The organism is Demequina sediminicola, assembly GCF_000975055.1.
Lineage (GTDB): Bacteria > Actinomycetota > Actinomycetes > Actinomycetales > Demequinaceae > Demequina > Demequina sediminicola.
This window is the reverse complement of sequence record NZ_BBRB01000005.1, coordinates 115,344-173,014: the sequence shown is the minus strand read 5'-3', so window position 1 is coordinate 173,014 and position 57,671 is coordinate 115,344. Positions and strand designations below refer to the sequence as shown.

Annotated in this window: 54 protein-coding genes and 1 tRNA gene (2 of these 55 cut by a window edge); 42 read left to right on the top strand and 13 right to left on the bottom strand. The window is 60.8% G+C overall.

Going from position 1 to position 57,671, the window contains the following annotated elements; genetic code table 11:
* From AOP79_RS10415 to pyk, 11 genes are all read left to right on the top strand, one after another.
* Positions 1-64, top strand: the end of a protein-coding gene (locus tag AOP79_RS10415; protein ID WP_062073305.1) for an anthranilate synthase component I. It extends 1,487 nt beyond the left edge of the window; 64 of the gene's 1,551 nt are visible here — the last part of the coding sequence; its start codon lies beyond the left edge, outside the window; it ends in the stop codon at positions 62-64.
* 34 nt (positions 65-98) lie between these two features.
* Positions 99-335, top strand: coding sequence for an HGxxPAAW family protein (locus AOP79_RS10410; RefSeq protein WP_062073303.1), 237 nt, complete (start codon positions 99-101; stop codon positions 333-335).
* A 253-nt stretch (positions 336-588) separates the two neighbouring features.
* A complete protein-coding gene (locus tag AOP79_RS10405; protein WP_062073300.1) occupies positions 589-918 on the top strand; it encodes a CD225/dispanin family protein in 330 nt (109 codons plus the stop codon).
* A 66-nt stretch (positions 919-984) separates the two neighbouring features.
* A complete protein-coding gene (locus AOP79_RS10400; protein WP_201774457.1) occupies positions 985-1,368 on the top strand; it encodes a DUF2752 domain-containing protein in 384 nt (127 codons plus the stop codon).
* A gap of 63 nt (positions 1,369-1,431) precedes the next feature.
* Positions 1,432-2,241, top strand: coding sequence for an indole-3-glycerol phosphate synthase TrpC (gene trpC / locus AOP79_RS10395; RefSeq protein WP_062073298.1), 810 nt, complete (start codon positions 1,432-1,434; stop codon positions 2,239-2,241).
* Complete coding sequence (trpB, locus tag AOP79_RS10390) at positions 2,238-3,446, top strand: tryptophan synthase subunit beta (protein WP_062073295.1); 1,209 nt, start codon at positions 2,238-2,240, stop codon at positions 3,444-3,446. Before trpC ends, trpB begins: the two co-directional genes overlap by 4 nt.
* A complete protein-coding gene (gene trpA / locus AOP79_RS10385) occupies positions 3,443-4,231 on the top strand; it encodes a tryptophan synthase subunit alpha (RefSeq protein ID WP_062073293.1) in 789 nt (262 codons plus the stop codon). The genes trpB and trpA overlap by 4 nt, the downstream gene beginning before the upstream one ends.
* Complete coding sequence (lgt, locus tag AOP79_RS10380; protein WP_062073291.1) at positions 4,228-5,193, top strand: prolipoprotein diacylglyceryl transferase; 966 nt, start codon at positions 4,228-4,230, stop codon at positions 5,191-5,193. Before trpA ends, lgt begins: the two co-directional genes overlap by 4 nt.
* A gap of 120 nt (positions 5,194-5,313) precedes the next feature.
* Positions 5,314-9,849, top strand: a complete 4,536-nt coding sequence (gene gltB, locus AOP79_RS10375) for a glutamate synthase large subunit (protein WP_062073288.1) — start codon at positions 5,314-5,316, stop codon at positions 9,847-9,849.
* A complete protein-coding gene (locus AOP79_RS10370) occupies positions 9,842-11,308 on the top strand; it encodes a glutamate synthase subunit beta (RefSeq protein WP_062073286.1) in 1,467 nt (488 codons plus the stop codon). Before gltB ends, AOP79_RS10370 begins: the two co-directional genes overlap by 8 nt.
* Positions 11,309-11,327: 19 nt before the next feature.
* Positions 11,328-12,749, top strand: a complete 1,422-nt coding sequence (gene pyk, locus AOP79_RS10365) for a pyruvate kinase (protein ID WP_062073284.1) — start codon at positions 11,328-11,330, stop codon at positions 12,747-12,749.
* Positions 12,750-12,914: 165 nt separating this feature from the next.
* Here the strand turns inward: pyk and AOP79_RS10360 are convergent, their stop codons facing one another.
* Positions 12,915-13,418: a methylglyoxal synthase gene (locus AOP79_RS10360; RefSeq protein WP_062073282.1), complete on the bottom strand. Its 504-nt coding sequence runs from the start codon at positions 13,416-13,418 to the stop codon at positions 12,915-12,917.
* Between the two features lie 71 nt (positions 13,419-13,489).
* A tRNA-Leu gene (locus AOP79_RS10355) sits at positions 13,490-13,563 on the bottom strand.
* On the opposite strand from AOP79_RS10355, the gene AOP79_RS10350 reads away from it, so the two are divergent.
* Both AOP79_RS10350 and AOP79_RS10345 read left to right on the top strand, forming a co-directional pair.
* Positions 13,536-14,222 carry an ANTAR domain-containing response regulator gene (locus AOP79_RS10350; protein ID WP_082093564.1) on the top strand — a complete coding sequence of 229 codons (687 nt, stop codon included), beginning with the start codon at positions 13,536-13,538 and terminating at the stop codon, positions 14,220-14,222. The genes AOP79_RS10355 and AOP79_RS10350 overlap by 28 nt on opposite strands.
* A 182-nt stretch (positions 14,223-14,404) precedes the next feature.
* Complete coding sequence (locus AOP79_RS10345) at positions 14,405-15,679, top strand: ABC transporter substrate-binding protein (RefSeq protein ID WP_062073280.1); 1,275 nt, start codon at positions 14,405-14,407, stop codon at positions 15,677-15,679.
* Between the two features lie 519 nt (positions 15,680-16,198).
* Here the strand turns inward: AOP79_RS10345 and AOP79_RS10340 are convergent.
* The 5 genes from AOP79_RS10340 to AOP79_RS10320 are packed head-to-tail and all read right to left on the bottom strand — an operon-like array spanning position 16,199 to position 20,354.
* The gene (locus AOP79_RS10340; RefSeq protein ID WP_062073279.1) at positions 16,199-16,939 is read right to left on the bottom strand and encodes an ABC transporter ATP-binding protein; all 741 of its coding nucleotides are present in this window, start codon (positions 16,937-16,939) and stop codon (positions 16,199-16,201) included.
* Positions 16,936-17,772 (bottom strand): ABC transporter ATP-binding protein, encoded by an 837-nt coding sequence (locus AOP79_RS10335; RefSeq protein WP_062073278.1) that lies wholly within the window; start codon positions 17,770-17,772, stop codon positions 16,936-16,938. The genes AOP79_RS10340 and AOP79_RS10335 overlap by 4 nt, the downstream gene beginning before the upstream one ends.
* Positions 17,765-18,739 carry a branched-chain amino acid ABC transporter permease gene (locus tag AOP79_RS10330; protein WP_062073276.1) on the bottom strand — a complete coding sequence of 325 codons (975 nt, stop codon included), beginning with the start codon at positions 18,737-18,739 and terminating at the stop codon, positions 17,765-17,767. Before AOP79_RS10330 ends, AOP79_RS10335 begins: the two co-directional genes overlap by 8 nt.
* Positions 18,740-18,742: 3 nt before the next feature.
* Positions 18,743-19,885 (bottom strand): branched-chain amino acid ABC transporter permease, encoded by a 1,143-nt coding sequence (locus tag AOP79_RS10325; protein ID WP_062073274.1) that lies wholly within the window; start codon positions 19,883-19,885, stop codon positions 18,743-18,745.
* A gap of 55 nt (positions 19,886-19,940) precedes the next feature.
* Positions 19,941-20,354, bottom strand: a complete 414-nt coding sequence (locus AOP79_RS10320; protein ID WP_062073272.1) for a PaaI family thioesterase — start codon at positions 20,352-20,354, stop codon at positions 19,941-19,943.
* A gap of 18 nt (positions 20,355-20,372) precedes the next feature.
* Here AOP79_RS10320 and polA point away from each other — a divergent pair, with 18 nt between their 5' ends.
* Together polA and AOP79_RS10310 are read left to right on the top strand one after the other, a co-directional pair.
* A complete protein-coding gene (gene polA / locus AOP79_RS10315; protein WP_269078450.1) occupies positions 20,373-23,033 on the top strand; it encodes a DNA polymerase I in 2,661 nt (886 codons plus the stop codon).
* 9 nt (positions 23,034-23,042) lie between these two features.
* A complete protein-coding gene (locus tag AOP79_RS10310; RefSeq protein WP_062073269.1) occupies positions 23,043-24,065 on the top strand; it encodes a 6-phosphofructokinase in 1,023 nt (340 codons plus the stop codon).
* Positions 24,066-24,229: 164 nt separating this feature from the next.
* On the opposite strand, the gene AOP79_RS10305 is transcribed toward AOP79_RS10310, so the two are convergent.
* Positions 24,230-25,546 carry a CDP-glycerol glycerophosphotransferase family protein gene (locus AOP79_RS10305; protein WP_161794260.1) on the bottom strand — a complete coding sequence of 439 codons (1,317 nt, stop codon included), beginning with the start codon at positions 25,544-25,546 and terminating at the stop codon, positions 24,230-24,232.
* Between the two features lie 54 nt (positions 25,547-25,600).
* Between AOP79_RS10305 and AOP79_RS10300 the strand changes: the two genes are divergently transcribed.
* The 5 genes from AOP79_RS10300 to AOP79_RS10280 all read left to right on the top strand — a co-directional run bounded on the left by AOP79_RS10300 (position 25,601) and on the right by AOP79_RS10280 (position 31,490).
* Positions 25,601-25,999: an FAD synthase family protein gene (locus tag AOP79_RS10300; protein ID WP_062073264.1), complete on the top strand. Its 399-nt coding sequence runs from the start codon at positions 25,601-25,603 to the stop codon at positions 25,997-25,999.
* A 130-nt stretch (positions 26,000-26,129) separates the two neighbouring features.
* On the top strand, positions 26,130-27,614 hold the full coding sequence (gene rpsA / locus AOP79_RS10295) for a 30S ribosomal protein S1 (RefSeq protein WP_062073262.1): 1,485 nt from the start codon (positions 26,130-26,132) through the stop codon (positions 27,612-27,614).
* A 114-nt stretch (positions 27,615-27,728) separates the two neighbouring features.
* Positions 27,729-28,325, top strand: a complete 597-nt coding sequence (gene coaE, locus AOP79_RS10290) for a dephospho-CoA kinase (protein WP_062073260.1) — start codon at positions 27,729-27,731, stop codon at positions 28,323-28,325.
* Between the two features lie 33 nt (positions 28,326-28,358).
* Positions 28,359-30,425 carry an excinuclease ABC subunit UvrB gene (gene uvrB, locus AOP79_RS10285; protein ID WP_062073258.1) on the top strand — a complete coding sequence of 689 codons (2,067 nt, stop codon included), beginning with the start codon at positions 28,359-28,361 and terminating at the stop codon, positions 30,423-30,425.
* A 9-nt stretch (positions 30,426-30,434) separates the two neighbouring features.
* Positions 30,435-31,490, top strand: a complete 1,056-nt coding sequence (locus AOP79_RS10280) for a TerC family protein (RefSeq protein WP_082093562.1) — start codon at positions 30,435-30,437, stop codon at positions 31,488-31,490.
* Here the strand turns inward: AOP79_RS10280 and AOP79_RS10275 are convergent.
* A complete protein-coding gene (locus AOP79_RS10275) occupies positions 31,487-31,771 on the bottom strand; it encodes a YciI family protein (RefSeq protein WP_062073256.1) in 285 nt (94 codons plus the stop codon). The genes AOP79_RS10280 and AOP79_RS10275 overlap by 4 nt on opposite strands.
* Before the next feature lie 107 nt (positions 31,772-31,878).
* Between AOP79_RS10275 and uvrA the strand changes: the two genes are divergently transcribed.
* The 11 genes from uvrA to AOP79_RS10220 all read left to right on the top strand — a co-directional run bounded on the left by uvrA (position 31,879) and on the right by AOP79_RS10220 (position 43,838).
* Positions 31,879-34,722 carry an excinuclease ABC subunit UvrA gene (gene uvrA, locus AOP79_RS10270; protein ID WP_062073254.1) on the top strand — a complete coding sequence of 948 codons (2,844 nt, stop codon included), beginning with the start codon at positions 31,879-31,881 and terminating at the stop codon, positions 34,720-34,722.
* 7 nt (positions 34,723-34,729) lie between these two features.
* Positions 34,730-36,613, top strand: a complete 1,884-nt coding sequence (gene uvrC, locus AOP79_RS10265; protein ID WP_062073252.1) for an excinuclease ABC subunit UvrC — start codon at positions 34,730-34,732, stop codon at positions 36,611-36,613.
* Positions 36,610-37,527 carry an RNase adapter RapZ gene (gene rapZ, locus AOP79_RS10260; RefSeq protein ID WP_082093561.1) on the top strand — a complete coding sequence of 306 codons (918 nt, stop codon included), beginning with the start codon at positions 36,610-36,612 and terminating at the stop codon, positions 37,525-37,527. Before uvrC ends, rapZ begins: the two co-directional genes overlap by 4 nt.
* On the top strand, positions 37,524-38,486 hold the full coding sequence (locus AOP79_RS10255; protein WP_082093560.1) for a gluconeogenesis factor YvcK family protein: 963 nt from the start codon (positions 37,524-37,526) through the stop codon (positions 38,484-38,486). Before rapZ ends, AOP79_RS10255 begins: the two co-directional genes overlap by 4 nt.
* Positions 38,487-38,490: 4 nt before the next feature.
* Positions 38,491-39,474 (top strand): DNA-binding protein WhiA, encoded by a 984-nt coding sequence (gene whiA / locus AOP79_RS10250; RefSeq protein ID WP_062073250.1) that lies wholly within the window; start codon positions 38,491-38,493, stop codon positions 39,472-39,474.
* Between the two features lie 161 nt (positions 39,475-39,635).
* A complete protein-coding gene (gene gap / locus AOP79_RS10245) occupies positions 39,636-40,631 on the top strand; it encodes a type I glyceraldehyde-3-phosphate dehydrogenase (RefSeq protein WP_062073248.1) in 996 nt (331 codons plus the stop codon).
* Positions 40,632-40,714: 83 nt separating this feature from the next.
* Positions 40,715-41,905, top strand: coding sequence for a phosphoglycerate kinase (locus tag AOP79_RS10240; RefSeq protein ID WP_062073246.1), 1,191 nt, complete (start codon positions 40,715-40,717; stop codon positions 41,903-41,905).
* A 3-nt stretch (positions 41,906-41,908) separates the two neighbouring features.
* Positions 41,909-42,700: a triose-phosphate isomerase gene (gene tpiA / locus AOP79_RS10235; RefSeq protein WP_062073244.1), complete on the top strand. Its 792-nt coding sequence runs from the start codon at positions 41,909-41,911 to the stop codon at positions 42,698-42,700.
* Between the two features lie 82 nt (positions 42,701-42,782).
* A complete protein-coding gene (secG, locus tag AOP79_RS10230) occupies positions 42,783-43,028 on the top strand; it encodes a preprotein translocase subunit SecG (RefSeq protein ID WP_062073242.1) in 246 nt (81 codons plus the stop codon).
* 18 nt (positions 43,029-43,046) lie between these two features.
* Positions 43,047-43,418: an RNA polymerase-binding protein RbpA gene (locus AOP79_RS10225; protein WP_062073240.1), complete on the top strand. Its 372-nt coding sequence runs from the start codon at positions 43,047-43,049 to the stop codon at positions 43,416-43,418.
* Positions 43,419-43,610: 192 nt separating this feature from the next.
* Positions 43,611-43,838: a SelT/SelW/SelH family protein gene (locus tag AOP79_RS10220; RefSeq protein WP_062073238.1), complete on the top strand. Its 228-nt coding sequence runs from the start codon at positions 43,611-43,613 to the stop codon at positions 43,836-43,838.
* Positions 43,839-43,848: 10 nt separating this feature from the next.
* Here AOP79_RS10220 and pgl read toward each other — a convergent pair whose 3' ends face one another.
* From pgl to tkt, 4 genes are read right to left on the bottom strand one after another with little or no spacing between them, the layout of a single operon-like run.
* Positions 43,849-44,559 (bottom strand): 6-phosphogluconolactonase, encoded by a 711-nt coding sequence (gene pgl, locus AOP79_RS10215; RefSeq protein WP_062073236.1) that lies wholly within the window; start codon positions 44,557-44,559, stop codon positions 43,849-43,851.
* A complete protein-coding gene (locus tag AOP79_RS10210) occupies positions 44,556-45,485 on the bottom strand; it encodes a glucose-6-phosphate dehydrogenase assembly protein OpcA (RefSeq protein ID WP_062073234.1) in 930 nt (309 codons plus the stop codon). Before AOP79_RS10210 ends, pgl begins: the two co-directional genes overlap by 4 nt.
* Positions 45,482-46,999, bottom strand: a complete 1,518-nt coding sequence (zwf, locus tag AOP79_RS10205; RefSeq protein WP_062073231.1) for a glucose-6-phosphate dehydrogenase — start codon at positions 46,997-46,999, stop codon at positions 45,482-45,484. The genes AOP79_RS10210 and zwf overlap by 4 nt, the downstream gene beginning before the upstream one ends.
* 37 nt (positions 47,000-47,036) lie before the next feature.
* Positions 47,037-49,160 carry a transketolase gene (gene tkt, locus AOP79_RS10200; protein ID WP_062073428.1) on the bottom strand — a complete coding sequence of 708 codons (2,124 nt, stop codon included), beginning with the start codon at positions 49,158-49,160 and terminating at the stop codon, positions 47,037-47,039.
* A gap of 146 nt (positions 49,161-49,306) precedes the next feature.
* On the opposite strand from tkt, the gene AOP79_RS10195 reads away from it, so the two are divergent.
* The 11 genes in view from AOP79_RS10195 to der are tightly spaced (at most 35 nt apart) and all read left to right on the top strand, a layout consistent with a single transcriptional unit that may run on beyond the window.
* A complete protein-coding gene (locus AOP79_RS10195) occupies positions 49,307-50,275 on the top strand; it encodes a heme o synthase (protein WP_082093559.1) in 969 nt (322 codons plus the stop codon).
* The gene (locus AOP79_RS10190) at positions 50,254-51,198 is read left to right on the top strand and encodes a site-specific tyrosine recombinase XerD (RefSeq protein WP_062073229.1); all 945 of its coding nucleotides are present in this window, start codon (positions 50,254-50,256) and stop codon (positions 51,196-51,198) included. Before AOP79_RS10195 ends, AOP79_RS10190 begins: the two co-directional genes overlap by 22 nt.
* A gap of 30 nt (positions 51,199-51,228) precedes the next feature.
* A complete protein-coding gene (locus AOP79_RS10185) occupies positions 51,229-52,044 on the top strand; it encodes a ParA family protein (protein WP_236683389.1) in 816 nt (271 codons plus the stop codon).
* 35 nt (positions 52,045-52,079) lie between these two features.
* The gene (locus AOP79_RS10180) at positions 52,080-52,913 is read left to right on the top strand and encodes a segregation and condensation protein A (protein ID WP_062073422.1); all 834 of its coding nucleotides are present in this window, start codon (positions 52,080-52,082) and stop codon (positions 52,911-52,913) included.
* On the top strand, positions 52,910-53,458 hold the full coding sequence (gene scpB, locus AOP79_RS10175) for an SMC-Scp complex subunit ScpB (protein WP_236683387.1): 549 nt from the start codon (positions 52,910-52,912) through the stop codon (positions 53,456-53,458). The genes AOP79_RS10180 and scpB overlap by 4 nt, the downstream gene beginning before the upstream one ends.
* Positions 53,455-54,201: a pseudouridine synthase gene (locus tag AOP79_RS10170; protein ID WP_062073225.1), complete on the top strand. Its 747-nt coding sequence runs from the start codon at positions 53,455-53,457 to the stop codon at positions 54,199-54,201. Before scpB ends, AOP79_RS10170 begins: the two co-directional genes overlap by 4 nt.
* A gap of 30 nt (positions 54,202-54,231) precedes the next feature.
* Positions 54,232-54,594 carry a chorismate mutase gene (gene aroH, locus AOP79_RS10165; protein ID WP_062073223.1) on the top strand — a complete coding sequence of 121 codons (363 nt, stop codon included), beginning with the start codon at positions 54,232-54,234 and terminating at the stop codon, positions 54,592-54,594.
* Entirely contained in the window at positions 54,591-55,646 is a 1,056-nt protein-coding gene (locus tag AOP79_RS10160; protein ID WP_062073221.1) for a prephenate dehydrogenase, read from the top strand. The genes aroH and AOP79_RS10160 overlap by 4 nt, the downstream gene beginning before the upstream one ends.
* Complete coding sequence (gene cmk, locus AOP79_RS10155; protein WP_062073219.1) at positions 55,643-56,320, top strand: (d)CMP kinase; 678 nt, start codon at positions 55,643-55,645, stop codon at positions 56,318-56,320. The genes AOP79_RS10160 and cmk overlap by 4 nt, the downstream gene beginning before the upstream one ends.
* Positions 56,317-57,006, top strand: coding sequence for a lysophospholipid acyltransferase family protein (locus AOP79_RS10150; protein WP_062073217.1), 690 nt, complete (start codon positions 56,317-56,319; stop codon positions 57,004-57,006). The genes cmk and AOP79_RS10150 overlap by 4 nt, the downstream gene beginning before the upstream one ends.
* A protein-coding gene (gene der / locus AOP79_RS10145) for a ribosome biogenesis GTPase Der (protein WP_062073216.1) crosses the window boundary here: on the top strand, positions 57,003-57,671 show its 5' portion. 831 nt of this gene lie beyond the right edge of the window; the window shows 669 of its 1,500 coding nt (coding positions 1-669); its start codon is at positions 57,003-57,005; its stop codon lies off the right edge, out of view. The genes AOP79_RS10150 and der overlap by 4 nt, the downstream gene beginning before the upstream one ends.

Sequence of the window (57,671 nt, the reverse complement as noted above, 5' to 3'; positions counted from 1 at the left end):
GGCGGCGGCAATGTTGCGTGCGATTGGCATGGCAGCGCGCCTGACCCCGTCCACCCGTGGCTAGAATTGCCACGCTCAAACAAACAAGGAGTCCCCACATGTCCAGCATTGAGATCGCCCCAGAAGACCTGCCAGAGGTCGCTCCCGTCAACCACGGCCGCACCACAGCCGCCTGGGCGACAAACATCGGCCTTGTCCTGGGTGCCTTGATCGCTACGTTTGGATTCATGTTTCCGGTCTGGACGCTGGTGTGGGTCGGCGCTGCGGTTTGTGTGATTGCACTCATCGTCGGTGGCGTGCTGCGTGCACTAGGGCACGGTCAACCGCTGTCGTAGGCCGCTGGTCGGCCGCCGTATTCTCGCCAGACGGCCAGGGGCACGAGTGCTGAGGCGCGCGGCTTGACCTGCGCCACGAGCGTCGCTTTGCTCGGGTGATATCCGGCACGGCGGTCTATATTGCTTGTGTGACGGACTTTGAGGGGCCGGCACGTCGTGAACGACCGTGGGTGTGTTGCCTGAGGTCCGCGATAGAGCACCGCTATCCTGACCACGCATGTGAAGTTCTGTGAACAATCAAGGGAGATAAAGAATGTCTGATGTCACACCCCCACCGCCAGGCCAGCCGCCATATGGCGCGACTCCTCCGCCTCCGGGGGGCTTCAATGACTCACCCCCGAACAACTACTTGGCGCTCGCCATTGTCACCACGATCCTGTGCTGCCTTCCGCTGGGCATCTGGGCCATCGTGCAAGCGGCTTCAGTGAATGGCAAGTGGGTCGCGGGAGACCGTGCCGGTGCCATTGCGGCTTCCGAGACCGCCAAGAAGGTGTCGATCTGGGGCATCGTGATTGGTGCTGTCGGCCTGGTGCTTTACATCTTGCTCTTGGTCGGCGGAGTCTTGAGCCTCGAGACCTACTAAATGACAACTGCGGTGCTCCACAGGGTGGAGGCGTGGCAACGACATGTCGTTGCCCGCCTTCACCCTGTGGTGTTTCCGCTTGTGGTGGGGGCCGGCGCAGCCGCTGCTGCCTGGTACGTCTCAGACGTCGACCCCAACGAACCGGGCCACTACCCGACGTGTCCGAGCCTGTGGTTGACAGGGTTGTACTGCCCAGGGTGTGGGTCGCTACGCGCCATTCATCATCTGGGTAACGGCGAACTTGCTGCCGCGTGGGCGATGAACCCTCTCGCAGTCATCGTGATCCCTTGGCTTGTGTGGCGATGGGTCCGCTGGATCTGGCAGGCGACAGGGCATCGAGTAAGCCGCCGGCTCGCCCCAGCGTGGGCGATTTACGCGCTCTTCGGGGCGGTGTGCCTGTACGCGGTACTGCGCAACATCCCCATGTTCGAGCCATACCTCGCGCCCTAGCTTGGGTCGGTCGGGGAGTGCTCGTCACGGCGCTACCATGGAGGACATGGGAGAGGCTGTCGTATGAGCGTGCTTGAGAGCATTATTGCTGGTGTCAGGGAGGACCTCGCGGTCCGTCAAGAGGCAATGCCTATGGATCGCTTGAAGGAGCGCGCCTCGCGCGTGCCCAGCGCCATTGATGCTCGCCAGATTCTTGCCCGTGATGAGATCGCGGTGATCGCTGAAGTGAAGCGGTCGAGTCCTTCGAAGGGTTCATTGGCGAACATCTCGGATCCGGCTTCGCTGGCGACAGAGTATGAGGCAGGCGGCGCGTCCGTGATCTCGGTCCTTACTGAGGAGCGTCGATTCGGCGGCTCTCTTGAGGACCTTGACGCGGTGCGTAGCAAGGTCGAGATTCCGATCCTCCGCAAGGACTTCATCGTGACTCCCTACCAGGTATGGGAAGCTCGTGCCCACGGGGCAGACGTCGTGTTGTTGATCGTTGCTGCCCTCGATCAGATGACTCTTGAAGCGCTCGTCGAGCGTGTGCACTCCTTGGGCATGTGTGCCCTGGTTGAGGTGCATAACGAAGAGGAAGTACAGCGGGCGGCCGATGCCGGAGCCCGGGTCGTAGGCGTGAACGCCCGTAACTTGCGCACGCTTGAAGTCGACCGGCACACGTTCCAGCGCGTCGCACCGATCATCCCGGAGGGGATCGTCCGCATCGCCGAGTCTGGCATTCGCGACGGCCATGATGTTGTCGAGTATGCACGGATGGGTGCAGATGCCGTTCTCGTCGGAGAAGCGCTCGTCAAGCACAAGGACCCGCGTCACGCGGTTGCTGAGATGGTGGCAGCTGGCGCGCATCCTGCGCTGCGGGCGGTTCGTCCGTGACAGGCTCCCTCCAGTCCGCGCCGGGACCATTCTTCGGTGAGTTCGGGGGCCGGTTCGTCCCTGAGGCCCTGATGCCTGCGCTCGAAGAGTTGACCGACGCCTACGACAAGGCACGCGTCGATCCGGCCTTCTTTGCAGAGCTCGACCGGCTGGCGAGGGACTACACCGGACGCCCGTCAATCATCACGGAAGTCCCGCGGTTCGCCGAGCACGCTGGTGGCGCGCGCATCTTCTTGAAGCGCGAAGACCTTAACCACTCCGGCTCGCACAAGATCAACAACGTCCTTGGTCAAGCGCTTCTGACTAAGCGCATTGGAAAATCCCGGGTCATCGCGGAGACCGGTGCTGGACAACACGGTGTGGCTACGGCCACGGCCGCGGCCTTGATGGACCTCGAGTGCATCATCTACATGGGCGAGGAAGACACCGAACGTCAAGCGTTGAACGTGGCACGGATGCGCCTCTTGGGTGCCGAGGTGATCCCTGTGGCGACCGGGACCCGGACCCTACGTGACGCCATTAACGAGGCGTTTCGCGACTGGGTCGCCAACGTAGACACCACCAACTATGTTTTCGGCACTGCGGCGGGACCTCACCCGTTCCCAGCGATGGTCAGGGACTTCCAGCGAGTCATATCGGTGGAATCCCGCGAACAGATGCTCGCTCAGGGAGGGCTTCCTGACGCGGTGTTGGCGTGTGTTGGCGGCGGATCCAACGCCATAGGCTCGTTTGACGCGTACCTTGACGACGACAACGTCCGCCTCATCGGTTGTGAAGCGGCCGGAGATGGCGTCGATACCGATCGTCACGCCGCGACTCTCACCGCGGGACGCACCGGGGTTCTGCATGGCTCACGTTCCTTCATCTTGCAGGATGAGGAAGGTCAAACACAGGATTCGCACTCGATCTCGGCTGGGTTGGATTACCCGGGAGTCGGACCGGAGCACTCATGGTTGGCGAGCATCGGCCGTGCTGAGTACTGGCCCGTCACGGACACAGAGGCCATGGAAGCGTTCCGTTTGCTATGCCGAACCGAGGGAATTCTCCCCGCCATCGAGTCGTCGCACGCGCTAGCCGGTGCGCTCACACTCGGCAAGGAACTGGGCCCGGAGGCGACGCTACTTGTGACGTTGTCGGGTCGAGGGGATAAAGACGTAGAGCAGGCCGCCCGGTGGTTCGACATGTTGCCAGGAGAAGACGCATGAGCGCCCTCACAGAGCGGCTCGATGAGATTCGTGCCGAAGGCCGTGCCGCACTGATCGGGTACCTCCCGGTGGGCTACCCGGACGTGTCGACATCAATCGCTGCGATGCGGGTGCTCGTAGAGGCCGGTTGCGACGTCGTTGAGGTAGGTCCTCCATACTCGGACCCCGTTTTGGACGGACCCGTGATTCAACACGCGGCCGCCACAGCTCTGCGTCAGGGCGTGCGTGTCGACGACACCTTCACCGCTGTGAATGCCGTCGCAGAAGCAGGCGCGGTGCCCGTGGTGATGTCGTATTGCAACCTGATGATCCAACGCGGTTACGAGCGTTTCGCTCGGGAACTACGTGAAGCCGGGGGAGCGGGGGTCATTACTCCAGACCTGACGCCGGACACTGGTGCCGACTGGATCGATGCTGCACGGAAGCAAGATATCGACACTATCTTCTTGGCCGCGCCGTCGACCACCCGGGAACGTATGCATCTCACCGTCGAGGCATCGCGCGGATTCGTCTACGCGACCTCGTTGATGGGAGTGACGGGGGAACGTGCTTCAGTCGGCGACGCCGCGCAACATGTTGTAGCTGCCGCCCGGGAAGCCGGTGCTGAGCGCGTGTGCGTAGGTTTGGGTGTTTCCACGGGTGCTCAGGCTGCAGATGTGGCGACATACGCGGACGGTGTGATTGTAGGATCCGCATTTGTGAAGGCGATGGGTGATGGAGGCGATCTCGATGCACTGGCGGTCAAGGTGCAAGAGCTGGCCGCTGGCGTGAGGGGCGTCGTATGATCCACGTCTCGATACCCAGCCCTCCGCCGGAGTGGTCAAGCTTTTCGCTAGGACCGCTCACCATCCACGTGTACGCGCTGTGCATCGTCGCTGGCATTTTTGTAGGCCTATGGCTGGCTACGAAGCGGTGGGTCGAGCGCGGCGGCGACCCCGATGCCGTCTCTGATATCGCCATCTGGGCGATCCCCATGGGAATCATCGGTGGCCGTCTTTACCATGTGATCTCTACACCTGGCCCGTACTTCGGCGAGAACGGCAACCCCGTCGATGCCCTGAAGATCTGGGAAGGCGGTCTCGGGATTTGGGGAGCTGTGGCGCTTGGCGCGCTCGGTGCCTATATCGGAGCGCGCCGCGCCGGTGTACCCTTTAGTGCTTTCGCCGATGCTGCGGCACCGGCGGTTCTGATTGCCCAAGCCATTGGTCGATTGGGTAACTATTTCAACCAAGAGCTCTTTGGTGGTCCGACCGACCTGCCTTGGGGGCTCGAGATCGATCCCGCCTTCCGACCGGAAGGTTACGAGCAGTTCACCACGTTCCATCCGACGTTCCTGTACGAGATGATTTGGAATCTCGTAGGAGCGTTCCTCATTATCTGGCTTGACCGCAAGTACGACTTGCGCGGTGGGCGCGTGTTCTGGCTCTACGTGATCGTCTATGTTTCTGGCCGACTTTGGATCGAGACTGTGCGTATTGACATAGCGGTTCATGTCCTCGGTGTTCGTATCAATGTGTGGGTGTCCATTGGCGTGCTTGCCTTGGCCATCATCATGTTTGTGGTGATGGGCCGCCGCCAACGAGGTTCGGCGTTGGCACGAGTTCCCCGCAATCAACTCGCGATGGCGAAAACGGATGTTTCGTCACCAGCCGACGCCGAGGCTTCAGAGCCTGCGGACGTCGACACGGAGCTCGCACATGATGACGACGATCCCGAAGAGGAAACAACACGGCAGGAAAAGTCCTAGCCGATTCTTTACCAAGCCCTGGTTCGCGGTAGACTTGGCCCCCGTGTGTTCACCGGGTCAACGGAGCCCCGCAACCAACGATTTCCCGGCGGATGCTGAGGGAAAAGCAAGGACGGTGTGATGGCTGCGCTCACTGGCGCCTCCCAACCCAAGATTGGGTTGTACGACCCCGCGTACGAGCATGATGCGTGCGGTGTCGCCTTCGTGGCGACCCTCCGTGGAACGGCAGGGCGAGACATCGTCGATGCCGGGCTCACGGCGCTGAAGAACCTTGAGCACCGCGGTGCGGTGGGGGCGGAAACCGAGACCGGTGATGGTGCAGGCATCCTGACCCAGGTTCCAGACGCCTTCCTCCGTTCAGTAGTGGACTTTGAACTGCCTGCGGCCGGTCGGTATGCCGTTGGTATCGCGTTCTTGACACCGGGCAACGAAGCAACCGAGGTGGCAGCACTGGAGGCGGCCGCGGTCGCCGAAGACGTCACGGTGCTGGGATGGCGCGACGTGCCCGCTATCGGCGATTCATTGGGTCCGTCAGCACGTGCTGCGATGCCTACTTTTCGTCAGGTTTTCCTCTCGTACGGTGAACTCGAGGGCATCGCCCTCGATCGCAAGGCGTACCGGGTGCGCAAGCGAGCCGAGCACAAGGGCGGCGTGTTCTTTGCGTCACTGTCGAGCCGCACGCTGACCTACAAAGGAATGCTGACGACTTATCAACTCGAGCAGGTCTTCCCCGACCTCAACGATGAGCTTTTTGCGTCTGAGTTGGCCCTCGTTCACTCGCGTTTCTCCACGAACACCTTCCCCTCATGGCCGTTGGCGCAACCGTTGCGGGGGATCGCCCACAACGGTGAGATCAACACGGTTCAGGGAAACCGCAACTGGATGAGTGCTCGTGAGGGAACGCTGAAGTCTGATCTGCTTGGTGATCTGACGGATCTGATGCCCGTGTGCGCGCCCTCCGCGTCGGACACTGCCTCGTTTGACGATGCGCTTGAACTGCTGCATCTGAGTGGGCGATCGATGCCGCACGCTGTGTTGATGATGATGCCTGAGGCTTGGCAGAACAACGATGAGATGGATCCCGCTCGTCGCGCGTTCTACGAGTACCACTCCGGCTTGATGGAGCCGTGGGACGGCCCTGCGGCACTGCACTTCACTGATGGCTCGCTCATCGGCGCCACTCTGGATCGCAACGGCTTGCGACCAGGGCGTTTCTGGGTGACTGATGACGGCCTTGTCATTGCAGGCTCCGAAGCTGGACTTCTCGATATCGACTCGGCAAAGGTCGTGCGCAAGGGACGTTTGCAGCCCGGTCGCATGTTCCTTGTCGACACGGCTGCAGGTCGCATCGTCGAGGACGAGGAAATTAAGTCGCGGCTCGCCGCTGAGAACCCGTACGAGCAGTGGGTCAACGAGAACGCAGTGCGTTTGGCCGACGTCCCAGACCGCGAGCACATCGTGCACTCGCAGGCGTCCGTGAAGCGTCGTCAGCGAGCTTTCGGCTACACCGAGGAGGAGCTGAAGAAGCTCCTCACCCCCATGGCGTTGACCGGCATGGAGCCCATTGGCGCCATGGGTTCGGATACGCCCATTGCGGTCTTGTCAGACCGTCCTCGGTTGCTCTTTGACTACTTCACGCAGATGTTTGCGCAAGTCACGAACCCCCCGCTAGACGCGATCAGGGAAGAGATCGTGACCGCTGTGGGCGGCGCGATCGGACCGGAGCCAAACCTTCTTGAGGCGACAGCAGAGCACGCTCGCAAGGTGATTCTTGAGTTCCCCGTCATCGACAACGATGAACTGGCCAAGATTCTTCACATCGACGCGGACCCACGCCTGACGGGGATTTTCTCTTCGCGAAAGATTCGTGGTCTCTACCGTGTTCGCGATGGTCACGCGGGGCTTGAGCAACGTTTGGCTGACATTTTCGACGAGGTCGATCAGGCCATCAAGGAGGGCGTGTCGTTCATCGTCCTGTCTGACCGTGACGGTGACCAGGACTTTGCCCCGATTCCGTCGTTGCTGTTGACCTCTGCGGTTCACCACCACCTGGTTCGTAACCACAGCCGCACACGTGCGTCGCTTGTGGTGGAAGCAGGCGACGTGCGCGAAGTCCACCACGTGGCGCTGTTGGTTGGCTACGGCGGAGCCGCCGTGAACCCTTACCTCGCTATGGAGACGATCGAGGACTTGGTGGGTCGCGGACATCTCGGTGACTTGAACCCTGAGACGGCCGTGAAGAACTTCATTAAGGCGCTCGGCAAGGGTGTCTTGAAGATCATGTCGAAGATGGGTATTTCGACGATCCACTCGTACCGTGGTGCGCAGGTGTTCGAAGCCGTGGGATTGTCACGCGATTTCGTCAACCGGCACTTTGTCGGGACGCCGAGCCAGATTGATGGTGCTGGCATCGATGTGATCGCTCAGGAAGTCGCACTGCGCCACGCCGACGCGTACCCCGCTTCAGGTGAGTTGCCTCCGCATCGTCGCCTGAATTCGGGTGGCGAGTACCAGTGGCGTCGTGACGGCGAAGAGCACTTGTTTGACCCAGACACGATCTTCCGCTTGCAGCACTCGACGCGGGAGAGGAAGTACGACGTTTTCCGTCAGTACACCGACCGTGTCGATGACCAGTCGAAGCGTCTTATGACGTTGCGTGGCTTGCTCGAGTTCAACTCTGAGCGCGAAGCGATTTCGATTGACGAAGTCGAGCCCGTGTCAGAAATCGTGAAGCGATTCTCGACCGGCGCCATGTCCTACGGATCTATCTCCGAGGAAGCACACGAGACACTGGCGATCGCCATGAACCGCTTGGGCGGAAAGTCCAACACCGGTGAGGGTGGCGAATCGGTTGATAGGCTCTACGACCCCGAGCGTCGCAGCGCCATCAAGCAGGTGGCTTCGGGACGCTTTGGCGTGACGAGCGAATACCTCGTCAACGCTGATGACATCCAGATCAAGCTTGCCCAGGGGGCGAAGCCTGGTGAGGGCGGCCAGCTGCCGGGCTCAAAGGTCTACCCCTGGGTTGCGGAGACACGGCACTCGACGCCTGGCGTTGGGCTGATCTCGCCTCCACCGCACCACGACATCTACTCGATCGAGGATCTCAAGCAACTGATCCACGACCTCAAGAACGCGAATCCGTCCGCGCGTATCCACACCAAGTTGGTGTCGGAAATAGGTGTGGGCACCATCGCCGCGGGCGTCGCGAAGTGCAAGTCGGACGTCGTGCTTATCTCCGGCCAGGACGGCGGAACCGGTGCGAGCCCGCTCAACTCCCTTAAGCACGCTGGTGCTCCTTGGGAGATTGGACTCGCTGACACCCAGCAAACCCTCGTGCTCAATGACCTGCGTGACCGCATTGTGGTGCAGGTCGACGGCCAGATGAAGACCGGGCGCGACGTGGTAGTCGCGGCGTTGCTGGGGGCGGAGGAGTTTGGTTTCGCCACAGCTCCGCTCGTGGTGGAGGGCTGCATCATGATGCGTGTGTGCCACCTCAACACATGTCCCGTCGGCGTTGCGACGCAGAACCCTGAACTGCGCGAGCGTTTCACGGGCAAGGCTGACCACGTTGTGAACTTCTTCGAGTTCATCGCCGAGCAGGTGCGTGAGCACCTCGCGTCGCTGGGTTTCCGGAGCATCGAGGAGGCCGTGGGTCACGTTGAGGCTCTTGACACTCGCAAGGCCATCGATCACTGGAAGGCCAAGGGGCTCGATCTCGCGCCTGTCCTCGCTCGGCCGGAGCCCGGTCGTGCGCTGCGCAATTCGACCACCCAGGACCACTCGCTCGATGAAGCATTGGACCAAGAACTCATCGCAGCATCGGCCGCTGCCCTCGACCGCGGCGACAAGGTCGAGCTTGAGTACCCGATCCGCAACGTGAACCGCACCGTCGGTACGATGCTTGGCCACGAGGTCACGAAGCGTCACCGTGGTGCGGGCTTGCCTGACGACACGATTGCGGTGACGTTCTACGGTTCTGCCGGACAGTCCTTTGGTGCCTTCGTGCCGCGTGGAATCACTTTGCGGCTTCATGGAGATGCCAATGACTACGTTGGCAAGGGTCTCTCCGGTGGTCGCATCGTGGTGCGTCCCGCACGCGAAGCCATGCTCGACGATTCACGCGACGTGATCGCCGGCAACGTCATTGGTTACGGCGCAACCGCGGGTGAAATCTTCTTGCGCGGTCAGGTGGGCGAACGCTTCCTCGTGCGTAACTCGGGAGCCACTGCTGTTGTTGCCGGCGTGGGGGACCACGCACTCGAATACATGACAGGCGGAACCGCCGTCATTCTCGGGCGCACGGGACGCAACCTCGGCGCCGGAATGTCTGGTGGAACGGCCTATGTGCTGGACCTCAAGACAGAGCGCGTCAACGCTGCAGCAGTGGCATCCGGTGAACTCACCTTGAGTCCGCTTGATGCCGAGGATGAAGTGATTGTCCGCACGCTGGTGGAGAAGCACGTTGCTGAGACCGGTTCGCCTCGAGGCAACGATTTGCTGGTGAACTGGAACGAGACCAAGGAGCGCTTCACGCGTGTGCTGCCTGCCCAGTACGCACGGGTGCGTGAGGCTCTCGCAGAGATTGAAGCATCAGGAGGCGACCTGCGCGCCCCAGGTGCTTGGGCCGAGTTCTTGGAGGTGACTGGTGGCTGATCCCCAGGGCTTCTTGAAGTTCCGTGAGCGTGAGGTTCCCAAGAACCGTCCCGTTCCGGTGCGTTTGCTTGACTGGAAAGACGTCAAGGATGAGTTGGGTAAGGACGAGACCACCTTGCGGCGCCAGGCGAGTCGTTGCATGGACTGCGGTGTCCCGTTCTGCCACCAAGGGTGCCCGTTGGGCAACATCATTCCGGAATGGAATGACTTGGTTCGGGAAGGGCAGTGGGAAGAAGCGATTGAGCGTCTTCACGCAACCAACAACTTCCCTGACTTCACCGGACGGATTTGTCCCGCGCCTTGTGAGACGTCGTGCGTGCTCGGCATCAACCAGCCCGCGGTGACGATCAAGAGTATCGAGGCAGAGATCATCGACCGGGCCTTCAAGGACGGCAATGTTGAACCTCACATCCCGCAGCGCCAGACCGGTAAGACAGTCGCTGTTGTCGGATCGGGACCTGCAGGGTTGGCCGCAGCTCAGCAGCTGACGCGCGCCGGACATACCGTCCGCGTCTACGAGAAGGACGACCGCCTTGGCGGACTCCTGCGCTACGGTGTCCCGGACTTCAAGCTGGAAAAGCTCCACATCGATCGACGCATCGCCCAGATGGAGGCCGAAGGAACTCGATTCCGCACATCGGTCACGATCGGCGACGACATCTCCTGGGATGAGTTGCGAGCGCGGTACGACGCTGTGTTGGTCTCGACCGGCGCACCGCTGCCACGTGAACTCCCGCTTCCAGGGCGTGACCTTGACGGTATTCACTTCGCCATGGAGTACCTCCACCAGGGCAACCAGGCCGCAGCGGGCGACGTGCTTGAAGATCAACTGACGGCCGAAGGTAAGCACGTCATTGTCATCGGTGGCGGTGACACTGGATCGGACTGCATCGGCACGGCACTGCGTCAGAAGGCAGCCTCTGTCACGACGCTCGCCATTGGTAAACAACCAGCTGCCGGGCGCACGGATCAGGACCCTTGGCCTACCGACCCGCGCGTCTTCGAAGTATCGTCGAGTCATGAAGAAGGTGGAGAACGCCGCTTCCTGGCTTCCACGGTCGAATTCCGTGGTGATGGCTCAGGCAAGGTGCAGTCGTTGCGCGTTGCCGAGACGCAGTACAACGAGGATGGTTCACGTACCCCTAAGGCGGGCACTGAACAAGACATCCCCGCGGATTTGGTGCTGATCGCCATGGGCTTCACCGGACCAGACACCGTGACGTTGCACGATCAGGGTGGCGTCGCAGTGTCGAACCGCGGGCGTATTGAGCGCGCGGATGATTTTCACACATCAGTTGACGGAGTCTTTGTTGCTGGCGATGCCAGCCGGGGTGCTTCGCTTGTGGTGTGGGCCATTGCGGAGGGTCGTTCGGCCGCCGCAGCAATTGACGAGTACTTGACCGGCAGCACTGAGTTGCCGGCCCCAGTGACAGCCAGCACGGTAGCGCTCCGTGCCTAATAACATTCAAGGAAACGTGATGTCGCGTAAAGCAAAGATTGTCTGCACCATTGGCCCAGCCACGGCCCCCATCGAGCGCATGCGGGAGCTGGTGAACGCAGGCATGGACGTTGCCCGCATCAACCGCTCGCATGGCAGCACCGAAGAGCACCTGGCTGTCTACAACAACGTGCGCCAGGCGGCTGAGGAGTCTGGCCGCAATGTTGCCGTGTTGGTCGACCTTCAGGGTCCCAAGATTCGTCTTGAGAAGTTCGCTGATGGCCCTCACGAGTTGGCGATTGATGACGTCTTCACCATCACGACCCGTGACATTGAAGGCACTAAGGACATCTGCGGCACCACGTTCAAGGGTTTGCCCGCAGACTGCTCGCCCGGTGACATTCTGCTGATTGACGATGGCAAGGTACGTCTCGAAGTCACCGAGGTTTCCGACACCGACGTTGTCACGAAGGTGGTTGTTCCCGGTGCCGTGTCGAACAACAAGGGCATCAACCTTCCTGGCGTTGCAGTGTCGGTTCCGGCGCTGTCGGAAAAGGACCAGGACGACCTGCGTTGGGGCCTCAACGTAGGCGCTGATTTCATCGCGCTTTCGTTTGTCCGTTCCGGCGCCGACTATGACGATGTCGCTCGCATCATGGCTGAGGAAGGCATCACTGTTCCTGTCATCGCCAAGGTCGAGAAGCCTCAGGCTGTAGACAACTTGGAAGAGATTGTTGACGCGTTCGACGGAATCATGGTTGCTCGCGGTGACTTGGGCGTGGAGCTGCCTCTCGAAGAGGTCCCGCTGGTGCAGAAGCGTGCCATTGAACTTTGCCGTGCCAACGCTAAGCCTGTGATTGTCGCAACGCAGGTGCTTGAGTCGATGACCTACGCTCCAGTGCCAACCCGCGCCGAGACCTCCGACGTGGCGAACGCCGTGCTCGACGGTACCGATGCAGTGATGCTGTCGGGTGAGACGTCCGTGGGTGAGTTCCCCATCGTGACCGTGCAGACCATGGCACGCATTGCCAAGAACACTGAGGAGAAGGGCTACAGCCGCATTGCGCCCTTCCTGACTACCCCGAAGACTCGTGGCGGTGCCGTCACGCACGCTGCCGCGGAGATCGCGGATGCCCTGGACATCAAGTACATCGTGACGTTCACGCAGTCCGGTGACTCTGCGGTGCGCATGGCTCGCTTGCGTCCAAGCGTCCCGATGCTTGCTTTCACACCAGACCCCAAGACGCAGAAGCGCCTCGCACTGAGTTGGGGTGTCAGCGCTGAGCTTGTTGACCGTGTGGAAAGCACCGATGAGATGGTGAACTTGGTCGACAGCTACCTCAAGCGTGAGGGTAAGGCTGTTGATGGTGATTACGTGGTTGTGGTCTCGGGTACTCCGGTGGGAATCCCCGGAACTACGAACTCGATCTTCGTCCACAAGGTTGGACAGGTGCGCGACTAAGTCGCCTGCCTACGACAGAGGCCCCCACACCGTGAGGTGTGGGGGCCTCTGTCGTGCGTGATACCGCCCACAAAACGTGCGGCAGGGCACAAGTGTGCAGAAGTGCGCAGAATGGTGCTTAACGGCCACTAGGCAGCGTCAAGGACGGGGAATACAGCGCCCTGGCTACTTGGTGTCGGCTAGAGCGGTCCAGTCGCGCGGAGCCTGCGAAGGCAATGTCCTCTTGTAGGTACCCCGAAACAGGGGAGAGGAGATCAAGAAGTCAGCAGTGGCGACATTCGACGCCATAGGGATGTTCCAGACACAACCGAGGCGCAACAGCGCCTTGACGTCAGGATCATGAGGCTGGGCCTCGAGAGGGTCCCAGAAGAACACCAAGAGGTCGATCCCGCCCTCGGCGATACGTGCACCGATTTGCTGGTCTCCACCGATAGGGCCGGACAGGAACCTTGTGACCGGGAGATCAAGTGCTTCTTCCAGCATTGTCCCCGTCGTACCCGTGGCGTACAGGTGGTGGCGAGACAGTGACCCTTGATTGAACTTTGCCCACTTGAGCAGCTCGGCCTTCTTGTTGTCATGAGCAACGAGCGCGACGTGCTTTGCACTAGGGATCGACTGTGCTGCGAAATCAACGTCAGATGGGTGTGGCGCGGACTCTGAGTGTCTCATGAGAAGGGCCCCTTCATTGGTGAACCTGTGTGGAGTGGCGGCACATTTCTGTGCCGCCACTCCAGGCGACGTGCCCCGAGTGGGATTCGAACCCACACTGGTACGGGTTTGAGCCGTATGCCTCTGCCAGTTGGGCTATCGGGGCCTTCGGAGACTAGGCTAGCGCCTGTGACGAACTCGCATGACACATCAGAGCCCATTGAAGCCGTCGAGGCATCTCCTGCAACGAAGAAGCGCCGTGCCATTGTGGCAGAAGATGAGGCGCTTATTCGAATGGACATCGTAGAAACTCTCCGTGAGGGTGGCTACGACGTCGTTGGTGAAGGAGCCAACGGCGAAGAGGGCGTAGCCCTTGCCCGAGAACACAAGCCAGATGTAGTGGTGATGGACATCAAGATGCCGGTGATGGATGGCATCACCGCAGCTGAACACATCGCCTCGGAGCGACTCGCGCCCGTCGTGCTATTGACAGCCTTCTCTCAGACTGAACTGGTCGAGCGCGCGCGCGACGCTGGCGCGATGGCGTACGTGGTTAAGCCCTTCACTCCGGCAGACCTGTTGCCGGCGGTCGAGATCGCGGCATCGCGCTTCACCGAGATCCGCGCGCTTGAGTCAGAGATCGCTGACATCAATGAGCGTATGGACACTCGCAAGAAGGTCGAGCGTGCCAAGGGTCTCCTCATGGAGAAGATGAAGCTCAACGAGCCGGAGTCATTCCGCTGGATTCAGAAGACGTCGATGGATCGTCGCCTCACCATGAAGGAAGTAGCAGAGGCAGTTATCGACCAGATGTCAGGCAAATAGCAGCGATCAGCGTGCAGTAGTTTTCCCCGCGTATCGACGTCGGATAGGTCACAGAATCGTGATAACCAAGTGACCTACACGACACACAACTTCGATAGCGTGAACATATCGCACCCAAGGATGGTCCTTGGGGCGGTGGGCCAACGAAGGCATTCTCTTCGTTGGTGTGGAGGGAACACACAATGGCACGATGGAACACCATCGCACGCGGAGGCGCAGTTATCGCCGCCGCTTCGCTCGCCCTTGCCGCCTGCTCGACAGACGGCGACACCGATGACTCGTCATCCGGTGGCTCAGAAGGCGGCTCTACAGATGCGCTGAAGATCGGAACAGTTCTTCCCCTGACCGGCTCACTTTCCTTCCTCGGCCCGCCCGAGGTAGCTGGTGTCGATCTCGCAATTCAGGAGATCAACGACGCTGGCGGTGTGCTGGGCAACCCCGTCGAGGTCGAGCATGGAGACTCGTCGGACACTCAGCAGGCCAACATTGCGCCCCAGACCGCGTCAACTCTGATTGCTGACGGAGTCTCGGCGATCATTGGTGCAGCTTCTTCGGCTGTCACGCTGAACTTCATTGACGACGTTGTGGCGTCGGACGTGGTGCAGGTTTCGCCTGCAAACACGGCGACTGCGCTCTCGGGCTACTCAGAGTTCTTCTTCCGGACGGCACCGCCGGACTCGGTTCAGGGAAACGCCTTGGCCAACCTGATCTTGGATGACGGTCACGAGAATGTCGGAATCTTGGTCTTCAACGAGGACTACGGCACCGGCCTACGTGACGTCATTCAGCCCACCATCGAAGAGGCCGGCGGTACGATTACCTACGGTGTCTCCGGTGAAGAGTTTGACCCCGCAGTGACCAACTTCACTGCTGAGGTCGAGGCTGTCATGGCAACGGATCCCGACGCAGTCGTGCTGATCGCGTTCGACCAGACCAAGCAGATCATTCCTGAACTCATCGGTGCGGGTCTCGACCCCTCGTCGCTGTACCTGACGGACGGTAACACCGCTGACTACTCGGAGTCCTTCGACCCCGGCACCCTCGAGGGTGCCAAGGGCACGATTCCTGGTGCGGATGCCGCTGATGACTTCAAGGAGCGCTTGAACAGTGTTGCTGACAGCGAGCTCGACTCGTTCGCCTACGGTCCGGAGTCCTATGACGCCACGATCCTGATTGCTCTGGCAGCGGTCCACGCTGGTGGCACTGATGGCCCGTCGATTCAGTCCTCGATGGCCGCGGTCTCTGGCGCTGACGGCGGTACCGAGTGCACTGGCTTCGAAGAGTGTGCAACGCTCCTCGAGGACGGTGAAGAGATCAACTACCAGCCCGTGTCTGGCGTTGGACCCTTCAATGAGAACAATGATCCCTCCGCCGCATACGTTGGTGTCTACGTCTACGACGAGAACAACGTGCAGCACTGGGACTCCGAAGTGTTCGGTGAGGTTCCCACCTCCTAAGCACCTCTGAATTCACCAAAGAGGCCCCCGGCTCATGCCGGGGGCCTCTTTGTGTCTCTCACGCCAGCATCGGCTCGTACTCGCCGTAGTGAATGCTGGGTGGTGCCTTCCAAAAGAGAAACCACGTAGAGCTGCTCAGGACATGGCAGATGTTGATTCCCGGGTATCCACGGGGAGCGTTGAAGCACGAGGCTGGCGGGTACCGCTAAGCACGCCCCCGAGCACTACGAACCAAAGGTGGCGTTGACACGCCGCGCGGGAGAGGCGCGATGCAGCGCTGCGCCGCGTGTCGCTTCCTCAACTGGTTCGTAGTGTGGGTTGCGGTGGTGCAGAGCAGAGCAGAGCAGAGCAGAGCAGAGCAGAGTGGCGCGCGCCGCGCGCCGCGCGCCGCGCGCCGCGCGCCGCGCGCCGGGTGCCGTGTGCGGAGTGAGGGGTGTTATCTCGCGATGGACGTCTGGGCATGCGAAAAGGGCCCCCGCCAAGTGTGGCGGAGGCCCCTTCGTCGAGGTTAGGAGTGCGTCATGCTCCTAGGGTTCCTAGGTACAACTCGATAACCTTGGGGTCCTTGAGCAGTTCCTGTCCAGTCGCCGTGTAGGCAGTCGTGCCCTGATCCAGGACGTAACCGCGGTCACAGATTTGCAGGCAACGCCGCGCGTTCTGCTCGACCATGATCACGGTGACACCCGTCTTGTTGATGTCGCGTGTGCGGACAAATGTCTCATCCTGCCGGTCAGGGGAGAGCCCCGCTGATGGCTCGTCAAGCAACAGCACCTGAGGATCCATCATCAGCGCACGAGCCATGGCCACCATCTGGCGTTCTCCACCAGAGAGAGACCCCGCACGTTGGTCTTTGCGTTCCACCAGTTTGGGGAAGAGCTCACCAATCCGCTCGTACTGCTCCTTGAATGACTTGGGACGCTGATACGTTCCCATTTCAAGGTTCTCTTTGACCGTCAGTGACGGGAACACGTTGTTGGACTGAGGGACAAAGCCGATGCCCCGCTTGACCAGTTCGTCGGCACGCAGATTCGTGATGTCGTCCTCACCCAACGTGACCGAACCTGAGCGAATGGGCACCAAGCCAAACAGCGATTTCAGGAAGGTTGATTTTCCCGCACCATTAGGCCCGATGATGCCGATGAGTTCACCCTCGCGGACCTCCATCGAGCACCCATTCAGGATGTCGATACCGGGCAGATACCCGGCATAGAGGTCATCAGCGTTGACGATGACTGGAGTTTCCACGGATGCTTCGCTCATGACGCGTCCTCCGAAAGGTCGGTGTCGTGGTGAGCACCAAGGTACGCATCTTGTACCGCGGTGTTGGACATCACCGTGTTGGGTGGGCCTTCGGCAATGATGGAGCCTTCAGCCATCACGACTACCCAATCGGAGATCCGCCGGACCATATGCATGTCGTGTTCGACGAACAGGATGGTCTTGCCTTCATCTCGCAATTCCACGATGTGGTCGAGGAGAGACTCTGTCAGCGCAGGGTTGACACCGGCCATCGGCTCGTCGAGCATGATCATTTCTGGATCGGACATGAGTGCACGGGCCATTTCGAGCAACTTGCGCTGCCCACCGGAGAGGGACCCCGCATAGTCGTCACGCTTCTCGTACAGCTTGAACCTTTTGAGAAGCGACTCAGCCTTCTTGGTGATCTCCTGCTCGCGGCTCCGCCACAGGCCAGGAACGAGCGCGTTGAAGAAATTCTCTCCGCGTTGTTCCGCCGCGCCGAGCCGCATGTTCTCAATCACTGTCATGCGGTTGAGTGCCTTGGTGAGCTGAAAGGTCCTCACCTTGCCTGCCCGAGCGATCTTGGCTGGGGAGGTTCCCACAAGTGAGTGCCCGTTGAACTGCCATTCGCCAGTCTGCGGCTTGTCGAAGCCGGTGAGGAGATTGAAGAATGTCGATTTGCCCGCTCCGTTGGGGCCAATCAATGCAGTGATGGCGTGGCGCTGGACTTCGAAGTGCTCGACATCGACCGCGGTGAGGCCACCAAAGTGCCGGTGGACGTGATCAGCGATCACGATCGGGTCGGGCTTCTTTGCGCCAGGCTCGTGCGCGACGTCTGCGAATACGTCAGTCATTGAAAGCCAACTCCCTCTTGTTTCCGAGGATTCCTTGTGGTCGGAAGATCACCAGGCACATCAATGCGATTCCTACGAGAACGAGCGAGAAAGGCTCGATCTCGACGGGGGAGAGCACGGATGAGGGGATGAATGCTGAGGCAAGCCCCTTGATGATGACGAGCGACATCCAGAAAATCATCGAGCCCAGAATTGGACCGAAGACTGTGGCTGCGCCTCCTAGGAGCAGGATCGTCCAGAGCCAGAATGTCGTGGGACGTCCCATCGAGTCTGGCTGAACGGACGCTCCTAGGGCCCATATGACGCCTCCTAGGGCACCAATGACGCCACCCAAGACCAGTGCTTGCATCTTGTAGGAGTACACGTTCTTTCCGAGTGACCGGACGGCGTCCTCGTCTTCACGAATTCCCTTGAGGACACGTCCCCATGGGCTACGTGCGAGTTGCCAGAACAGGAGTGCGAAGAGCGCTACGAAGACCCACGCGACGATCATGAGCCACCAACTTGACGACTTGGTGCCGTGGTTGGTCCAGAAGAGGATCGTAATGTTCTCGTCTGGGAGTGGGCTGAGTTCTTCGAAGGTGAACTTGAAGTCGTTTCCGCGAATACCTGTTGACCCTCCGGTAAGCCCTTGAAGGGTGTTGGAGCGTCCGAGGTAGCGCACGAGTTCGGCGGCCGAAATGGTCGCGATGGCCAGGTAGTCGCCACGCAACTTCAATGTTGGCCATCCCAGCAGGAGACCAAAGATGGTCGCCGCAATGATGGCGATAATGAGCGCCATCCAGATGGGTGCACCGTGCTGTGTCGAGATTCCGTAGCCGTACATGCCGAGGAGCATGAAGCCGGCGTGGCCCATGTTCAGTAGTCCGGTGAGTCCGAAGTGGAAATTGAGGCCGATAGCTGCAAGCGCGAATGCCGCGGTTGCTGGGGCCATCATTGTGCCGAGAGCGTCAAGAACGATGTCCATGATCTAGCCCACCCTTTCCGCTCGTCCAAGGATTCCTTGTGGTCTCACCAGCAGCACGAGAATCAGGATGCCGAGTGCGACGGCGTATTTGAGGTCGGTTCCGAGCCAGAGTGTCGACATTTCGACTGCGACTCCAATGACCAGGGAACCCACCAGTGCACCGAATGCCTGGCCCAGACCTCCGAGGGTCACTGCGGCGAACATCAGCAAGAGGAGTCGCGCCCCTACGTCGAATGCTGCGGCGTTGTCGTAGAGCGCGAGAAGGATTCCGCCAACAGCTGCGAGGCCTGTGGCCATGATCCACACGAGGCGCACGACCTTCTCGACACGGATGCCGGAGGCCGATGCCAGTGCGGGGTTGTCTGAGACCGCACGGGTCGCACGTCCGGTACGGGTGCGCAGCAGGAAGTAGGCGACCGCCGCAAGGCAGATGATGGCGATAGCGACGGACCACAGGGTCGTTTGGCCGATGGTGAAGACACCCATATCGATACGCGTATCGATCGATGTAGAGATTCGGCGGCGTTCTGCTCCGAACCACCATTGGATGAAGTTCAGCATCGCCAGGGAGAGGCCGATGGAGACAATCATCTGTTGCACAATCGATACCTTGCGGCGACGCAATGGTGACCAAAGGAACTTGTCCTGGAGCCAACCCGTGCCTGCGGCGAGGGCAATTGCGGCGAGCGCAGAAGGTATCAGTGGCCACCCGATGGTGAACTCGACGGGTACGAATGGAAGTGACACCGGCTGTTGCGTCGCGAAGAAGAACGTCAGCATTGCGCCGAGGGAGACTTGTTCTCCGTGAGCAAAGTTACTGAGCCCTGTCGTGCCGTAGATGAGTGAAAGACCTACTGACGCGAGTGCGAGGAGTAGTCCAAAAACGATGCCGTTGATGAACTGCTGCACGTAGCGGTTGGTCCCGATTTCCTCATCAGGTTCCACTGCTGTTTGGGTGATGGTGTCGACCTGCGGTGCCGTAGCCACTGTCTCACTTGACACTGCTGACGCGTGAGCGACGGCAGTGTCTACTGTGCTGGCGACTGCGGGGGAACCCCACGCGCCAAACGCAATTGAGGCAGCAGCTGCGACAACGAGGACGATCAACGCGCGCATCAGAACGCGTCGGTCGATGATGTTCGTCAAAGCCCCTCCCAGGGTGTTTTGTCTTGTCGCACAACCTAAGGCACGGATGTTTCCGTCATGTAGCACGCCGGGGTCGAATAGCGCACGTGAGCCGCGCCGATGCGACTGTGTGCCCGTGGTCGTCCTCTACGGTCACCTGGTAAGTGGCCGTCGTGCGCCCCAAATGGAGCGGCTGTGCGGTTCCACGCACCGAACCCTCAGCAACGGATCGATGGTGCGTGATGTTGAGGTCCACGCCAACGGCGATGGACTCAGGTCCTGCATGGTGCATCGCGCCGATTGACGCGAGTGTTTCGGCGAGGGCCGCAGTCGCCCCGCCGTGAAGCAAACCGTAGGGCTGTGTGTTCCCTCCGACGGGCATGGTTCCTGTCACACGCTGCGCGGAGGCTTCGTCGATGAAGATTCCCAGCAGGTCCATCAAAGTGGGCGCGCCACTGGACGGTGACGTGGCCGCGTCGTTGTCGGTCATAAGAGATAGGTTGTCACAGTGAGCGACAACAGCAGACCAACACTCTTACTGATCGACGGATTGTCGATGGCGTTTCGTGCCTTTTTTGGCCTTCCTGTAGAAAACTTCGCGACTTCGACGGGCGTCCCCACTAACGCTGTCTATGGATTCACCACCATGTTGGCGACCTTGATGAAGGAAAATCAGCCGACGCACGTGGCAGTCGCGTTTGATCTCCCGGGTGGAACGTTCCGAACTGAGGAACTTCCGTCCTACAAGGGAACGCGCGATGAGACGCCTCCGGATTTTGAACCACAAGTACCGCTGATTCGCGAAATGCTTGGAGCATTGCGGATCCAAGCGGTCGACAAGGAACGCTACGAAGCGGATGACTTGCTGGCCACTTATGCACGGCTCGGGCGCGAAGCCGGCATGCGCGTGCTGGTCGTTTCGGGCGACCGTGACACGATTCAACTCGTGACAGAGGACGTCACGTTGCTCTACCCGCGCAAGGGCGTGTCGGACCTGGTGCGCTACACGCCGGAAGCTGTGGTCGAGAAGTACGCCGTGCCTCCCCACCAGTACCCGGAGCTTGCTGCACTCGTGGGAGAGACGAGCGACAACTTGCCCGGGGTCCCTGGAGTGGGCCCCAAGACTGCCGCCAAGTGGATTGGCAACTATGGCGATTTGGACCAGATTCTGGAACAGGCAGATCAGATACCTGGCAAGGCCGGCCAGAGCTTGCGGGATCACATCGACAACGTGCGCACGAACCGGCGTCTCAACCACTTGCTCACCGATCTCGACGTTGAGGTGCCGCTCACTGAACTTGAGTACCAGGGCGCTGACGCTGCTGCGATCCATGAGGTGTGCGACGCCTTGCAGTTCCGCACTTTGCGTGATCGTTTGCTGCCCCTCGTGCAGGACGGTGATGGTGAGTCAGCGGTAGGTCCAACCGAAGTTGAGGTCGCTGTCACGGTGGAACGCGCGGTTGCCGAGATCGTAAGTTTGACCGGGCACGTGGCGGTGCACGTTGACGGTCAGACGGGTGAAGATGCCGATGCTTGGGCCCTTGGTGTAGCACGTGATGGTCAAGCCTGGGGTGTGGACTTCCGCGACCTGAGTGCGGACGAGGAGGCGCTGCTGCGCGCGTGGCTTGAGGACGCCGATGTCACTAAGACGGCTCATGCGTCTAAGGACGCATGGCATGCGCTTAAAGCGCGGGGCATCGATCTCGCGGGTGTGGTGGGAGATACCCAGATCGCAGCGTTCTTGGTGCATGCCGATCAGCGCAGTTTCGATCTTGACTCGGTCCTCCAACGCTATTTGGGTGTCTCCGCCGTTGCCGGCGATGCTGGGGGAGAACTCGACTTAGGCCTCGGGACTTCAGCCGCTCAACGCGTCGGTGAGACCGCGGCAAAGGTGTCCTCTCTGGACGCGTTCCTGATGAGCGAGGTAGCCGAACGCGGAATGGCCGAGGTCTACCGTGAGCTTGAGGTTCCCCTCGTGATGGTTCTGGCGCGGATGGAGCACGCGGGACTTGCCGTGGACCTCGAGCAGATGAGCGAGCTCGCTGAAGCTGCCCGTTCTCGTGCTGACGCGGCAGCGGCACAGGCTTACGAAGCGGTCGGCGGGGAGACTGTCAATCTGGGTTCCCCGAAACAACTCCAGCATGTGCTGTTCGACGTACTGGAAATGCCGAAGACCAAGAAGATCAAAACGGGCTACTCGACGGATGCCGCATCGCTTGCGGACTTGCAGACCAAGAACCCACATCCGTTCCTTGAAGCACTCCTGGTGTACAGGGATGCCACCAAACTCGCTCAGATCATTGAGACGCTCATGCAGGCCGTGCGTTCCGACGGACGCATCCATACGACCTTCAGTCAGGTCGTGGCGTCCACGGGTCGCTTGAGCTCGCGTGACCCTAATCTGCAGAACATTCCGATCCGCACGGAGGAGGGGCATCGGATTCGCTCGGCCTTCGTGGTGGGCAAGGACTACGACACGCTGTTGACTGCTGACTATTCACAGATCGAGATGCGGATCATGGCTCACCTCAGCGGTGACGAAGGCTTGATCGAGGCGTTCCGCAATGGTGAGGACCTGCATCGGTTCGTCGGAGCACGTGTGTTCGGGGTCGAGCCAGAGGACGTCACGCCTGAGATGCGTTCCAAGGTGAAAGCGATGAGCTACGGGCTTGCGTATGGTCTGTCCGCATTCGGTCTCGCACGGCAACTGGCGGTGCCGGTCGGAGAGGCTCAGCGGCTCATGGATGACTACTTTGATCGCTTCGGAGGCGTCCGCGATTACCTGAAAGAGGTCGTGGTTCAGGCGCGTGAGGTGGGCTATACCGAGACCATCATGGGGCGCCGGAGGTACTTCCCAGACCTGACATCGACAAACAAGCAGCGGCGCGACATTGCTGAGCGAGCAGCGCTGAACGCACCGATTCAGGGCAGTGCCGCGGACCTTATCAAGAAGGCCATGCTCGGCGTCGATCAGGAGATTCGGGACCAAAGTCTGCGGTCCAAGCAGGTACTTCAGGTCCATGATGAACTTGTCGTAGAGGTCGCCCACGGTGAGCGTGAGCAGATCGAGCGGATTCTACGAGACCAGATGCACGGAGCGGGCGCATTGTCAGTCCCTCTCGACGTGAACGTCGGCGAGGGAACGGACTGGCGTTCCGCCGGACACTAGGGTGATCACATGCGTATTGGAATTTTGACAGGTGGCGGAGACTGCCCCGGACTGAACGCGGCGATCCGCGCCGTAGTGAAGCGCGGCGCGGCCGAACATGGCTGCTCAATCGTTGGCTTTCGCAACGGTTGGCAGGGCGTGATTGATGGTGACGCGGTTCCGCTGACGCGGGATGACGTGAGTGGGATTCTCGTCCATGGTGGAACGATGCTGGGTACAGCTCGCTGCCACCCACACAAGGTCGAGGGTGGCATGGAAGCCGTGAAGGATACCTTCGACCATGAGAAGTTGGATGGCTTCATCTGCATCGGTGGCGACGGAACCCTCAAGGCGGCTGGCAAGGTCTCCAAGGCTCTCAACGTTCCGGTGATCGGTATTCCCAAGACCATCGACAACGATGTAGTCGGAACCGATGCGGCGATTGGCTTCGACACGGCAGTGACCGTTGCGACGGAAGCGATCGACCGCCTGCACTCCACCGCGGAGTCTCACAACCGTGTGATGGTGGTTGAACTGATGGGCCGTCACAGTGGTTGGATCGCAGTGACCGCAGGTGTGGCCGGCGGCGCAGACATCATTTTGGCACCGGAGGAGCCCTTCGACATCAACAAGATTGCCAAGCGCATCAAGCACCGTCACCGCTACAAGAATTTCTCGATCGTTGCCGTCGCTGAAGGCGCGGTCCCTGCGGAGGGCTCCGATTGGGATGGAGAATCGACGATCAATGCGCGCGGTAACCCCATTGCCGGGTCTATCGGTGCTCAAGTCACGCACGCAATCGAAGATGCCACCGGTTTCGCGACTCGCCTGACCGTCCTTGGCTACACCCAGCGGGGTGGAGTTCCGACGGCAGCAGACCGCTTGCTCGGCACCCGGATGGGTGTCGCTGCCATTGACGCCATGGTGGCAGGGGAGACCGACAAGTTCACCGCACTCCAGGGAGAGCACATCGTTTTGGAACCTTTCTCCACGATGTCAGGCAAGACCAAGTGGGTACCTGAAGAGATGCTCGAAGCCGCTCGGGGCCTGTAACCGACGTCAGCTCCTACAGAAGGCGCTTGGCGATCCAACGTACTGTCGGATCGCCAAGCGCCTTTCTGTGGGCTGCACCTCGTGATGCGAGACTCTTTGCCGTAGCGCCTCGCCTCACGCAGGCACTCAGCTAGGCCAGCAACTCCACTAGCCCTGCAACGCAGCTAGTGCAGCAACGTCGGGGGTGCGGGAGGAAGCCGAGGTTCAAGTGCCGGATCCTCCGGGTGTGAAACGTGAGGGTGAGGTGTCCAGCCGCGAACGCTTGCTGGAATACTTCCATCGCTCGGCGGCTCCTCAGTAACGACGTCTTCACCGAGAAACACCTTGCGCACCACCAGCTCTGCTGCGTTGCCGCGTTCATAGGTGCAGAAGCGCCGGCGGAAGCTGTCACGCTGCTCGGCATAGTGAGGGGCGAGGTAAGAGCCCGTCCGGACTGCATCGAGGAGCGCCGCCGCATAGAACGTCACCTCGCCTGGGGCGTCGACCGTAATGTCGAAGTAGGTACCCCGCTCGAAGCGATACCGATCCCAGTCGAAGCAGAACAACAGCATCGGCTTGTCGACCAACGCGTAGTCGAACATCGCTGAGGAGTAGTCGGTGATCAAGGCATCGGAGGCGAGGTAGAGATCCTCGACTTCCCATCCTCGAGAGACGTCGATGACCGTGTCGGGAACCATGTTTCGCGAGGTCTTGTCATGGTAGTAGTGGTCGCGGATCAACAGCCGTGTCTTGGCCGGCAAACGTTCGGCAAATGCCGTCACGTCGAAGTCTGCTTCCTTCGCCCCTCTGCGTACCCGCCACGTAGGCATGTACAGCAGTGCGTTCTCATCGTCGTGCAGCCCCAGGCGTGCGCGGGCGGCCGCCCGCTGCTCATCGGTCGCGTTGACAAGGCGATCGTTGCGCGGAGACCCCGTCGGCAACTGTGCACATCCGTTGTTGTAAGCACGCCGCCACACCTCAGTGAGGAACGGGCTTGTGGTGAGGCTGTAGGTCCAGCGCTGCGCGCGGCGGTGCATCGTAACGATCGTGCTGTCGCTAGGCCGCTTGCCCGAATAGTGCCGGTCCGCCCCCATGTACTTCAACGCGGTGCCATGGTGTGTCTCAACATAGATTTGACCATCGCGTTGCGGCACACTCCAGTGAGGGTTCGCATCGTCGACAAAATACTTGGCCGTCGCGATAAGGCGCAGGTACGCGATCGTACGGGGCGTCACGTACTCAATCTCCGGCGGCAGGTCTGCGAGGTCTTGCTTGCGAACAATCCATACGGCCCGCATATGCGGAGCCAGTTCCTGTTGCTTGCGGTAAATCGCGAGGGGATTTCCGCGAGGCGATCGGTGCCACACGCAGGTATACACAATGGTGTCCTCCTGCAGTGGCTGCTTGAGGAATTGCGGCCCAAGAATGCGATCTTGCGCGGCGCGGACCAGCCGGGCTGTCTTCGCTTTGGTCCGACGTAAGGACTTCACAATGGGGTTCACGTATCCCAAGTGTAGGCGGGCGACGTTCCGACGGGAGTCCCGTAGCCTATATGCATGACCCGAGTTTTGACTTTTGGTACCTTTGACGTCTTTCACGTGGGGCACGTCAACGTGCTGCTACGAGCGGCGAACCTCGGGGATCACCTCACGGTTGGTGTCTCTTCTGACGAGCTGAACATGTCGAAGAAGGGGCGCTACCCGGTTTACCGCGAGGAGCATCGGCTCGCGATCGTCAAGAATCTCGCATGCGTTGATGACGTATTTGTCGAGGAGTCGCTGGAGTTGAAGGGCGAGTACATCAAGAAGTTTCGGGCCGATGTGTTGGTCATGGGAGACGACTGGGCCGGAAAGTTTGATCACTACAGCGACCAATGCGAGGTTGTCTACCTCCCGAGGACTCCCGAGGTCTCCACCACGGACATCATTCAGAGCATCAAAGAACGTCTCGACTAATCCAGCGCGTCACGTTGTGCATAGTCGGTGGTAGGGGTTAGAATGATCGTTGGTCACGTGCGCCTAGGCGTATAGGGCCAGAACGAAATTTTCCATTCATACATCCACTGTCCATCGGAGTCACTCCTTAATGTCCGTATCCACCCCCGAGTCCACCCCTATCGCTGTCAACGACATCGGCTCCGCTGAGGATTTCCTCGCAGCCGTCGACGCGACTATCAAGAACTTTGACGACGGCGACCTCGTTGAGGGCACCATCGTCAAGGTCGACCGTGACGAGGTTCTCCTCGACATCGGCTACAAGACCGAAGGCGTTATCCCTTCGCGCGAGTTGTCGATCCGTCACGACGCGAACCCCGATGAGGTCGTAGAAGTTGGCGACACCATCGAGGCCCTCGTTCTCCAGAAGGAGGACAAGGAAGGCCGTCTGATCCTGTCCAAGAAGCGCGCACAGTACGAACGCGCATGGGGCTCGATCGAGAAGATCAAGGAAGAAGACGGTGTTGTCACCGGTTCCGTGATCGAGGTCGTCAAGGGTGGTCTGATCGTGGACATCGGCCTGCGTGGGTTCCTGCCCGCGTCGCTGGTGGAGATGCGCCGTGTGCGCGATCTCGCGCCCTACATCGGTCAGCAGATCGAGGCCAAGATCATCGAACTCGATAAGAACCGCAACAACGTTGTTCTGTCGCGTCGTGCATTCCTTGAGCAGACTCAGTCGGAGGTCCGTTCGACCTTCCTCACCGCACTCCAGCCTGGACAGGTCCGCAAGGGCACCGTCTCGTCGATCGTCAACTTCGGTGCCTTCGTGGACCTGGGTGGCGTCGACGGTCTGGTTCACGTTTCCGAGCTTTCCTGGAAGCACATCGACCACCCCAACGAGGTTGTGTCAGTGGGTCAGGAAGTCGAGGTCGAGGTTCTCGACATCGACATGGACCGCGAGCGTGTGTCGCTGTCGCTCAAGGCCACTCAGGAAGACCCATGGGCCGTCTACGCACGTACCCACGCGATCGGTCAGATTGTTCCTGGAAAGGTCACCAAGCTCGTACCGTTCGGTGCGTTCGTGCGCGTCTACGACGGCATCGAAGGTCTGGTGCACATTTCCGAGCTGGCCGTGCGTCACGTCGAGCTGCCCGAGCAGGTCGTGTCGGCTGATGAAGAGGTCTTCGTCAAGATCATCGACATCGACCTCGAGCGTCGCCGCATCTCGCTGTCGATCAAGCAGGCCAACGAGGGTGTCGACCCCGCAGGTGAGGACTTCGATCCCGCGCTGTACGGCATGACTGCTGAGTACGACGAGCAGGGCAACTACAAGTACCCCGAGGGCTTCGACCCCGAGACCCAGGAATGGCGCGATGGCTTTGACGAGCAGCGCGAAGCTTGGGAAGCCGACTACGCCAAGGCGCACGAGCGCTGGGAAGCCCACAAGAGCTTCGTTGCAAAGCAGGAGGAGCAGGCTGCTGAGGCCGAGACCACCGAGGCAGCTGCACCGCGTCGTCGCGCTGGCAAGGGCGAGGGCGCCTCATACTCGTCCGCTCAGGAAGAGTCCGCCGACGCCGGCACGCTGGCATCGGACGAGCGTCTCGCTGCTCTGCGCGAGAAGCTGACGGGCAACTAGTTCGCAGGATATAGCGCCTCGCGAGGCGTGATGGAGGAGCCCCGGCCACATGGCCGGGGCTCCTTTTTTATGGGCCGTTTGCTCTCGTGCTTCCTGTAGTGGAACACTCACCTCATGTTGCGTATCGGGTTAACTGGAGGCATCGCTGCGGGCAAGTCGACAGCTTCGGCGCGATTTCGCGAACTTGGAGCCCTGGTAGTCGACCATGATCAACTCGCGCGGGACGCTGTCGCGCCGGGCTCCGCGGCGCTGGTCGATATCGTGAGCGTGTTCGGCGATCGTATGGTCGTCGACGGTGAACTCGACCGCGGTGCTTTGGGCGCCCTCGTCTTTGAGGATGAGGCGGCGCGGCAGAAACTCAATGGGATTGTGCATCCCTACGTCTTTGCGATGGGTCAGGCTGCGGACAAGCGCGCTCGCGCGGCCGGTGAGCGTGTGGTGGTCCATGACATTCCGCTCCTGGTTGAGAGCGATCAGGGAGGGGACTTTTCGTTGGTGGTGACCATCGCTGCCCCCGTCGAGACTCGGGTAGAGCGTCTCGTGAAGGGACGTGGATTGTCGTGGGACGATGCGCATGCGCGGATCGCCTCGCAGGCGTCCGACCAGGAGCGCGCTGCAGTCGCAGATGTGGTGTTGGACGGCTCGGGTGACCCAGCGGAATTGAGTAGCCAGATCGACCAGTTTTGGGCTACGCATGTGCCTGAGGCCTGACGCAGTGTCTGACCCTGCGCGTACCGTAGGAACATGACGTTCGATATCCGCCGGTCCGATGCCCCCTTCAAGGTCATTTCAGAGTTCCAGCCTTCGGGGGATCAGCCCCGTGCTATCGACCAACTCGCACAGCGCATCGAATCTGGTGAGCAGGATGTCGTTCTTCTGGGCGCGACCGGAACTGGTAAGTCAGCAACGACTGCGTGGCTTATCGAGCGGTTGCAACGCCCCACGTTGGTGATGGCGCACAACAAGACTCTCGCGGCCCAACTGGCTACCGAGTTTCGGGAACTCTTGCCCGAGAACGCTGTCGAGTACTTTGTGAGTTACTACGACTACTACCAACCAGAGGCATATGTGCCCCAGACCGACACCTTCATCGAGAAGGACTCCTCGGTCAACGAAGAAGTGGAGCGACTTCGTTACAGCGCCACCAACTCGTTGCTCACTCGTCGTGACACCGTGGTGGTTTCTTCTGTGTCGTGCATCTATGGTCTGGGAACTCCTGAGGAGTACATCCAGGGGATGGTGGCTTTGCAGACTGGTGATGTCGTCGACCGGGATGCTCTCTTGCGAGAGTTCGTTCAGATGCAGTACGCGCGCAATGACTTGGCGTTCACGCGTGGCACGTTCCGGGTACGAGGCGACACCGTTGAGATCATCCCTGTGTACGAGGAACTCGCGATTCGCATTGAGTTCTTCGGCGACGAGATTGATGCTCTCTACACGCTCCACCCGCTGACGGGGCAAGTCGTGGAGCGGCGTAATGATGTCCACATCTTCCCGGCTTCGCATTATGTGGCGAGCAAGGATCGTATGGCTACTGCCGTTCGCACCATCGAGGAAGAGCTAGCTGGCCGGCTCGAGGAACTCGAGAAGCAGAACAAGCTCTTGGAAGCTCAACGACTCAAGATGCGTACGACGTTCGATCTAGAGATGATGCAGTCCGTCGGTATTTGCTCTGGCATTGAAAACTATTCGCGTCACATCGAACAGCGTGCCGAGGGCACACCGCCGCACACGCTGATCGACTATTTCCCCGATGATTTTCTGCTCGTGATTGACGAGTCCCACGTGACTGTGCCACAGATCGGCGCCATGTTCGAGGGCGACCGATCGCGCAAGCGGACGTTGGTCGAACACGGCTTCCGGTTGCCGTCAGCTCTCGACAACAGGCCACTGACATGGGGCGAGTTCTTGAATCGCACGGGGCAAACCGTCTACCTCTCGGCTACCCCCGGCAAGTACGAATTGGACGCAGCCGATGGCGTGGTCGAACAGATCATTCGCCCGACGGGTCTGGTCGACCCCAGAATCATCGTCAAGCCAACGGAGGGGCAGATTGACGATCTGCTTGAGGAGATCCGCGTGCGGGTCGATCGCGATGAACGAACACTCGTCACCACGCTGACAAAAAAGATGGCTGAGGACCTCACCGAGTTTCTTTCGGATCGGGGCATTTTGGTTGAGTACCTTCACTCTGATGTCGACACATTGCGCCGGGTAGAACTGTTGCGGGAGTTGCGACTTGGGCGCTTTGATGTGCTCGTGGGAATCAACCTGCTGAGAGAAGGCCTTGACCTGCCTGAAGTTTCACTGGTGAGTATTCTCGACGCTGACAAGGAGGGGTTCTTGCGCTCCGGCACATCGCTGATCCAGACCATCGGGCGTGCTGCACGAAACGTCTCGGGTGAGGTTCACATGTATGCCGACCGAGTGACTGACTCGATGGAGTCAGCTATCGAGGAGACGAACCGTCGCCGTGAGCGTCAGGTCGCTTACAACGTGGAGAACGGGATTGACCCGACGCCGTTGCGTAAACGCATTGGTGACATTACAGACATGCTGGCAAGGGAAGAGGCCGACACTGCAGCAACGCTCGCGGAGGCCTCAGAGGTCACTAAGAAGGCCGGCAGGGATGCTGCCGCGGGTCAGCGACCGTCGGAGGAACTGACGCAACTCATCGAGGATCTGAGCGCACAGATGCGTCAGGCCGCGAGCGAGCTGCAGTTCGAACTTGCGGCGCGATTAAGGGATGAAATTGGCGAGTTGAAGAAGGAACTGCGTCAGATGCTCGGAGCTACAGGGGAGCGCACTTAGACTAGCGCCGTGACTGATCCTTCCGTGTGGGCCGTAACCATAGCGCTCATCATCGTCCTTTTCATTTTCGACTTCGCCGTCGTCATCCGACGGCCTCACGAGCCGAGTTTCAAGGAATCGGTGGGCTGGTCGCTCTTCTACATCGGCCTCGCTGTGGTCTTTGGCCTCTTCCTGCACTGGTGGCACCCGGATTTCCCAACTGCCGAGTACTTCGCTGGCTACATCACGGAGAAGTCCCTGTCAGTGGACAACCTGTTCGTGTTTTTGGTCATCATGACCAGGTTCGCGGTGCCACCGAAGTACCGCTCGCGCGTGCTTCTGGTCGGTATCGCCATCGCACTCATCTTGCGCACTGTGTTTATCGCAGCAGGAGCTGCAGCGCTGGACGCGTTCTCTGCGTTGTTTTACGTCTTCGGCGCATTCCTGATCTACACCGCGTGGGGTCTAGCGAAGGAAGAGCCGGAGGACGTGGCCACGGCTGAATACCAGGAGGGCCGGATGGTCCGCTTGGTGCGCAAGTTGTACCCCGTGACTGACGGCTATCGCGAGGGAAAAATCTTCGTCAAGGAGAACGGTAAGCGCCTCGTCACGCCGATGCTGCTCGTGATGGTCGCGATTGGTTCGACCGATATCTTGTTCGCTCTTGACTCGATTCCGGCAATTTTTGGGCTCACCCAAGATCCGTTCATCGTCTTTACGGCGAACGCCTTCGCGCTCCTTGGCCTACGGCAGCTCTACTTCCTTGTGCAGGGGCTATTGCAACGACTCGTGTACCTGCACTACGGGCTCGCTGCGATCTTGGCCTTCATCGGAGTGAAGTTGGTGCTGCACGCCCTCCACGAGAACAACCTGCCGTTCATCAACGGCGGGGAAGGACTGCACGTCGTGGAGATCTCAACGACGACGTCGCTCGTCGTGATTTGCGCGATTCTTGTCATTGCCACCGTCGCCAGCCTCTGGTCGACTCGCAAGGGCAACGCCAGTGCCATGGCACAGCGGCTCGAGGACGATGAAGGCGCTGCTCTAGAAGACCCTGCCCAGGGCGACGCCCGGGACGAACGTTAGTCCTTCTCTGCCCACACCGCAGGCCACTCGCGGATGCGGCGGTCACTGATGAGGCCAGCGAGCGCGTAGGGGTCCTGGTCCAAGAGAGCCTCGATGTCGGCACGAGTCTCGGTCGTGCCGACGAGGAGCGCCCCGGCTGGGCCTTCATCGGTATAGCGGCCGAACGCGGCCAGGCTCCCCTCGGCGGCAAGCTTTGTCAGGTACGCCCGGTGAGTTGGTCGTAGCTCGTCCCGCTCCGATGCGCGGTTGTCATAGGTGTATTCGATCATCCAGGTAGTCATGCCGTCATTCTTCCAGGGGACGGGTGCGGGCGGACAATCGTGGCGTTCGATGCACACCAGCGCGAGTCGAACACGCGTTCGATTAAAACATTGCGTAGCATTGCGGTGTGGATGACAAACTTCTGGTGCGCGGAGCACGCGAACACAATCTCAAGGGTGTCGATCTGGAGCTTCCCCGCGATTCACTCATCGTGTTCTCGGGGCTGAGCGGCTCTGGAAAGTCGTCGCTCGCGTTTGACACGATCTTTGCCGAGGGACAGCGTCGCTACGTGGAGTCGCTCAGCGCGTATGCACGGCAGTTTCTGGGGCAAATGGATAAGCCCGACGTCGATTTCATCGAGGGGCTATCGCCTGCAGTTTCGATCGACCAGAAGTCGACGAATAGAAACCCACGGTCGACCGTCGGCACGATCACGGAGGTCTACGACTATCTGAGGCTCCTTTACGCACGCGTGGGCACACCGCATTGCCCGGTGTGTGGTGAGCTCGTTCAAGCACAGACTCCCCAGCAGATTGTGGATTCGGCTCTTGGCCTAACCGAGGGAACCCGCTACCAAGTCCTCGCGCCCGTGGTGCGGGGCCGCAAGGGCGAGCATGTAGATCTCTTCGAGGACCTGCAGCAGCAGGGATTCGCGCGCGCCAGAGTGAACGGTGAAGTGGTGCAGCTGACTGAGCCGCCGGCACTCGACAAGAAGGTGAAGCACACCATCGAGGTGGTGGTCGATCGACTCGTCGCACGCGACGGCGTGCGGCAGCGCCTGACCGATTCTGTGGAGACTGCTCTGCGTTTGGCTGACGGGCTCGTGGTCATCGAACCCGTCGATGAGGACATCCCCGCCCGGCGCTATAGCGAGAACCGTGCTTGCCCCAACGATCACGTGTTGACGTTGGAAGAGGTCGAACCTCGCACGTTTTCCTTCAACGCCCCTTACGGCGCGTGTGCGGAATGCACCGGCATCGGCGTGCGCCTCGAGGTCGATGCGGCGCTCGTGATCCCTGATGAGCAACTGAGCCTCAATCAAGGTGCGATCCATCCCTGGAGCAACACTTCCTCCGAGTACTACGGACGTATGTTGAAGTCGCTTGCTCGGGACCTCGAGTTTTCCATGGACACCCCCTGGGCCGAGCTGCCGGAGTCGGTGCGCGAGGCGCTTTTGGTGGGTAAGGACTATGAGGTCCATGTGTCATTCCGGAACCGTTTTGGCCGTGAGCGCCAGTACACCACCGGGTTCGAAGGGGTGTTGTCGTGGATCGAGAGGCTCCACGGCCAGACCGAATCTGAGTGGTCGCGTGAGCGCTATGAGGCCTACATGCGCGAAGTACCTTGCCATAAGTGCCGCGGGACGCGCCTCAAGCCCGAGGTGCTAGCGATCACTATTGGTGACAAGTCGATCGCTGAAGTGTGTGAACTGTCGATCGCCGATGCTCGGGCCTTCTTCACGACGACCGAGCTTGACGAACGTGGTCGGCAGATCGCCGCACAGGTTCTCAAGGAGATCGATGCTCGTTTGGGGTTCCTTCTTGATGTTGGCCTCGATTATCTGACTCTTGCGCGGGCCGCGGGAACGCTTTCTGGTGGAGAAGCTCAGCGGATTCGCCTCGCGACTCAAATCGGCAGTGGCCTGGTGGGCGTTCTCTATGTATTGGACGAGCCCAGCATCGGCCTTCACCAGCGTGACAACCGACGTCTGATTGACACCTTGACGAGACTACGCAACCTTGGCAACACCCTGATTGTGGTGGAGCACGATGAAGATACGATCCGCGCTGCGGACTGGGTCGTTGACATTGGTCCGGGCGCCGGTGAACACGGGGGAGAGGTCGTTCACTCAGGATCAGTTGAGGGACTGCTCGAGAATGAAGCGTCTCTCACTGGCGCCTATGTCTCTGGACGCCGCAGTATCGGGGTGCCCGAGGCGCGACGTCCGTACGAGGACGGGAAGTCCATTACCGTCGTGGGCGCTCACGAGAACAACCTGCAGAACATCGACGTCACTTTCCCACTGGGTGTGCTCACTGCAGTCACGGGCGTCTCAGGTTCTGGCAAGTCCACCCTCGTGAACTCCATTCTCTATACAGCTCTCGCTAATCAGTTGAACCGGGCGCGTCAAGTCCCGGGCCGTCACACCCGTATCCTCGGCGTCGATCAATTAGACAAGATCGTGCACGTTGATCAGGGGCCTATCGGCCGGACCCCACGGTCCAATCCCGCGACGTACACGGGCGTGTGGGACAAGATCCGCAAACTCTTTGCCGAGACCTCGGAGGCGAAGGTGCGCGGATATGGACCTGGCCGGTTCTCGTTTAACGTCAAGGGTGGCCGTTGCGAGTCATGTTCCGGCGATGGAACGCTCAAGATCGAAATGAACTTCCTGCCGGACGTGTACGTGCCCTGCGAGGTCTGCAAGGGCGCGAGGTATAACCGGGAGACCCTTGAAGTGCGCTTCAAGGGCAAGTCGGTGGCCGATGTATTGGACATGCCGATCACTGAGGGTGCGGAGTTTTTCGAAGCGATCCCGTCTATCTCTCGGCACTTGAAGACGCTTGTCGATGTTGGGTTGGGTTATGTGCGTTTGGGCCAGAGTGCGCCCACATTGTCAGGCGGTGAAGCACAACGGGTGAAGTTGGCGTCAGAGCTTCAGCGGCGCTCGACGGGCCGCACCATTTACGTGCTTGACGAGCCGACGACCGGCCTGCACTTTGAAGATGTTCAGAAACTGCTGACCGTCCTCCAGGGACTCGTGGACAAAGGCAACTCGGTGATCGTGATCGAGCACAACCTTGACGTCATCAAGAGCGCCGATTGGGTCATTGACATGGGACCAGAGGGTGGTGCTGGCGGCGGGGTGGTGGTCGCTGAAGGCACGCCCGAGCGTGTCGCCGAGGAGCCAGAGAGCCACACTGGGCGGTTCTTGAAAGAGATGCTCGTCGGTTCGCCCGTATTGACGTAGGTGCCCCATGACGAATCCAGAGGATTATCGGCCCGCCCAGGGATCGATACCCACGCGTCCTGGGGTGTATCGCTTTCGCGACCCCCACGGGCGCGTGGTGTACGTCGGCAAGGCCAAGAATCTTCGGTCTCGGCTCAGCAATTACTTCCAAGCCCTTCACCACCTGCATCCGCGCACCCGCATGATGGTGACGACCGCTGCCTCGGTGGAGTGGACCGTAGTCCGGTCGGAAGCCGAGGCGCTGATCCTCGAGCACACCTGGATTAAGCAGTATGACCCGCGGTTCAATGTCGTCTTCAAAGACGACAAGTCTTATCCCTACTTGGCGGTCACCCTCAACGAAAAGTACCCTCGCATTCAGGTGATGCGTGGTGAGCGCAAGCCTGGCGTCCGCTACTTCGGTCCCTATGCCAAGGCATGGGCCATTCGCGAGACGGTCGACACGCTGTTGACCGCCCTGCCGATGCGTTCGTGTGCCCCTGGGGTATTCACCAAGGCACAACGGCAAGGACGTCCTTGTTTGCTCGGGTACATCGACAAGTGTGCGGCCCCCTGCGTGGGTAAGATCTCGCCAGAGGATCACCGTGCGCTTGCGGAAGAGGTGTGCGACGTGCTGTCCGGGCACGCCAAGGGAATGATGCGAGACCTGACCGCAACCATGGATAGTGCTGCGGAACGCGAGGACTTTGAGAGCGCTGCGAGAGCGCGAGATCGTATTCGTGCCTTGACTGCTGTGTTGGACCGCAATGCGGTTGTGCTCGACGCGGGCGTGGATGTCGACCTGTTTAGTTTGGTTGATGACGAGATGGAAGCCGCGGCTCACGTGTTTTACGTGCGTGACGGGCGCATCACAGGTGAGCGTGGCTGGGTTGTCGATAAGCCTGAGCCTCTGGATCCGTCCTCGATGGTGCTGCAGTTGGTGCAAGAGGCGTACAGTGCGTCACTTCCGGAAGACATTCCGCCCGAAGTGTTGGTGCCTGTGATGCCGTCGGCTGTCGATGCGCTTCGCGATGTCTTGGCTGGTGCACGTGGCGCTAAGGTCAGCATTCGGGTGGCTCAGCGCGGGAAGAAGGCTGAGCTCGCCACCACGGGCCACAGCAATGCGGAGCTCGTACTTCAGCAGCACCGCATGCGCCGCTCTTCAGACCTGACGACCCGTTCTGCGGCGCTGCAGGAGCTGCAAGACCACCTGGGTCTGCCCGAAGCGCCCTTGAGGATCGAGTGTTACGACATTTCCCATACCCAGGGCACCAACCAGGTGGGATCGATGGTGGTGTTTGAAGATGCGTTGCCGCGTAAGAAGGAGTACCGCCAGTTCAACATCGCCGATGCTGTGGACGACACGGCCGCCATGGACGAGGTCTTGAGCCGACGCTTCTCGCGGTATCAGGAACAGGCGGCGCTACCGCCCGATGAGCGCGAAACGTCGTCTTTTGCTTATCCGCCGCAACTGGTGGTGGTCGATGGTGGATTGCCTCAGGTGAATGCGGCCCAGGAGGTTCTCGACCGCATGGGAATTACCGACGTGCGCCTGTGCGGGCTCGCAAAGCGACTTGAAGAGGTCTGGTTACCGGGGGAGCCGTTCCCCGTCATCCTGCCGCGTGGTTCGGAGGCGCTGTATCTCCTCCAGCGAGTGCGTGATGAGGCCCACCGCTTCGCGATCAAGCACCATCGGCGCAAGCGCACTAAAGCGATGACAGCATCGGGCCTCGACGAGCTCCCCGGGGTGGGGCCTGCACGCGCCAAGGCTCTGGTTCGTCATTTTGGCTCTCTGGCCAGATTGAAGGAGGCATCGGTGGAGCAGATCGCTTTGGTGCCCGGAGTGGGTAAGTCAACGGCGCGTGTGGTGCACCATGCTTTGCATGGCAGCAGTGGCACAGTAGACACATGACTGATCCTCACCCCGCGACTTATCCCTCGGGCATTCCCCGTGTCGAGCACCAGCGTGATGAGTCGGGCGATGTCCTCATCGTTACTGGTATGGCTGGCGCTGGCCGGACACGCGCGGCAGGAGTCCTCGCTGATCTGGGCTGGTACGTCGTCGATAATCTGCCTCCGCACATGCTGAATTCATTGTTGGAGACGCTGTTGATCGAGGGGCAGATGGCGCGTGTGGCGGCGGTGGTCGATGCTCGTGGTGGCCGATTCTTTGGTGATCTGGAACCAGTGATCGATGACATTGAGGCCCGTGGCGTGACGGTTCGTGTGGTGTTCCTGGATGCGAACGACGATGTGCTGGTACGGCGTTTCGAAGAAGCTCGCCGGCCGCATCCATTGAGTGAGGGCCGGACCCTCCTTGAAGGTATCCAGGAGGAGCGTGACGTGACAGCTCCCGTCCGCGATGTCGCTGATGCAGTGATCGATACCAGCACGTTCAGCATTCACGATTTGCGCCGGGTCTTGTCCATCAATTTTGGTGATGAACTACCGACGCTGAACGTCAACGTCCAGTCCTTCGGTTTCAAGAATGGCGTCCCTACTGACGCGGATTACGTCGCGGATGTGAGGTTCCTGCCCAATCCGCACTGGGTGCCCGAGATGCGAGCACTCACAGGACTAGACGAGCCGGTGCGTGACTATGTGCTGAACTCTGAAGGCGCCGCCGAGTTTCTCGACAACTACACCCGCTTGCTGTCAGATGTCCTGCGCCGCTATCGGGCTCACGATCGCGTTGACGTCACGGTGAGCGTTGGCTGCACGGGTGGTAAGCATCGATCGGTTGCTATTGCCGAGGCTCTTGGTGCTCGGCTCCAGGCTGACAATCGCGTCGTGAGAGTCACGCACCGGGATCGGCCGACATCATGACGGTGAAGATTGTCGCCTTTGGTGGTGGGCATGGTCTCTACAACTCGTTGACCGCCCTTCGGGAGTTGACCAGCGAACTGACGGCGGTGGTGACCGTTGCTGATGACGGTGGATCGTCTGGGCGGCTACGCGAAGAAATGGGCATTGTGCCTCCCGGTGACCTGCGGATGGCGCTGAGCGCGCTGTGCGCAGACTCTGAGTGGGGGCGTACGTGGCGGGATGTGCTGCAGTGGCGCTACACCACGGGTGGCCCCTTGGACGGGCATGCAGTCGGGAACTTGTTGATTGCCGCGCTCTGGGATCGCCATGATGACGTAGTTGCCGGCTTGGACCTCGTGGGGTCGCTGTTGCAGTCCCATGGGAGGGTCTTGCCGCTCGCCGATGAGCCGCTCACAGTTCACGCCACTATCGAGGGGCAAGGCGGTCGGCACGAGGTCGAGGGCCAGGCTGCAGTGGCGAGCGCAGAGGGCACCGTTGTCTCGTTGACATTGGATCCGTCCGAGCCCCATGTCCCAGCTGAAACTCTCTCCGCGATTCGACAAGCCGACGTCGTCGTCTTAGGCCCGGGCAGCTGGTACACCAGTGTGCTCACGCACTTTGCAGTGGCCCCCGTGGCCCAGGCATTGCACGAGGTTGCTGACCGCTGTGTGGTGGTGCTCAATGTTGGAAGTGGCGACCGGGAGATGGAGGGGCTCGGGCGCGCTGACGAGGTTCGAGCACTGCGGAAGGCAGCCCCACAGTTCACACCTGGGCATGTGCTCGTCGATGCTCAACACGAGGAGGATCCCGAGCTGGCACGGGAGATCGAGTCCTGGGGTGCGCCGATGCGGGTTGCGCGCCTGTGCGAGACGTCGCAACCCGAGGCACATAACACCACAGCACTCCGCGAGGCAGTGGCGAACATTCTTCAGGAAAAGGGGCTCCAGGTCCGCGGACCCGGTCCGTCAATGGCAGGATAAGCCCATGGCTTTGACGGCACAGGTGAAGGACGAACTCGCGCGAGTTCCAGTAGACAAGACCTCGGCGCGAAAGGCTGAAGTAGCTACGCTGCTGAGGTTCGCAGGTGGACTTCATATTGTGAGTGGCCGCATTGTGATCGAGGCTGAGCTCGATACCGGCGTCGCCGCGCGCCGGCTTCGCGCCTACATCCATGAGGTCTACGGCCTTACCTGTGAGGTCATTGTCGTCTCCGCGGGGGGACTGCGTAAGGGCAGCAGGTACGTTGTCCGTGTCGTGAAGGAAGGCGAGTCGCTCGCTCGCCAGACTGGTTTGCTTGATCATCGTGGGCGGCCCGTCCGTGGCCTTCCGCCGCAGGTTGTTGGCGGCTCTATTGGCGATACCGTCGCAGCGTGGCGAGGCGCATTCCTCGCTCACGGTTCGTTGACCGAGCCGGGCCGTTCGTCGGCCTTGGAGGTCACCTCACCAGGGCCGGAGGCCGCTCTTGCACTTGTAGGCGCCGCGCGCAGACTCGGTATCAGCGCCAAGTCACGCGAGGTGCGCGGAGTTGACCGGGTGGTGATTCGTGACGGCGAGGCGATCTCGCAACTGCTTGCGCGCCTCGGTGCACATGATTCGGTACTGCAGTGGGAAGAAAAGCGCACGCGCCGTGAAGTCCGAGGTACGGCAAACCGTCTCGCGAACTTTGATGATGCAAACTTGCGCCGTAGCGCACAAGCGGCGGTCGCAGCGAGCGCCCGAGTCCAGCGAGCTTTTGAGATTCTGGGCGATGGCGTTCCCGAACACCTCAAAGAGGCCGGGCTCCTACGCCTCGAGCACCGTGAGGCGTCGCTTGAAGAGCTCGGCAAGATGGCTTCGCCTCAACTGACGAAGGACGCGATCGCAGGACGCATTCGCCGGCTGCTCGCGACGGCAGACAAGCAAGCCATGGACCAAGGCATCCCCGACACCGAGGCAGGTATATCACCTGATGCGCTCGATGTGAGCTAACGCCCACTAGGACCAATGTCGCGGACGGAAAGCGCTTGGCGGTGTAGGGTGGGTTTAGTGCCTCAAGCAAGACCCGAGGCCACACGGCGCACGTTGACGTGCGCGTTGATTCCACACACAACCGCGCCGGCATTGGTCGGCGCTAGCCGAGGAGAAACACTGTGACCATTAAGGTCGGCATCAACGGCTTTGGCCGTATCGGACGCAACTACTTCCGTGCAATTATCGCTTCTGGCGCGGACATTGAGGTCGTCGGTATCAATGACCTCACGGACAACGCGACTCTCGCGCACCTCCTCAAGTACGACTCCATTCTTGGTCGTCTGAACGCTGAGGTTTCCTTCACGGAAGACAGCATCACCGTTGGCGACAACACCTTCGCCGCTTCCGCAGAGCGCGACCCCGCGAACCTCAAGTGGGCAGACCTCGGTGCGGACATCGTCATCGAGTCCACCGGTTTCTTCGTGGACGCGACCAAGGCCAAGGCACACATCGACGCTGGCGCCAAGAAGGTCATCATCTCCGCTCCTGCGAAGAACGAAGACGCAACCTTCGTCATGGGTGTGAACCACGAGGACTACGACCCCGCGAACCACCACATCATCTCGAACGCATCGTGCACCACGAACTGCCTCGCACCGATGGCTAAGGCTCTGAACGACGGCATTGGCATTGAAAAGGGTCTGATGACGACCATTCACGCCTACACCGCAGACCAGAACCTGCAGGACGCACCTCACAAGGACTTGCGTCGTGCACGTGCCGCCGCACTCAACATCGTTCCTACGTCGACCGGTGCGGCCAAGGCCGTGGCTCTCGTCCTCCCCGAACTCAAGGGCAAGCTGGACGGTTACGCACTGCGCGTACCCGTTGCTACTGGTTCGGCAACCGACCTGACCTTCACCGCCTCGCGCGAGACCTCGGTCGAAGAGATCAACCAGATCATCAAGGACGCAGCTGACGGCACGTTCCTCGAGTACACGGAAGACCCACTGGTCTCCAAGGACATCGAAACGCACCCCTCATCCTCGATCTTCGACGCTGGCCTCACCAAGGTGATCGGCGACCAGGTCAAGGTTGTTTCTTGGTACGACAACGAGTGGGGCTACTCGAACCGCCTCGTGGACCTCACCGTCTTTGTTGGCGAGAAGCTCTAAGTTTCAAGAATTCAGATCGTGGTGACGCCCGCGCACGCAATGCGTGTGCGGGCGTTGCCATGTGACAAGCGAGAGGAATCATCATGAAGACCATCGATAGCCTCGGGGACCTCACCGGCAAGAAGGTGTTAGTCCGCTCCGATCTCAACGTGCCACTCGACGGCACAACCATCACCGACGACGGACGTGTCCGTGCGTCTGTGCCGACCGTCAAGAAGCTGCTGGATGCCGGTGCAGCGGTGATCGTGACTGCTCACCTCGGACGGCCCGGTGGCGAGCCCAAGCCAGAGTATTCGCTTGCGCCTGCTGCAGCCCGTCTCTCCGAAGTCCTCGGCCAGCCCGTAACGCTCGCGGCAGACCTCGTCGGTGAGTCCGCGAAGTCCACCGTGGACGCTCTCGAGTCCGGCCAGGTCGCCATGCTCGAGAACGTGCGTTTCGACAAGCGCGAGACGTCCAAGGTCGATGAAGAGCGCGCGGAGTTGGCACAACAGCTCGCGAGCTTTGCCGACGTCTTCGTGTCTGATGGCTTTGGTGTGGTGCACCGCAAGCAGGCCTCTGTCTACGATGTCGCGCAGATCCTTCCGGCCGCCGCTGGTGCGCTCGTTCAGAACGAAGTGGAGTCGCTCTCACGCGCGACCACGAACCCTGAACGCCCCTATGCGGTTGTTCTCGGTGGATCCAAGGTCTCTGACAAGCTCGGCGTCATTGGAAACCTGCTGACCAAGGCCGACCGGCTGCTGATTGGCGGCGGCATGGTCTTCACCTTCCTGAAGGCACAGGGCTACGACGTTGGCTCGTCACTCCTCGAAGAGGACCAGGTTGAGACCGTTAAGGGATACCTGGAGACTGCCACGGCGAACGGTGTCGAGATTGTGCTCCCCACGGACATCGAAGTCGCAGATAAGTTTGCGGCGGATGCTGAGCACAAGACTGTGGCAGCCGACGCGATTGAGGACGGCTGGATGGGCCTCGACATTGGCCCCGCTTCGGCGGAGCTGTTCGCGTCGAAGATCGCGGATGCCAAGACGATCGTCTGGAACGGCCCCATGGGCGTGTTCGAGTTCGAGGCCTTCGAGGGCGGCACACGTGCCGTCGCCGAGGCCATGATCAATGCTGATGGCTTCTCCGTTGTCGGCGGTGGCGACTCCGCTGCTGCCGTGCGCCGACTTGGCTACGACGAGGCCGGCTTCAGCCACATTTCAACGGGCGGCGGCGCGTCGCTCGAACTTCTTGAAGGCAAGGTCCTCCCCGGCCTCGCCGTGTTGGAGGACTAAACCATGGCACGTACCCCACTTATTGCTGGCAACTGGAAGTTGAACCTCGATCACCTCGAGGCAACGCACACGGTTCAGAAGCTCGCTTGGCTCCTTCAGGACGCGAAGCACGACTTCGAGGACGTTGAGGTTGCGGTACTCGCTTCCTTCACCTCCATTCGATCCGTGCAGACGCTGGTTGATGCAGATCAGCTTGAACTGAAGTATGGCGCTCAGGACATCTCGCAGCACGCTTCCGGTGCCTACACTGGTGAAGTCTCGGGATCGCAGCTCGCCAAGCTCGGTTGCGACTATGTCGCAGTGGGCCACTCTGAGCGTCGTGAGTACCACAACGAGGGTGACGAGATCGTTGCCGCCAAGACCCAGGCGGCGTTTGACAACGGCATCGTGCCGATCGTTTGCGTTGGCGAGGGCCTCGACATCCGCAAGGAAGGCAAGCAAGTGGAATACACGCTTGCTCAGGTCGACGGAGCACTTGCAGGATTGCCCGCGGAGAAGGCAAAGGATGTCGTCATCGCCTATGAGCCCGTATGGGCAATTGGCACGGGCGAAGTCGCAACTCCCGAAGATGCACAGGAAGTGTGTGCAGCCATCCGTGGACGCTTGGCGGAACTGTACGACGCCGAGCTCGCCGATGGCGTGCGTGTGCTCTATGGCGGCTCCGTCAAGTCGGGCTCGATCGCGCAGCTCATGGCCCAGCCTGATGTCGATGGTGGCCTCGTCGGTGGCGCAAGTCTCGATCCCGAGGAGTTCTCCAAGATTGCTCGTTTCCGCTCGCACCAGGTAGGCGCATAACGACGATCGTTCACAGGGCGGGCATCAGGAACGCAAACGTCGCGTATCCTGGTGTCCGTCCTAGACGTATCTGAGGAGAACTGTGGAGATTCTGGAGATTGCACTGTGGGTGCTACTCGTACTCACGAGCTTCATCATCATTGGACTGGTGCTCGTCCACCGAGGACGTGGCGGTGGTATCACTGACATGTTTGGCGGCGGTTTCGCCTCCGGTGTTCAATCCTCCGCGGTGGGAGAGCGTAACCTCACACGAATCACGTGGATTGTTTCCACTGTGTGGGTTGCCACCATCGTGTTGTTGGGCCTCATTACACGTTTCGCACTTTAATCACGGTCGGAGGGGATCATGGCTGGCGGCAATGCCATTCGGGGCTCGCGCGTAGGCGCGGGACCCATGGGTGAAGCAGAACGTGGCGAATCTGCGCCACGACAGATTGTTCAGTACTACTGTGCGCGTGGTCACGTCACCACCACGCAATTCGCTGTTCCAGATGACGCTGACTCGGCCGATATCCCGGTTGAGTGGGACTGCCCGAAGTGTGGGCTCCCGGCAGGTCTTGACCCACAGAACCCGCCAGAGCCGCTGCGCAATGAGCCTTACAAGACTCACCTCGCGTATGTGAAGGAGCGTCGTTCTGAAGAAGAGGGCGAACTCCTGTTGAAGGAAGCGCTCACTGAGCTTCGCGCACGACGCGGAACGGTTGCTACGGCCGAATAGTTTGCTTGGCAACGTACGCTGTGCGTTGATCGCAGCCCGTCTCCCCGAATTCCGGTGCGACGGGCTGCAGTCGTTTGACAGGGGTGGCGATGGCATTGCCTCAGGCGGTGGTGCGCTGCACCGCTTCCTCCGCTGACTCTGCGAAGATGGAGTGGTCGCCTAGAGACGCCATTCACGACTTCAGGAGGATCAATGAAGATTGATATCGAATACTGTGTTCCTTGCGGGTACCTCGACCGAGCCATCGATGCACAGCGGACTCTGCTGTCTACCTTTGGAGGCCAGCTTGAGGCAGTCAGCCTGGTGACGGGGGACAGCGGAGTCTTCGCGATCCGTGCAGACGGTGTGCAGATCTATAGCAAGCCAGACGATTTTGACATCACACAGATTGTGGAGTCAGTGAAGGCGAAATTGGCCTGAGTTCGGTGGCTTAGAGATGTGTAGCAGCGGCGGCATCGAGGAGCCACAGGGTTCTCTCGGTGCCGTCGACTGCGCCGCCGGGGACGCCTGAGCGACGGAGCGAATCAGCCACCGCATCGGCCTTTCCGGAGCCAGCCGCAACGACCCAGACCTCGCGGGCACGGTTGATACTCGGAAGGCCGAGGCTCACGCGAGTGGGGGGAGGCTTAGGGGAGTCGTGCACTGCGTGCGTCTCAGCATCCGAGGACTCGAACACCGGGTGGCCGGGAAAGAGCGACGCGACGTGTGCATCCGGGCCCAGTCCGAGGAGCAGCACATCCCAGCGTGGGGAGCCCGCCGCCAGAATTTCCTCGGCGTATGCGGCGGCCGCGTCTTCGGCTGAGGGGTACTCATCGCTGGAACCCATCCGATGAATATTGTCTTCTGGGATCGGGAGATTCCTCACAAGGGCCTCTTGTGCCTGTCCCTCGTTGCGCTCGTCATCACCACGGGCAACAAAGCGTTCGTCACCCCACCAAAGGTGAACCGACGTCCAGTCGATCATGGCGGTGAGCGGAGACGCGGACGCGGCAACAAGAGTGCCGATGCCCACCGTTCCACCGGTGAGGACGACATCGGCGCGACCACGAAGAGCAACCGCGTCGCCGATTGCTATCAACATGCGTGCGGCTGTGGACTGCGCAACGGCGTCCGCGTCTGCGTAAACGACGACGTTCCTCATGAAGCGCACTCCTTACCGTCATTGATGGCAAGCAGTTGCAACAGTGCTTCTCCATAGATCGGATCGTCGTCGAGCCGGCGAAGTTCTTCCGCGAGGCAATCTCCCAGTGACCGGGGAGGCAGCGCAATGATGTGGTCAGGCTGGCCAGGCTGCGACAGCACCGCGTTGAGTGCATCCGGCCGTGCGATCGAGATCTCACCCGAAGGCGTCTCAAGCACGATAGAGAGCAGTCCGGTGGCGTCCTTGTCGTACGTCGCTTCGAACTCGCAGCCGAGCGCGCGCTGGAGCCAGGCTCCAAGCAGCAAGATTGACGGGCTGCCGGTGTCTCCGTGAAGACGCGCCTTCAGTACATTTTGGTCTGCGACCTGCTCGAGTGCGGAGGCGAGCAAGGCGCGCCATCGGGTCACACGAGTCCACGCGAGGTCGGTGTCGCCTGGCTGGTAGTGACGCCCCAGCGTGGTCAGCGTGGTGTTGGGATCTGGGTCTTCTTTGGAGTCCGTGATCCGTCGCGAGGCCATCCGGCCAATGCCGGTCGAAGCCGCGTCCGCGGGGACGTTGCCGGGCCACCAGGCAACGATAGGCACATCTGGGAGAAGGAGCGGCATGACGAGCGTATCCCCGTGCTCCGCTTGGACTCGCGAGGGGCGGAGTACGACGACCTCAGAGGCACCAGCGTCACCACCGACGCGCAGTTCAGCGTGCAAGCAGTCGTCATCACCTTCATGCGGTGCGACCACGATGATGCGGCACGGGTGCTCCCGGGATGCGACATTGGCAGTATCAATGGCGTCTTCGACGTTGGCGTCGGTGGCGTCGATGACGAGGGTCATCACGCGTCCGAGGGTGACGACCCCAAAGTCCTTGCGAGCCTGTACGAGTCGCTTGTTGATCTGTGACGTGGTGGTCTGGGGCAAGTCGATGATCATGGGCGCCTCCAGGCACGTCCGTCTTTACTCATCATGCGATCAGCGCTCGGTGGTCCCCAGGTGCCCGAGCGGTATGCCTCGGGTTGACCCTGGGTGCTCCAGTGGTTAATCACAGGGTCAAGGAGCTTCCACGACTGAGCAACCTCTTCATGTCGGGGGAACAGGGGAGGGTCACCGAGGAGCACATCGAGAATCAGCCGCTCGTAGGCCTCGGGCGATGATTCCGTAAACGCGTTTCCGTAACCGAAGTCCATCGTCACATCGCGCACTTCCATCTGCGAGCCCGGAACCTTTGAGCCAAAGCGCAGCGTGACGCCTTCATCGGGCTGGACACGGATGACTAGCGCGTTGTTGCCGACGTCGGCGCCTTCTACCTCTTGGAAGTAGGGTGACGGCGCCTTCTTGAATACGAGCGCGATCTCAGTAACTCGGCGGCCAAGACGCTTGCCTGCTCGCAGGTAGAACGGCGCCCCCGCCCAGCGGCGGTTGGGAAGGTCGAGACGCAGCGCGGCATAGGTCTCGGTCGTGGAGTCCGACGGAATCCCGTCTTCGTCGAAGTATCCACCGACCTGCTCGCCACCACGCCAGCCTGCGGCGTACTGGCCTCGAGCAGTGTTGGAGTCGAGGTCTGCGGGCAATTTGGCTGCCCGCAGCACCTTTTCCTTCTCGTCGCGAAGGTTGTTGGCCCCAAAATCAGCGGGCTCTTCCATCGCAGTCAAGGCAAAGAGCTGGAGCAGGTGATTCTGAATGACGTCGCGTGCCTGGCCGATGCCGTCGTAGTAGCCAGCCCGGGATTCGATCCCGATGTCTTCCGCCATCGTGATCTGCACGTGGTCAACGTACTGACTGTTCCAGATCGGCTCAAAGAGCTGGTTCGCAAAGCGGAGCGCCAACAGGTTTTGGACGGTCTCCTTGCCCAGATAATGGTCGATGCGGAACACCGAATCTGGCGGGAAAACCTCTGACACCACGTCATTGAGTTCGTTGGCCGTCTGGAGATCATGGCCAAAGGGCTTTTCAATGACCACGCGCCGCCACGCGTCGTTGTTGGAGTCTGAGAGCCCCGATTCCCGCAGTTGAGTGAGGACCTGGGGAAACGCCGAGGGAGGAATCGACAGGTAGAAGGCGTGGTTCCCGCCGGTACCGCGCTCCGCGTCAAGCTCTTCGACGGTCTTTCGTAGGCGTACAAACGCCTCGGGGTCATCGAAGGTGCCTTGGACAAACCGGATGCCCTCGGAAAGCTGCTCCCAGGTCTCGTCTCTAAACGGGGTCCGTGCGTGCTCCTTGACCGATTCGTAGACGACGTTCTCAAAGTCGCTGCGTCCCCAGTCCCGTCGCGCGAACCCGGTCAGGGCGAACGCGGGCGGGAGGAGACCACGATTTGCGAGGTCGTACACAGCTGGCATGAGCTTCTTACGTGCGAGGTCACCCGTGACGCCGAACATCACCAAGCCGCAGGAACCTGCGATGCGGGGAAGTCGGCGGTCACGGGGGTCGCGCAAGGGGTTGGCCACGGGGCTTACCTTCCGTCGATCAGTGGGCGAACCCGTGTTACCGGGTTGCGTCGAGTGATTCGTGTGCCTTTGCGGCGACGTTGGCGGCCGTAAAGCCGTACTCCTTGAAAAGTAGGTCAGCATCGGCCGATGCTCCATAGTGCTCGATGGAGACGATGCGGCCGTTGTCGCCCGCAATGTCGTGCCATGGCTGAGCGATGCCGGCTTCGACTACGACGCGTGCCTTGATTTCTGTGGGAATCACCGATGCGCGGTAGTCCTCGTCCTGAGCGTCGAACCATTCGCGGCACGGCATGGAAACAACGCGAGCCTTGATGCCGTCCTCGGCGAGCAAGTCGCGTGCGCCGAGGGCGTGCTGAACTTCTGAGCCAGTACCGATGAGCACCACATCTGGGGTGCCTTCGGTGTCCGCGAGGACGTAAGCCCCTTTGAGGACACCTTCCGCTGCACCGTAGGTCTCACGATCCACCGTTGGCACGCCCTGGCGGGTCAGAATAATGCCGGCGGGACCGTCAGTACGTTCGATGATTCCGCGCCAGGCATACGAGGTCTCGTTGGCGTCGGCAGGGCGCACCACTGCTAGACCCGGAATCGCGCGGAGGGCAGCGAGGTGCTCGATGGGCTGGTGGGTTGGACCGTCCTCACCGAGCCCGATCGAGTCGTGTGTCCACACAAACGTCGAGGGGACCTGCATGAGCGCGGCGAGGCGTACGGCAGGGCGCATGTAGTCGGAGAACTGCAGGAACGTGCCGCCGTAGGGGCGGGTAAGACCGTGCAGCGTGATGCCGTTCAAGATCGCGCCCATGGCGTGCTCACGAATACCGAAGTGCAGCGTGCGGCCGTAGATGTCGCCCGCAAACTTCTCCGTGGAACGGCGTGCCGGCAGGAACGAAGGCTCACCCTTCATCGTGGTGTTGTTCGAACCTGCGAGGTCAGCGGATCCGCCCCACAGCTCAGGGAGGGCGTCTGCCAGGGCAGAGAGCACCTCGCCAGAAGCGGCGCGCGTCGCCAGCGACGATCCTGCGTCGAACACGGGAAGTGACGACTCCCAGCCCTCGGGCAGTTCACGGTTCTGGAGGCGCTCAAGTAGTGCTGCCCGTTCCGGGTTTTCTGCCGTCCAGCGGGCGAACTCGGCGTTCCACTCGGAGTGGGCCTGCTGACCCCGAGTGCGCGCCTGAAGCACGTGCTCAAGGATCTCGGGCTCGATGTCAAACGACTTGTTGGGGTCGAATCCCAGGTGCTCCTTTAGCGCGACAAGTTCGTCACCGCCGAGCTTCGATCCGTGAATGCCGCCGGTGTCCTGCTTGGTGGGCGAGGGCCAACCGATGATAGTGCTCAATGCAATGAAGGATGGCTTGGAGGTTTCTGCCTTCGCCGCGGCAAGGGCTCCGGCCAGCTCTTCGATGTCTTCGACGTACTCCTGGCCTTCCTTCTTCCAGTTGACGTGGTGCGTGTCCCAGCCATAAGCCGCGTAGCGTGCAACGACGTCCTCGGTGAACGCCACATCGGTGTCATCTTCGATAGAGATGTTGTTGTCATCCCAGATCACGATGAGGTTGCCCAGTTCTTGGGTGCCGGCCAGTGAGGAGGCCTCGGACGCGACTCCCTCTTGGAGGTCACCGTCGGATGCAATCACGTAGATGTGGTGGTCAAACGGGCTTGCGCCAGCGGCGGCCTCGGGGTCGAGAAGTCCACGCTCACGGCGGGCTGCCATTGCCATACCTACTGCTGTGGCGACGCCCTGGCCCAGAGGGCCGGTGGTGGTCTCTACGCCATCGGTGTGGCCATACTCGGGGTGACCGGGAGTACGGGAGCCCCAGGTGCGTAGCGCCTTGATGTCGTCAAGGTTGAGGTCGTAACCCGAGGCGAAGAGCTGAAGGTACAACGTCAACGAGGAGTGTCCCGCTGAGAGGACAAAGCGGTCGCGGCCAAGCCACGAGGAGTCTGAAGGATCGTGCCGCATCACATTCTGGAAGAGCAGGTACGCGGCGGGTGCTAGCGAGATGGCGGTGCCTGGGTGGCCATTTCCCACCTTCTCCACGGCATCGGCAGCGAGCACGCGAAGCGTGTCGACTGCCCGGCGGTCAGCGTCGGTCCAGTTGACGGTCACAGATGTCTCCTCGATATATTCCGGGTGATGGTGCCAGCCTACCGGCCTCATGTTCACCTCTAGACACTGGCAACGCTCGGGGTGGCCATATCCATCCCAGCGCCCTTGCCAGTTATGTTTGTGTGGACAACATACTACGAAGGCCTTGACATATCGGTGCGGTCAGCGCATGGCGTACCGCAGGTACCATAGAGGGCATGTCCTCGGCTCCTTCCGCACCGTCGTCAGGCGCGTCCGTCAGCGAACGCACCCCACCCCGAAGCGCGATGGCTCGTGTGAAGGCCTACGTTGCGTTGACCAAGCCGCGGATCATTGAACTCCTCTTGGTCACGACAATTCCCACGATGGTGCTCGCGGCTGATGGGTTCCCGTCGTGGACGCTGCTGTTGAGCACCCTGGTGGGAGGAGCGCTCTCGGCTGGCTCCGCCAACACGTTCAACTGCTACCTCGACCGCGACATCGATGCGGTGATGAAACGCACCAAGGGTCGGCCACTGGTGACAGGCGCCGTCTCTGAACGGGAGGCTCTAGCCTTCGGCTGGGTCCTTGCGGTCGTGTCGACGCTGTGGTTCTGGTTCGTCGTTGATTCTCCCTTGGCAGCTTTGCTGTCAGTAGCCGCGATTCTTGGCTACGTGGTCGGATACACCATGCTTCTCAAGCGCCGCACCTCTCAGAACATTGTCTGGGGCGGTATGGCGGGTTGTATGCCAGTGCTCATCGGCTGGGCCGCAGTAACCCAGAGCATTTCGTGGGCACCGATCCTCTTGTTCGGCGTCATCTTCTTTTGGACACCACCGCATTACTGGCCTCTGTCGATGAAGTTCAAGCGCGACTATGCCGATGCCGAGGTCCCCATGCTTCCTGTCGTGGCGCCAACGCGGCGTGTCGCCATGGAGATGATTGCGTATTCGGTTGCGATGGTGGTGTGCACATTGCTTCTCGTGCCCGTGGCCGATATGACCTGGGTATATACGGTTGTCGCTGCTGCCGCAGGGGTGTGGTTCACCTTGGGTTGTATCCGCCTCTACCAGCGGGCCCAACGCGGCGAGGCGAAGCTACGCGAGATGCGCCTCTTCCACGATTCGATCACCTACCTCACGGTCGTGTTCGCCGCGGTTATGGTTGACCCGTTCCTGCCCGACGCATGGACGGTGAGCCTGTTCTGAGCGTCCTGGCCGATCAACGTGAGGGCTACCTTGCCCACATCGCGGTCGAGCGTGGGCTCAGCCGAAATACGCTGGCTGCGTACCGGCGCGATATTGCCCGATACGAACGCTTCCTGGCATCACACGGTGTTCACGCTCTTGACGACGTCACCCCGCGTCACGTCGAGGAGTTTGCTCAGGACCTCTCCGAAGGAAGCGCCGATGCCCCTGGCTTAGCCCCAGCATCGGCTAGCCGCACGGTCGTAGCGGTCAGGGGTTGGCATCGCTTTGCGCTTGCCGAGGGGTGGACGGGGGTCGACCCGTCAGCGGACGTTAAACCACGATCAATCCCGCAGCGGCTCCCGAAAGCGATCTCCACCGCCGAGGTGAGCGCGATTCTCGACGCCGCATCCGTGGGGGAGGGCCTCGGTCCGCTACGCGACCGTGCTCTGCTGGAGCTCGTCTATGCGACTGGTGCACGTATTTCAGAAGCGATCGGTGCAGATGTCGACGACATTGTCCTCGACCCACAAGAAGAAAGCGTCCTGTTGCGCGGAAAGGGCAACAAGGAACGTGTGGTGCCCATCGGCGGGTACGCGGTGGACGCGCTCCACGCCTATTTGGTGCGGGCACGGGGGCCTCTCGCACGTGGCGGTCGAGGCGGACCAGCACTGTTCCTCAACACTCGCGGCGGACGGCTCTCACGGCAGAGTGCCTGGACGATCCTACGTGCGGCATCAGCCCGCGCTGGAGTTGACAATGTCTCGCCCCACACGCTTCGTCACTCCTTCGCGACCCACCTCCTGAGCGGTGGTGCCGACGTACGTGTCGTCCAGGAGCTGCTCGGTCACGCGTCGGTGACGACCACACAGATCTACACGACGGTGACACAGGACACATTGCGCGAGGTCTACACGACGTTCCACCCGCGTGCCCTTAGTTGAGGACTCATCCGCCAACGGTATGGTGAGCACGTGACAGATTTCCCGGTACCCACGCCCCTGACCAGCCATGGCCCCGCCCGAGTGGTGGCATTGTGCAACCAAAAAGGCGGCGTCGGAAAGACCACGACGACGGTCAACCTTGCAGCGTCCCTTGCAGAGTACGGTCGCAAGGTCTTGGTAGTGGACTTCGACCCACAAGGTGCCGCATCCGCGGGGCTTGGAATTAACCCCAATGAGGCTGAACTCACGGTCTACGACCTGCTGATGCGACCGTCCGATGACCCTCGTGAAGCGATCCGGTCGACGGCCGTTGACAACCTTGATTTGCTTCCAGCCAACATCGACCTCTCGGCAGCAGAGGTTCAACTGGTGGGGGAGGTCGCACGTGAGAGCACCCTTGATCGGGCTCTCCGTGGACTAGAAGACGAGTATGACGTCATTCTGATTGACTGCCAGCCGTCGCTAGGGCTGCTCACTGTCAATGCGCTGGTCGCCGCGCACGGAGTCCTGATTCCCCTCGCGAGTGAATACTTCGCAATGCGCGGTGTGGCACTTCTGGTCGAGACCATCACTAAGGTTCAGGACAGGCTCAACCCCCGCCTCTCGATTGATGCGATTATCCCGACGATGTACGACGGTCGCACGCTGCACTCCCAAGAGGTGGTCGAACGTGTGCGAGACGCCTTTGGTGACAACGTCACGGAGACGATGATCCACCGCACCGTGAAATTTCCTGATGCGTCGGTGGCGGCGGAGCCGATTACCACCTTTGCTCCGGCCCACGCTGGTGCCGCTGCCTACCGCGAATTGGCGCGAGAACTCGTCGCACGCGGCGCGGTGGCGTAGCGCCCGTGTCCACCCAGGCCTCCGAGGCCACGGAAATGGCCGAAGGCACGTCAGGTGCCTTCGAAGTTCATCTCGATAACTTCACGGGCCCCTTCGATTTGCTCCTGTCGCTGATCTCCAAGCATGAGATGGAAATCACCGATGTTGCGCTCGCTCGCGTGACCGATGAGTTCCTTGCCACCATTGCGCACCACGAGTCGGAATGGGATCTCTCGCAGGCCTCGGAGTTCTTAGTGGTCGCAGCCACGCTCCTCGACCTCAAGGCGGCACGTCTTCTTCCGCAGGGCGAAGTCGATGACATCGAAGATCTTGAACTACTCGAGGCCCGCGATCTGTTGTTTGCGAGACTCCTGCAATACCGCGCATATAAGCAGGTGGCGGGGTCCTTTGACGAAATGTTGCGACAGCCACGCCGGATCCCGCGTGATGTCCAGCTTGAGCCACAGTTTGCGATGGTCCTTCCTGAACTCGTGTGGCACATCGGCCCGGAACAGCTGGCCCGGCTAGCTGCCCACGCATTGCAGCCCAAGCCAGACTTCAGCGGAATCAATGTCGATCACCTGCACTCGCCTGCAGTGAGCGTGCGCGAACAGGCAGCGCTGGTGAGTAGCAGGCTCCAGCGGGATCGTGCAGTGACCTTCCGATCGCTCGTGACCGACGCTGAGCACGTCAATGTCGTCGTCGCGAGGTTCTTGGCGCTTCTTGAGTTGTTTCGTGAGAGCGTCATCGCGTTTGATCAAGTACGCTCGCTGGGCGAGTTGACGATTCGCTGGACCGGTGGCGACTCCACCGTCGAGGTCTCTGACGAATTTGACGATGGCACGGGGGAGAGTCCGACCCCGGTGGTGAATGAGAGTGCGCAACTGTGAGCGATGCGAACACTGAGGGTGCGATTGAAGCCATCCTGATGGTGGTGGATGAGCCAGTGCCACCAGCCGACATCGCCGTGGCCCTGGATGTCCCAGAGCAGGAGGTGCTTTCGACTCTGCACCGGCTACGCGACGAGTACGCGGACCCCGTGCGTCCGCGGGGATTCGAGCTCCGTGAGGTTGAAGGCCGCTGGCGCATTTACTCCGCGCGTCTCTATGCCGATGCCGTCGGAGCGTTTGTGGTGGAGGGGCAATCTGCGAGGCTTTCGCAGGCCGCCCTCGAGACACTCGCCGTGGTGGCGTATCGGCAGCCGGTGACGCGCGGCCAAGTTTCACAGGTGCGTGGCGTCAACGTAGATTCGGTCATGAAGACACTACGTGCGCGTGGCCTGGTGACAGAGGTCGGCGAGGTCGCAGGTGCCGTCCAGTACGGCACGAGTACTGAGTTTTTAGAACGCATGGGACTGAGTAGCGTGGATGAACTCCCACCGCTAGCTCCGTACCTTCCAGAGCTTGCAGACGTCGATGGCGAGGGTGACCGATGAATCTTGAAGTACACAGGCCAGAAGGCGTGCGATTGCAGAAGGTTCTCGCCTCTGCCGGCGTGGGATCACGGCGCAAGTGCGAGGTCCTCATTGAGCGTGGGCTCGTGAAGGTCGACGGTCAGGTTGTCGACCAACTCGGCGTGCGCGTCGAACCGCTTGATGTCGTCATTGAAGTCAAGGGACGGCGTATCTGTGTCGATGACAACGCGCTGACGGTTGTGCTCAATAAGCCGCGTGGTGTCGTCTCTTCCATGGATGATGAGCAAGGACGCCCAGATTTGAAGCAGTACGTCGAACGCTTCGATACCCGGTTGTTCCACGTGGGTCGGCTCGACGCTGAGACCACGGGTGTGTTGCTCCTGACCAACGATGGAAACCTCGCAAATCGGCTTGCTCATCCCACGCACGGTGTGTCGAAGACCTACGTCGCCAAGGTTTCAGGTCGCGTGAAGAAGTCGCTGGCAACGACATTGCGTTCGGGCGTGGAGCTCGATGACGGTCCAGTGCGAGTGGCGTCATGCACCACGCTGGACGTCTCCGACGGGCACTCTCTGGTCGAGGTGGTCCTCCATGAGGGCCGCAACCGCATCGTCCGACGCATGTTTGACGCGGTGGGGCACCCCGTTCAGGAACTTGTGCGCACACAGTTCGGGCCTATCGGGCTAGGTTCACTTGCGCCAGGAGAGTTGCGCTCGCTATCTCGCGAAGAACTTGGCGATTTGATGAACGTCGCGGGGCTATGAGTACCCGCGTGCGCCGATAGCATGGGGACTATGGCAATGCGTGCGATTAGAGGAGCAACAAGTCTTGAGCGGGATGAGCGAGAGCACCTGCATGCTCGTACCAAGGAACTGATCACACAGATTCTGTCCGCGAACGAGCTTGAGACCGATGCCATCGTCTCGGTGATCTTCACCTGTACTCCCGATATCAGCAGTGACTTTCCTGCCGCTGCCGCTCGAGAGTTGGGCTTCGGGGCGGTGCCGCTGATGTGTGCGCAAGAGATGGCCGTTCCCGGTTCATTGCCGCTCGCCGTCCGGGTGTTGATGCACGCTGAGCTTGATGTTCCGCGCGAACAGATTCAGCATGTGTATTTGCATGAAGCCGTGTCTTTGCGACGCGATCTAGCGCAGTGAGCGAGACACGCCCGGCGCACGTGCACATCTTGGGCGCGGGACTCATTGGTGCGTCGATTGGCCTGGGCCTGAGTGCAGATGGGTGGTACTGCACCATTGATGATCGTGACCCCGACATTGCGCGTCTCGCGCAGGCGCTCGGCGCTGGAGGCCAGTTAGATCAAGAAGAGCCCACCATTGTGGTGGTTGCTGCGCCCCCAGCAGTGACACCTCAGGTGGTACAAGAATCGCTGACGCGGTGGCCCTCGGCTGTGGTAACTGACGTCGCAAGTGTGAAAGTTCCGATCGCGGAAGCTGCTCGGCTCGTGGATCCCGCTCGCTACGTGGGGTCACATCCGATGGCTGGGAGGGAGATCTCCGGTGCGACGGCTGCGCAAGGCGATCTCTTCAAGGCTCGCCCTTGGGTAGTCTGCGCTGAAGGCGCCACGATGTCCGCAGTGGCAGAGGTTCGCCGCATAGCAGAGGCGCTTCAGGCTGATGTAGTAGAAATGGCGGCTGGTGCCCATGATGTCGCAGTCGCTCGCGTCTCCCACGTTCCGCAAGTGGCCGCATCGGCCGTTGCTGCGGCACTCGGCCCGCTGCACGCAGATGACGTTGCGCTGGCCGGTCAAGGCCTGCGCGATGTGACTCGAATCGCTGCGTCGGCACCAGGCATGTGGGCCGACATCGCGCGCATGAACCGAGCGTCCATCCACACGACGCTCGACCACATCATCGGGGACCTGGAAGATGTGCGTGAAGCAGACGACATTGGCGAGGCTCTCACCGACCTCATTGAACGAGGCCGCCTTGAGGTCGAGCGCATCCCCGGAAAGCACGGCGGTCCAACCCGTGACTGGGTGCCGATTACAGTCATCGTCCCCGACGAGCCGGGGCAACTGTTGCGGCTCCTGTCAGATGCCGAATCCGCACGTGTCAACGTTGAAGACATCACCATCGAGCATTCGCCGCGGCAGCCGGTAGGTCTCACCACACTGCACGTGCTGCCAGAACGTGCCAACGAACTACGACTCACGTTGGAAGCCAACGGTTGGGAGATCGCTTCATCATGAGCGGCATTGTCATTGCCATCGACGGGCCTGCAGGCACAGGAAAGTCCACCGTGGCGCGCGAGGTGGCGCGACGTCTAGGCCTCGCCTACTTCGACACCGGTGCGACCTATCGTGTGGCGACCCTTGCCTGCCTGCGTGAAGGGGTGGACTTCGCCGCGACGTCGGATGTGGCAGCGATGGTCGCCACCATGAACGTCTCGTTGATGCTCAACCCCGCCAATCCGCACGTAGAACTCGACGGAGAGGATGTCAGCGCTCTGATCCGCACCGACACCGTGGCGCTGTCGGTATCGAAAGTTGCCACAAACCTCGAGGCGCGGCCCATTCTTCAGGACCTCCAGCGCGACGTGATCGCAACCGAACGTGTGGGTGGCTATTCATCAGGTGCTGGCGTCTGTGCAGAGGGCAGGGATGTGACCACCGTGATCGCGCCGGAGGCTGAGGTACGTGTCCTCCTGACTGCCGACGAAGAGGTGCGCGTCGCCCGCCGTGCTGGTGAAGGCGCTGACGCAGCAACGGTCCGCGAAGCGGTGTTGGGACGTGACAAAGCAGATTCGGCCGTCGTGAGTTTCCACGAAGCAGCCGACGGCGTTGTCACCATCGACACGACTGATCTGACAATCGATGAGGCGGTGCAGGCGGTCATCGAGCTGGCGCAGGCGCAGCAACAGTGACGAGCAAAGATCTCCCGAGTGTCTGGGGCCCACGCTGGTCCCGGTGGGTAGGCCGTGCACTCGCACGCGGCCTCTGGAACACGGATGTCCGTGGCAGAGAGAATGTTCCGCGCACAGGCCCTGTGATCGTTGTCGCAAACCACGTCGGGCTGATCGACGGACCCGTGCTGCACGGTGTGATTCCGCGAGGCTCATACTTCCTCATCGGATCCCACATGTACAAGGGGGTGCTGGGGAAGCTCTTGACCGGAGCACAACAGATCAAGGTCACTGGATCCGGACGTGACGCACTCGCCCAGGGGCTTGGGGTACTGAAGCGGGGAGACCTGGTTGGAGTTTTTCCGGAAGGCACCAGGGGAGCAGGGAGAGCCGATGCTGTCCACGGCGGCGCGGCGTGGCTCGCCGTCCAGTCGGGCGCTGTGATCGTACCGACTGCACTGGTCGGCACTCGCTTGACGGGAGAGCCAGTGAGCGTATGGCCGAAGGCGCGCCGTCGGATTGTCGTCGAGTTCGGAACACCGGTTACCCTTGACCTTCCCGCATCTTTGAAAGGCCGTGCACGGCAAGAGGCGGCACAGGCTCAACTCGCTCAAGCATTGCAACAGCGCGTAGAGTCAACTCTTTCCACTACCGACCTTGAATTGCCGGACGATGACGGCGACCGCACTCGCGAGGAGACCGCATGACCGACGAGCAGGAGTACTACGGCATTGAGGATGCGCCTCCCGTGATTCACGTGGAGTCAGATCCTGAGGAGTCACTCGACGAGGTTCGTGAAGCAGCGCTACGCGCTGGTCTTGACGCCTACTCGCTGACCGATGAGGACCTCGCGACACTTGCTGGCGTTGAGATCGAAACTGAGCCGGACCTACCGACCCTTGCCATCATCGGCCGTCCCAACGTCGGAAAGTCGACGCTTGTCAATCGCATTCTTGGGCGTCGCGTTGCCGTCGTTGAGGATACGCCGGGTGTGACGCGTGACAGAGTCTCGTATCGAGCCGAATGGTCTGGGCGTGACTTCATGCTCATGGATACCGGAGGCTGGGAAGCGAAGGTCGAAGGACTCGATCTCTCAGTGGCACAACAGGCCGAAGTCGCGATCGATATGGCCGACGCTGTCCTATTCGTGGTGGACGTGACAGTGGGCCCCACGGCATCGGATGAGCACGTCGTGAGGCTGCTGCGTGCGGCGAAGAAGCCCGTGGTACTCGTGGCCAACAAGTCCGATGGGCCGCAGGCCGAACTTGAAGCGGCCGCACTGTGGAACTTGGGCCTCGGCGAGCCCTACACCGTGTCCGCGCTCCACGGTCGCGGCATGGGCGATCTGCTCGATGCCGCCATCGCTGTACTG

Coding starts and splice junctions, on each gene's coding strand:
- AOP79_RS10410 (WP_062073303.1), top strand. CDS start 99: ATGTCCAGCATTGAGATCGCCCCAGAAGACCTGCCAGAGGTCGCTCCC.
- AOP79_RS10405 (WP_062073300.1), top strand. CDS start 589: ATGTCTGATGTCACACCCCCACCGCCAGGCCAGCCGCCATATGGCGCG.
- trpC (WP_062073298.1), top strand. CDS start 1,432: ATGAGCGTGCTTGAGAGCATTATTGCTGGTGTCAGGGAGGACCTCGCG.
- trpA (WP_062073293.1), top strand. CDS start 3,443: ATGAGCGCCCTCACAGAGCGGCTCGATGAGATTCGTGCCGAAGGCCGT.
- lgt (WP_062073291.1), top strand. CDS start 4,228: ATGATCCACGTCTCGATACCCAGCCCTCCGCCGGAGTGGTCAAGCTTT.
- gltB (WP_062073288.1), top strand. CDS start 5,314: ATGGCTGCGCTCACTGGCGCCTCCCAACCCAAGATTGGGTTGTACGAC.
- pyk (WP_062073284.1), top strand. CDS start 11,328: ATGTCGCGTAAAGCAAAGATTGTCTGCACCATTGGCCCAGCCACGGCC.
- AOP79_RS10360 (WP_062073282.1), bottom strand. CDS start 13,418: ATGAGACACTCAGAGTCCGCGCCACACCCATCTGACGTTGATTTCGCA.
- AOP79_RS10350 (WP_082093564.1), top strand. CDS start 13,536: ATGCCTCTGCCAGTTGGGCTATCGGGGCCTTCGGAGACTAGGCTAGCG.
- AOP79_RS10345 (WP_062073280.1), top strand. CDS start 14,405: ATGGCACGATGGAACACCATCGCACGCGGAGGCGCAGTTATCGCCGCC.
- AOP79_RS10340 (WP_062073279.1), bottom strand. CDS start 16,939: ATGAGCGAAGCATCCGTGGAAACTCCAGTCATCGTCAACGCTGATGAC.
- AOP79_RS10335 (WP_062073278.1), bottom strand. CDS start 17,772: ATGACTGACGTATTCGCAGACGTCGCGCACGAGCCTGGCGCAAAGAAG.
- AOP79_RS10330 (WP_062073276.1), bottom strand. CDS start 18,739: ATGGACATCGTTCTTGACGCTCTCGGCACAATGATGGCCCCAGCAACC.
- AOP79_RS10320 (WP_062073272.1), bottom strand. CDS start 20,354: ATGACCGACAACGACGCGGCCACGTCACCGTCCAGTGGCGCGCCCACT.
- AOP79_RS10310 (WP_062073269.1), top strand. CDS start 23,043: ATGCGTATTGGAATTTTGACAGGTGGCGGAGACTGCCCCGGACTGAAC.
- AOP79_RS10300 (WP_062073264.1), top strand. CDS start 25,601: ATGACCCGAGTTTTGACTTTTGGTACCTTTGACGTCTTTCACGTGGGG.
- rpsA (WP_062073262.1), top strand. CDS start 26,130: ATGTCCGTATCCACCCCCGAGTCCACCCCTATCGCTGTCAACGACATC.
- coaE (WP_062073260.1), top strand. CDS start 27,729: ATGTTGCGTATCGGGTTAACTGGAGGCATCGCTGCGGGCAAGTCGACA.
- uvrB (WP_062073258.1), top strand. CDS start 28,359: ATGACGTTCGATATCCGCCGGTCCGATGCCCCCTTCAAGGTCATTTCA.
- AOP79_RS10275 (WP_062073256.1), bottom strand. CDS start 31,771: ATGACTACCTGGATGATCGAATACACCTATGACAACCGCGCATCGGAG.
- uvrC (WP_062073252.1), top strand. CDS start 34,730: ATGACGAATCCAGAGGATTATCGGCCCGCCCAGGGATCGATACCCACG.
- rapZ (WP_082093561.1), top strand. CDS start 36,610: ATGACTGATCCTCACCCCGCGACTTATCCCTCGGGCATTCCCCGTGTC.
- AOP79_RS10255 (WP_082093560.1), top strand. CDS start 37,524: ATGACGGTGAAGATTGTCGCCTTTGGTGGTGGGCATGGTCTCTACAAC.
- whiA (WP_062073250.1), top strand. CDS start 38,491: ATGGCTTTGACGGCACAGGTGAAGGACGAACTCGCGCGAGTTCCAGTA.
- AOP79_RS10240 (WP_062073246.1), top strand. CDS start 40,715: ATGAAGACCATCGATAGCCTCGGGGACCTCACCGGCAAGAAGGTGTTA.
- tpiA (WP_062073244.1), top strand. CDS start 41,909: ATGGCACGTACCCCACTTATTGCTGGCAACTGGAAGTTGAACCTCGAT.
- AOP79_RS10225 (WP_062073240.1), top strand. CDS start 43,047: ATGGCTGGCGGCAATGCCATTCGGGGCTCGCGCGTAGGCGCGGGACCC.
- AOP79_RS10220 (WP_062073238.1), top strand. CDS start 43,611: ATGAAGATTGATATCGAATACTGTGTTCCTTGCGGGTACCTCGACCGA.
- pgl (WP_062073236.1), bottom strand. CDS start 44,559: ATGAGGAACGTCGTCGTTTACGCAGACGCGGACGCCGTTGCGCAGTCC.
- AOP79_RS10210 (WP_062073234.1), bottom strand. CDS start 45,485: ATGATCATCGACTTGCCCCAGACCACCACGTCACAGATCAACAAGCGA.
- tkt (WP_062073428.1), bottom strand. CDS start 49,160: ATGAGGCCGGTAGGCTGGCACCATCACCCGGAATATATCGAGGAGACA.
- AOP79_RS10195 (WP_082093559.1), top strand. CDS start 49,307: ATGTCCTCGGCTCCTTCCGCACCGTCGTCAGGCGCGTCCGTCAGCGAA.
- AOP79_RS10190 (WP_062073229.1), top strand. CDS start 50,254: ATGGACGGTGAGCCTGTTCTGAGCGTCCTGGCCGATCAACGTGAGGGC.
- AOP79_RS10180 (WP_062073422.1), top strand. CDS start 52,080: ATGGCCGAAGGCACGTCAGGTGCCTTCGAAGTTCATCTCGATAACTTC.
- AOP79_RS10170 (WP_062073225.1), top strand. CDS start 53,455: ATGAATCTTGAAGTACACAGGCCAGAAGGCGTGCGATTGCAGAAGGTT.
- aroH (WP_062073223.1), top strand. CDS start 54,232: ATGGCAATGCGTGCGATTAGAGGAGCAACAAGTCTTGAGCGGGATGAG.
- cmk (WP_062073219.1), top strand. CDS start 55,643: ATGAGCGGCATTGTCATTGCCATCGACGGGCCTGCAGGCACAGGAAAG.